Origin of the sequence: Faecalibacillus faecis (genome assembly GCF_003024675.1) — a bacterium.
In the GTDB taxonomy this organism is placed as follows: domain Bacteria; phylum Bacillota_I; class Bacilli_A; order Erysipelotrichales; family Coprobacillaceae; genus Faecalibacillus; species Faecalibacillus faecis.
The window spans coordinates 1-57,671 of sequence record NZ_PYLP01000015.1 but is presented as its reverse complement, the minus strand read 5'-3'; the positions used below and the strand labels follow the sequence as shown (position 1 = coordinate 57,671).

General features: G+C 30.7%; 61 protein-coding genes, 1 rRNA gene, 1 pseudogene and 1 riboswitch (1 of these 64 running past the window's edge). Of the genes and pseudogenes, 57 read left to right on the top strand and 6 right to left on the bottom strand.

Annotation, left to right across the window (positions count from 1 at the left end):
* The 5 genes in view from aroB to C7U55_RS10415 are tightly spaced (at most 2 nt apart) and all read left to right on the top strand, a layout consistent with a single transcriptional unit that may run on beyond the window.
* Positions 1 to 991, top strand: the 3' portion of a protein-coding gene (gene aroB, locus C7U55_RS10435; RefSeq protein ID WP_106988506.1) for a 3-dehydroquinate synthase. Its footprint begins 68 nt before the window's first position; the window shows 991 of its 1,059 coding nt (coding positions 69-1,059); the start codon falls outside the window, past its left edge; its stop codon occupies positions 989 to 991.
* A gap of 1 nt (position 992) precedes the next feature.
* Entirely contained in the window at positions 993 to 2,279 is a 1,287-nt protein-coding gene (gene aroA / locus C7U55_RS10430; RefSeq protein WP_106988505.1) for a 3-phosphoshikimate 1-carboxyvinyltransferase, read from the top strand.
* Positions 2,263 to 3,339, top strand: a complete 1,077-nt coding sequence (gene aroC / locus C7U55_RS10425; protein WP_106988504.1) for a chorismate synthase — start codon at positions 2,263 to 2,265, stop codon at positions 3,337 to 3,339. Before aroA ends, aroC begins: the two co-directional genes overlap by 17 nt.
* 2 nt (positions 3,340 to 3,341) lie before the next feature.
* Positions 3,342 to 4,463 carry a prephenate dehydratase gene (gene pheA / locus C7U55_RS10420; protein WP_106988503.1) on the top strand — a complete coding sequence of 374 codons (1,122 nt, stop codon included), beginning with the start codon at positions 3,342 to 3,344 and terminating at the stop codon, positions 4,461 to 4,463.
* A gap of 2 nt (positions 4,464 to 4,465) precedes the next feature.
* The gene (locus tag C7U55_RS10415) at positions 4,466 to 4,957 is read left to right on the top strand and encodes a shikimate kinase (protein ID WP_106988502.1); all 492 of its coding nucleotides are present in this window, start codon (positions 4,466 to 4,468) and stop codon (positions 4,955 to 4,957) included.
* 74 nt (positions 4,958 to 5,031) lie between these two features.
* On the opposite strand, the gene C7U55_RS10410 is transcribed toward C7U55_RS10415, so the two are convergent.
* Positions 5,032 to 6,141: an AI-2E family transporter gene (locus C7U55_RS10410; RefSeq protein ID WP_106988501.1), complete on the bottom strand. Its 1,110-nt coding sequence runs from the start codon at positions 6,139 to 6,141 to the stop codon at positions 5,032 to 5,034.
* A gap of 45 nt (positions 6,142 to 6,186) precedes the next feature.
* Here C7U55_RS10410 and C7U55_RS10405 point away from each other — a divergent pair, with 45 nt between their 5' ends.
* From C7U55_RS10405 to C7U55_RS10360, 14 genes and pseudogenes are all read left to right on the top strand, one after another.
* Positions 6,187 to 6,489 (top strand): HD-GYP domain-containing protein, encoded by a 303-nt coding sequence (locus C7U55_RS10405; RefSeq protein WP_106988500.1) that lies wholly within the window; start codon positions 6,187 to 6,189, stop codon positions 6,487 to 6,489.
* Positions 6,479 to 6,601, top strand: a pseudogene (locus tag C7U55_RS14010) (helix-turn-helix domain-containing protein); the annotation flags it as partial. The gene C7U55_RS10405 and the pseudogene C7U55_RS14010, both read left to right, overlap by 11 nt.
* Before the next feature lie 198 nt (positions 6,602 to 6,799).
* A complete protein-coding gene (locus tag C7U55_RS10395) occupies positions 6,800 to 7,012 on the top strand; it encodes a helix-turn-helix transcriptional regulator (RefSeq protein WP_002340535.1) in 213 nt (70 codons plus the stop codon).
* Entirely contained in the window at positions 7,002 to 7,211 is a 210-nt protein-coding gene (locus C7U55_RS13805; RefSeq protein ID WP_204638427.1) for a hypothetical protein, read from the top strand. Before C7U55_RS10395 ends, C7U55_RS13805 begins: the two co-directional genes overlap by 11 nt.
* 708 nt (positions 7,212 to 7,919) lie before the next feature.
* Positions 7,920 to 8,681 (top strand): prepilin peptidase, encoded by a 762-nt coding sequence (locus tag C7U55_RS10385; RefSeq protein WP_106988499.1) that lies wholly within the window; start codon positions 7,920 to 7,922, stop codon positions 8,679 to 8,681.
* Between the two features lie 12 nt (positions 8,682 to 8,693).
* Entirely contained in the window at positions 8,694 to 8,834 is a 141-nt protein-coding gene (locus tag C7U55_RS14005) for a hypothetical protein (protein WP_227280061.1), read from the top strand.
* Positions 8,831 to 8,998 carry a hypothetical protein gene (locus C7U55_RS14000; RefSeq protein ID WP_227213664.1) on the top strand — a complete coding sequence of 56 codons (168 nt, stop codon included), beginning with the start codon at positions 8,831 to 8,833 and terminating at the stop codon, positions 8,996 to 8,998. Before C7U55_RS14005 ends, C7U55_RS14000 begins: the two co-directional genes overlap by 4 nt.
* A 12-nt stretch (positions 8,999 to 9,010) precedes the next feature.
* Positions 9,011 to 9,601 (top strand): type II secretion system F family protein, encoded by a 591-nt coding sequence (locus C7U55_RS13995; RefSeq protein ID WP_239985196.1) that lies wholly within the window; start codon positions 9,011 to 9,013, stop codon positions 9,599 to 9,601.
* A 48-nt stretch (positions 9,602 to 9,649) separates the two neighbouring features.
* Entirely contained in the window at positions 9,650 to 9,877 is a 228-nt protein-coding gene (locus tag C7U55_RS13990; RefSeq protein ID WP_239985195.1) for a type II secretion system F family protein, read from the top strand.
* 10 nt (positions 9,878 to 9,887) lie between these two features.
* The gene (locus tag C7U55_RS13590; RefSeq protein WP_155522388.1) at positions 9,888 to 10,031 is read left to right on the top strand and encodes a hypothetical protein; all 144 of its coding nucleotides are present in this window, start codon (positions 9,888 to 9,890) and stop codon (positions 10,029 to 10,031) included.
* Between the two features lie 93 nt (positions 10,032 to 10,124).
* A complete protein-coding gene (locus tag C7U55_RS10375) occupies positions 10,125 to 10,811 on the top strand; it encodes a hypothetical protein (protein ID WP_106988498.1) in 687 nt (228 codons plus the stop codon).
* Positions 10,808 to 11,023 carry a hypothetical protein gene (locus C7U55_RS10370; RefSeq protein ID WP_106988497.1) on the top strand — a complete coding sequence of 72 codons (216 nt, stop codon included), beginning with the start codon at positions 10,808 to 10,810 and terminating at the stop codon, positions 11,021 to 11,023. The genes C7U55_RS10375 and C7U55_RS10370 overlap by 4 nt, the downstream gene beginning before the upstream one ends.
* A gap of 214 nt (positions 11,024 to 11,237) precedes the next feature.
* Positions 11,238 to 12,644 (top strand): ROK family protein, encoded by a 1,407-nt coding sequence (locus tag C7U55_RS10365; RefSeq protein WP_106988496.1) that lies wholly within the window; start codon positions 11,238 to 11,240, stop codon positions 12,642 to 12,644.
* Positions 12,645 to 12,648: 4 nt separating this feature from the next.
* Positions 12,649 to 13,248 (top strand): MBL fold metallo-hydrolase, encoded by a 600-nt coding sequence (locus C7U55_RS10360; protein ID WP_106988495.1) that lies wholly within the window; start codon positions 12,649 to 12,651, stop codon positions 13,246 to 13,248.
* On the opposite strand, the gene C7U55_RS10355 is transcribed toward C7U55_RS10360, so the two are convergent.
* Positions 13,245 to 14,438, bottom strand: coding sequence for an MFS transporter (locus C7U55_RS10355; RefSeq protein ID WP_106988494.1), 1,194 nt, complete (start codon positions 14,436 to 14,438; stop codon positions 13,245 to 13,247). The two genes, C7U55_RS10360 and C7U55_RS10355, sit on opposite strands and share 4 nt — an antisense overlap.
* A gap of 166 nt (positions 14,439 to 14,604) precedes the next feature.
* On the opposite strand from C7U55_RS10355, the gene C7U55_RS10350 reads away from it, so the two are divergent.
* From C7U55_RS10350 to C7U55_RS10320, 7 genes are all read left to right on the top strand, one after another.
* Positions 14,605 to 15,681: a M24 family metallopeptidase gene (locus tag C7U55_RS10350; RefSeq protein ID WP_106988493.1), complete on the top strand. Its 1,077-nt coding sequence runs from the start codon at positions 14,605 to 14,607 to the stop codon at positions 15,679 to 15,681.
* A 494-nt stretch (positions 15,682 to 16,175) separates the two neighbouring features.
* Entirely contained in the window at positions 16,176 to 17,348 is a 1,173-nt protein-coding gene (locus C7U55_RS10345) for an MFS transporter (RefSeq protein WP_106988492.1), read from the top strand.
* A 177-nt stretch (positions 17,349 to 17,525) separates the two neighbouring features.
* Positions 17,526 to 18,095 (top strand): manganese efflux pump MntP, encoded by a 570-nt coding sequence (locus C7U55_RS10340; RefSeq protein ID WP_106988491.1) that lies wholly within the window; start codon positions 17,526 to 17,528, stop codon positions 18,093 to 18,095.
* A gap of 13 nt (positions 18,096 to 18,108) precedes the next feature.
* Positions 18,109 to 19,053 carry a calcium/sodium antiporter gene (locus tag C7U55_RS10335; protein ID WP_106988490.1) on the top strand — a complete coding sequence of 315 codons (945 nt, stop codon included), beginning with the start codon at positions 18,109 to 18,111 and terminating at the stop codon, positions 19,051 to 19,053.
* Between the two features lie 78 nt (positions 19,054 to 19,131).
* Positions 19,132 to 19,971, top strand: a complete 840-nt coding sequence (locus tag C7U55_RS10330; protein WP_227213661.1) for an HAD family hydrolase — start codon at positions 19,132 to 19,134, stop codon at positions 19,969 to 19,971.
* Positions 19,959 to 20,672, top strand: coding sequence for a DUF554 domain-containing protein (locus tag C7U55_RS10325; RefSeq protein WP_106988488.1), 714 nt, complete (start codon positions 19,959 to 19,961; stop codon positions 20,670 to 20,672). Before C7U55_RS10330 ends, C7U55_RS10325 begins: the two co-directional genes overlap by 13 nt.
* A 73-nt stretch (positions 20,673 to 20,745) precedes the next feature.
* Complete coding sequence (locus C7U55_RS10320) at positions 20,746 to 22,068, top strand: NCS2 family permease (protein ID WP_106988487.1); 1,323 nt, start codon at positions 20,746 to 20,748, stop codon at positions 22,066 to 22,068.
* Between the two features lie 102 nt (positions 22,069 to 22,170).
* Here C7U55_RS10320 and C7U55_RS10315 read toward each other — a convergent pair whose 3' ends face one another.
* Together C7U55_RS10315 and C7U55_RS10310 are read right to left on the bottom strand one after the other, a co-directional pair.
* The gene (locus tag C7U55_RS10315; protein WP_106988486.1) at positions 22,171 to 22,389 is read right to left on the bottom strand and encodes a hypothetical protein; all 219 of its coding nucleotides are present in this window, start codon (positions 22,387 to 22,389) and stop codon (positions 22,171 to 22,173) included.
* Between the two features lie 220 nt (positions 22,390 to 22,609).
* The gene (locus tag C7U55_RS10310) at positions 22,610 to 23,911 is read right to left on the bottom strand and encodes a fused HPr family phosphocarrier protein/2-hydroxyacid dehydrogenase (protein ID WP_106988485.1); all 1,302 of its coding nucleotides are present in this window, start codon (positions 23,909 to 23,911) and stop codon (positions 22,610 to 22,612) included.
* A gap of 137 nt (positions 23,912 to 24,048) precedes the next feature.
* Here C7U55_RS10310 and C7U55_RS10305 point away from each other — a divergent pair, with 137 nt between their 5' ends.
* The 9 genes from C7U55_RS10305 (at position 24,049) to rpsO (ending at position 32,390) form a co-directional block, all read left to right on the top strand.
* Positions 24,049 to 25,614: an L-lactate permease gene (locus tag C7U55_RS10305; protein WP_106988484.1), complete on the top strand. Its 1,566-nt coding sequence runs from the start codon at positions 24,049 to 24,051 to the stop codon at positions 25,612 to 25,614.
* Positions 25,615 to 25,784: 170 nt separating this feature from the next.
* Positions 25,785 to 26,927, top strand: coding sequence for a D-alanyl-D-alanine carboxypeptidase family protein (locus C7U55_RS10300; RefSeq protein ID WP_106988483.1), 1,143 nt, complete (start codon positions 25,785 to 25,787; stop codon positions 26,925 to 26,927).
* A gap of 88 nt (positions 26,928 to 27,015) precedes the next feature.
* Complete coding sequence (locus C7U55_RS10295) at positions 27,016 to 27,339, top strand: STAS domain-containing protein (protein WP_048924517.1); 324 nt, start codon at positions 27,016 to 27,018, stop codon at positions 27,337 to 27,339.
* Positions 27,336 to 27,761, top strand: coding sequence for an anti-sigma F factor (gene spoIIAB, locus C7U55_RS10290; protein WP_106988482.1), 426 nt, complete (start codon positions 27,336 to 27,338; stop codon positions 27,759 to 27,761). Before C7U55_RS10295 ends, spoIIAB begins: the two co-directional genes overlap by 4 nt.
* Positions 27,754 to 28,479, top strand: a complete 726-nt coding sequence (locus tag C7U55_RS10285) for a SigB/SigF/SigG family RNA polymerase sigma factor (RefSeq protein WP_106988481.1) — start codon at positions 27,754 to 27,756, stop codon at positions 28,477 to 28,479. The genes spoIIAB and C7U55_RS10285 overlap by 8 nt, the downstream gene beginning before the upstream one ends.
* Before the next feature lie 26 nt (positions 28,480 to 28,505).
* Positions 28,506 to 29,012 carry a signal peptidase I gene (gene lepB / locus C7U55_RS10280; protein WP_106988480.1) on the top strand — a complete coding sequence of 169 codons (507 nt, stop codon included), beginning with the start codon at positions 28,506 to 28,508 and terminating at the stop codon, positions 29,010 to 29,012.
* 202 nt (positions 29,013 to 29,214) lie between these two features.
* Entirely contained in the window at positions 29,215 to 30,972 is a 1,758-nt protein-coding gene (locus C7U55_RS10275) for a phosphoenolpyruvate carboxykinase (protein WP_106988510.1), read from the top strand.
* A 27-nt stretch (positions 30,973 to 30,999) separates the two neighbouring features.
* Complete coding sequence (locus C7U55_RS10270) at positions 31,000 to 32,013, top strand: AI-2E family transporter (protein ID WP_106988479.1); 1,014 nt, start codon at positions 31,000 to 31,002, stop codon at positions 32,011 to 32,013.
* Positions 32,014 to 32,123: 110 nt separating this feature from the next.
* The gene (gene rpsO / locus C7U55_RS10265; protein ID WP_048924511.1) at positions 32,124 to 32,390 is read left to right on the top strand and encodes a 30S ribosomal protein S15; all 267 of its coding nucleotides are present in this window, start codon (positions 32,124 to 32,126) and stop codon (positions 32,388 to 32,390) included.
* Between the two features lie 88 nt (positions 32,391 to 32,478).
* On the opposite strand, the gene glmS is transcribed toward rpsO, so the two are convergent.
* Positions 32,479 to 34,302 (bottom strand): glutamine--fructose-6-phosphate transaminase (isomerizing), encoded by a 1,824-nt coding sequence (glmS, locus tag C7U55_RS10260; protein ID WP_048924510.1) that lies wholly within the window; start codon positions 34,300 to 34,302, stop codon positions 32,479 to 32,481.
* Between the two features lie 311 nt (positions 34,303 to 34,613).
* Between glmS and C7U55_RS10255 the strand changes: the two genes are divergently transcribed.
* Positions 34,614 to 35,183 carry a hypothetical protein gene (locus tag C7U55_RS10255; protein WP_239985194.1) on the top strand — a complete coding sequence of 190 codons (570 nt, stop codon included), beginning with the start codon at positions 34,614 to 34,616 and terminating at the stop codon, positions 35,181 to 35,183.
* 11 nt (positions 35,184 to 35,194) lie between these two features.
* Here the strand turns inward: C7U55_RS10255 and C7U55_RS10250 are convergent, their stop codons facing one another.
* Complete coding sequence (locus tag C7U55_RS10250) at positions 35,195 to 36,385, bottom strand: acetate/propionate family kinase (protein WP_048924509.1); 1,191 nt, start codon at positions 36,383 to 36,385, stop codon at positions 35,195 to 35,197.
* 98 nt (positions 36,386 to 36,483) lie between these two features.
* Positions 36,484 to 36,584: riboswitch (TPP riboswitch) on the top strand.
* Positions 36,585 to 36,643: 59 nt separating this feature from the next.
* Here C7U55_RS10250 and C7U55_RS10245 point away from each other — a divergent pair.
* The 21 genes from C7U55_RS10245 to C7U55_RS10150 all read left to right on the top strand — a co-directional run.
* Complete coding sequence (locus tag C7U55_RS10245) at positions 36,644 to 37,159, top strand: energy-coupled thiamine transporter ThiT (protein ID WP_227213711.1); 516 nt, start codon at positions 36,644 to 36,646, stop codon at positions 37,157 to 37,159.
* A 58-nt stretch (positions 37,160 to 37,217) separates the two neighbouring features.
* Positions 37,218 to 37,799 carry a DUF402 domain-containing protein gene (locus C7U55_RS10240; RefSeq protein ID WP_164488721.1) on the top strand — a complete coding sequence of 194 codons (582 nt, stop codon included), beginning with the start codon at positions 37,218 to 37,220 and terminating at the stop codon, positions 37,797 to 37,799.
* Entirely contained in the window at positions 37,774 to 38,244 is a 471-nt protein-coding gene (gene tsaE / locus C7U55_RS10235) for a tRNA (adenosine(37)-N6)-threonylcarbamoyltransferase complex ATPase subunit type 1 TsaE (protein WP_106988478.1), read from the top strand. Before C7U55_RS10240 ends, tsaE begins: the two co-directional genes overlap by 26 nt.
* On the top strand, positions 38,222 to 38,827 hold the full coding sequence (tsaB, locus tag C7U55_RS10230; protein ID WP_106988477.1) for a tRNA (adenosine(37)-N6)-threonylcarbamoyltransferase complex dimerization subunit type 1 TsaB: 606 nt from the start codon (positions 38,222 to 38,224) through the stop codon (positions 38,825 to 38,827). The genes tsaE and tsaB overlap by 23 nt, the downstream gene beginning before the upstream one ends.
* A complete protein-coding gene (gene rimI / locus C7U55_RS10225) occupies positions 38,818 to 39,258 on the top strand; it encodes a ribosomal protein S18-alanine N-acetyltransferase (RefSeq protein WP_106988476.1) in 441 nt (146 codons plus the stop codon). The genes tsaB and rimI overlap by 10 nt, the downstream gene beginning before the upstream one ends.
* A gap of 2 nt (positions 39,259 to 39,260) precedes the next feature.
* Positions 39,261 to 40,283, top strand: coding sequence for a tRNA (adenosine(37)-N6)-threonylcarbamoyltransferase complex transferase subunit TsaD (gene tsaD / locus C7U55_RS10220; protein WP_106988475.1), 1,023 nt, complete (start codon positions 39,261 to 39,263; stop codon positions 40,281 to 40,283).
* 1 nt (position 40,284) lies between these two features.
* Positions 40,285 to 40,917, top strand: a complete 633-nt coding sequence (locus C7U55_RS10215) for a redox-sensing transcriptional repressor Rex (protein ID WP_106988474.1) — start codon at positions 40,285 to 40,287, stop codon at positions 40,915 to 40,917.
* A gap of 10 nt (positions 40,918 to 40,927) precedes the next feature.
* Positions 40,928 to 42,310, top strand: coding sequence for an asparagine--tRNA ligase (gene asnS, locus C7U55_RS10210; protein ID WP_106988473.1), 1,383 nt, complete (start codon positions 40,928 to 40,930; stop codon positions 42,308 to 42,310).
* Between the two features lie 218 nt (positions 42,311 to 42,528).
* Positions 42,529 to 42,837: a group II intron maturase-specific domain-containing protein gene (locus C7U55_RS14260; protein WP_162297439.1), complete on the top strand. Its 309-nt coding sequence runs from the start codon at positions 42,529 to 42,531 to the stop codon at positions 42,835 to 42,837.
* A gap of 93 nt (positions 42,838 to 42,930) precedes the next feature.
* Positions 42,931 to 44,397 (top strand): metallophosphoesterase family protein, encoded by a 1,467-nt coding sequence (locus C7U55_RS10200; protein ID WP_162297438.1) that lies wholly within the window; start codon positions 42,931 to 42,933, stop codon positions 44,395 to 44,397.
* Positions 44,381 to 45,763 (top strand): D-2-hydroxyacid dehydrogenase, encoded by a 1,383-nt coding sequence (locus C7U55_RS10195; protein WP_106988471.1) that lies wholly within the window; start codon positions 44,381 to 44,383, stop codon positions 45,761 to 45,763. Before C7U55_RS10200 ends, C7U55_RS10195 begins: the two co-directional genes overlap by 17 nt.
* A 64-nt stretch (positions 45,764 to 45,827) precedes the next feature.
* On the top strand, positions 45,828 to 47,411 hold the full coding sequence (locus C7U55_RS10190; RefSeq protein WP_106988470.1) for a DEAD/DEAH box helicase: 1,584 nt from the start codon (positions 45,828 to 45,830) through the stop codon (positions 47,409 to 47,411).
* Between the two features lie 152 nt (positions 47,412 to 47,563).
* On the top strand, positions 47,564 to 50,197 hold the full coding sequence (gene ppdK, locus C7U55_RS10185; protein WP_106988469.1) for a pyruvate, phosphate dikinase: 2,634 nt from the start codon (positions 47,564 to 47,566) through the stop codon (positions 50,195 to 50,197).
* 104 nt (positions 50,198 to 50,301) lie between these two features.
* A complete protein-coding gene (locus C7U55_RS10180; protein WP_106988468.1) occupies positions 50,302 to 51,201 on the top strand; it encodes an alpha/beta hydrolase in 900 nt (299 codons plus the stop codon).
* Between the two features lie 43 nt (positions 51,202 to 51,244).
* The gene (locus C7U55_RS13985; protein WP_227213864.1) at positions 51,245 to 51,385 is read left to right on the top strand and encodes a hypothetical protein; all 141 of its coding nucleotides are present in this window, start codon (positions 51,245 to 51,247) and stop codon (positions 51,383 to 51,385) included.
* Entirely contained in the window at positions 51,366 to 51,500 is a 135-nt protein-coding gene (locus tag C7U55_RS14135; protein WP_256276376.1) for a cupin domain-containing protein, read from the top strand. The genes C7U55_RS13985 and C7U55_RS14135 overlap by 20 nt, the downstream gene beginning before the upstream one ends.
* An 86-nt stretch (positions 51,501 to 51,586) precedes the next feature.
* Positions 51,587 to 52,588, top strand: coding sequence for a DNA-processing protein DprA (locus C7U55_RS10170; protein WP_106988467.1), 1,002 nt, complete (start codon positions 51,587 to 51,589; stop codon positions 52,586 to 52,588).
* Positions 52,581 to 53,195, top strand: coding sequence for a rhomboid family intramembrane serine protease (locus C7U55_RS10165; protein ID WP_106988466.1), 615 nt, complete (start codon positions 52,581 to 52,583; stop codon positions 53,193 to 53,195). Before C7U55_RS10170 ends, C7U55_RS10165 begins: the two co-directional genes overlap by 8 nt.
* 12 nt (positions 53,196 to 53,207) lie before the next feature.
* On the top strand, positions 53,208 to 53,663 hold the full coding sequence (locus tag C7U55_RS10160; RefSeq protein ID WP_106988465.1) for a hypothetical protein: 456 nt from the start codon (positions 53,208 to 53,210) through the stop codon (positions 53,661 to 53,663).
* A gap of 122 nt (positions 53,664 to 53,785) precedes the next feature.
* Positions 53,786 to 57,295: a pyruvate:ferredoxin (flavodoxin) oxidoreductase gene (gene nifJ, locus C7U55_RS10155; protein ID WP_106988464.1), complete on the top strand. Its 3,510-nt coding sequence runs from the start codon at positions 53,786 to 53,788 to the stop codon at positions 57,293 to 57,295.
* Between the two features lie 260 nt (positions 57,296 to 57,555).
* Positions 57,556 to 57,671, top strand: a 16S ribosomal RNA gene (locus C7U55_RS10150); the annotation flags it as partial.

Below are 57,671 nucleotides of genomic sequence, written 5' to 3'. Positions count from 1 at the left end.
ATCCAATGACAAAATTAAAGAAATCTTTAAAGGAAAGAAAATAATGATCATTTCTGATGATCGAGTTTATCCTTTATATGGTAATGTCTTGACTTCAAATCTTGAAAAAGATTTTGAAGTTGGACATGTCGTTGTTCCTCATGGAGAAAAGTCAAAACGCTTTGATATGTTACCGACACTTTATAAAGCTTGCTTAGATTTTAAACTTACTAGAACGGACTTAATTATTGCTTTAGGTGGTGGTGTTATTGGTGATATGGCAGGATTTGTTGCAAGTAGTTATTTAAGAGGGGTAAAACTTGTTCAAATTCCTACTTCTTTACTTGCTCAAGTGGATAGTTCAGTTGGGGGTAAAGTAGCGGTTGATTTACCAGAAGGGAAAAATCTGGTAGGAGCTTTCTATCATCCTTCCATGGTTTTAATTGATCCATGTACTTTAAAAACCTTAGATTCTCATTTTATTAGTGATGGAATGGGAGAAGTGATTAAATATGGATGTATTAAAGATAAAAAATTATTTGATCAATTAAATTCTTATCAAAATTTTGAAGAACTCTATGAATTTATTGATGAAATCATATATAATTGTGTCAACATCAAAAGAGAAGTTGTTGAAAAAGATCAATTTGATTTTGGTGATCGTCTTTTACTTAACTTTGGACATACTTACGCTCATGCCATTGAACAATACTATCATTATGAAAAATATTCTCATGGTGAAGCCGTAGGTATTGGGATGTATCAAATTACTAAACTTGCCGAAAGTCTGGATTTGACAAAAGCAGGATCTGCGATGCAAATTAAAGAAATCTTACACAAATTCAATTTACCTTTTGAATGCAAGATAGAAACAAAAAATCTTATTCAAGCAATTGCTTTAGATAAGAAAAATATTAATAATTCTTTATCTGTTGTTTTATTAAAAGAAATAGGAAAGAGTTATGTTTATCAAACAAATCAAGAATTTTTATTAAAAAAAGAAAGGGTATAAAATGAGTCAAATTAAGTTAATTCCTACAAAACTAAAAGGAAAAGTATCTGTTCCACCTTCAAAATCATTAGCACATCGTGCAATCATTGCAGCGAGTCTAGCTAAAGGTATTTCAAGAATAGATCATATTGAATATTCTCAAGATATCAAAGCAACAATTGGTGCCATGGAAGCACTAGGGACAATTATTGAACAACATGAAGATTATCTTATTATTAACGGTAATTACACATTTACTAAAAATAATACGATGCCAGGAGTCCAAATTGATTGTGAAGAATCAGGATCAACTCTTCGCTTCATGGTTCCTATTTCTCTTGTAAAAGAAAATAAAGTACGTTTTATAGGAAGAGGACAATTAGGGAAAAGGCCATTAGATACCTATTATGAAATCTTTGAAAGACAAGATATTGGTTATTTATACCGTGAAAATGTTTTAGATTTAAATGTTGTTGGAGAATTAAAACCGGATCTTTATCGTATACCAGGAAATATTTCTTCACAATTTATTACTGGTTTATTATTTGCTTTACCTTTATTATCATTTGATTCAATTATTGAAATTACGACACCTCTTGAAAGTAAAGGTTATATTGATTTAACGCTTCAAGTGTTAAAGCTTTATGGTATTGAAGTTGTTAATCATGAATATAAACAATTTATTATAAGAGGTAGACAAGAATATAAAGCGAGAGATTACCGTGTAGAATCTGATTTTTCACAAGCTGCTTTCTATTTAGTGGCAGGTGCTTTAGGAAACGATGTCACTTTACTTGATTTGAATTTAGATTCTTTACAAGGAGATAAAGCAACAATTGATTTTTTAAAACAAATGAATTGTGAAATTATTGAAAATGATGAAGGAATTAAAGTCGTCAGTCATGGTTTAAAAGCGACAACGGTGGATGCGAGTCAATGTCCTGATGTTATTCCTGTTGTTTCTCTTGCCTTAGCATTGGCAAGTGGACATAGTGAAGTTATTAATGCCGGACGTTTACGTATTAAAGAATGTGATCGTCTTCAAGCAACCGTAGAAGAATTAAATAAATTAAAAGCACAAGCAGTTGAACATGAATCTTCTATGGAATTAGAAGGGGTAGGCACTCTTATAGGTGGAAATGTTTCAAGTCATGACGACCATCGTATGGCAATGATGCTTGCCATTGCTTCAACAGTATGTAAGGAACCAATCATTATTGACAATAAAGGATGTGTAAAAAAATCTTATCCAAGCTTTTGGAAAGACTTTGAGATGTTAGGAGGAAAAATTGATGGGGGCAACTTATAAAAATAACCTAGAACTAACAATTTTTGGTGAATCTCATGGAAAAGCCATTGGTATTACCATTGGTAATCTTCCTAGCGGTATCCAAATTGATTTAGATGAAGTTGCGCGCGATATGAAAAGAAGAGCGCCAGGACAAAATAAAATGTCGACAGCTAGAAAAGAAGCAGATCAGGTAGAAATTTTATCTGGGTTACAAGATGGTATTACGACAGGAGCACCACTTACAGGAGTTATCTACAACAGTGATCAACATTCTAAAGATTATTCTTTACTTAAAACAAATATGCGACCAGGACATAGTGATTATCCAGCTTATATTAAATATAAAGGATTTAATGATGTTCGTGGGGGCGGTCATTTTTCTGGAAGAATTACTGCACCCATCGTTTTTGCAGGGAATATTGCAAAACAAATTTTAAAACAAAAAGGAATACAAGTAGGAGCGCATATTTTATCTATTGGAAAAATCAAAGATGAAAAGTTTCCTGTGGATGTAAATGATGACATGCTTTTAAAATTAAGTGAAAAACAATATCCAACAATCAAAGAGGGTGTTTTTGAAAAGATGGAAGAAGCGATTTTAAAAGCAAAAGAAAATTTAGATAGCGTTGGGGGCAAGGTAGAATGTGTAGCTTTACATGTTCCTGCGGGAATAGGAGAACCTTTCTTTGATTCCTTAGAAAGTCATTTATCTTCTTTAATGTTTTCAATTCCCGCTGTTAAAAGTGTTTCTTTCGGTGATGGGGAAAACATTGATGAAATGCTAGGCAGTGAAGCCAATGATTGTTATTACTATGATGAAGCTGGACATGTAAAAACCTCTACTAATCATAATGGGGGAATTACTGGAGGGATTACCAATGGTATGCCGGTAAGTTGTACCGTAACATTTAAACCAACACCTTCGATTGCTAAAAAACAAAAAACAATTAATATTGAAACAAAAGAAAATGTAGAATTAGAAATTAAAGGAAGACACGATCCTTGTATTGTTCAAAGAGCAGTCGTTGTCGTTGAAGCGATGATGGCTTTAGGAATACTTGATATGATGGGGGAATAAGTATGAAAGATTTAAAACAATGTCGTATGGAAATAGATGCAATTGATCAACAATTAATGGAACTTTTTGAAAAAAGAATGGCTCTTTCTAAAAGTGTTGTAGAATATAAAATTGAAAATAATTTAGAAATCTTTCAACCTGAAAGAGAAAGAGAAGTTATTGAAAAGAATCTTAATCGTTTAAGTAATGATCAATTAAAAGAATATGCAAGATGCTTTATTCAAGAAATGATGACAGTTTCTAAATCTTATCAATCAGATTTATTACCTCTTGAATTAGATGAAAATATTAAAACAGAATTTAAAAAAGATCCAGTTGTAGGTTATCAAGGAATTGCTGGAGCATTTTCACAAAGTGCGGTAGAAAATTTCTTTGGAGAGGGAACAAAGAATATTGGCTATAAAGACTTTGAAGATGTTTATGTTGCTTTAGAAAATGGAGAAATAGATTATGGGGTTTTACCTATTGAAAACAGCTTAACAGGTTCAATCAATGATAACTATGATTTAATAAGAAAATATGGTTTTTATATTGTTGGAGAAACAGCAGTTAATGTCAGTCAATGTTTAATGGCACTTCCAGGGACAAAGATAGAAGATATTAAAGAAGTTTACTCACATCCACAAGGATTAGCACAATCAAGTGAATTTCTATATCAACATCGTTGCATAGAACAAAGACCATTTCAAGATACAGCGATGGCAGCTAAATATGTAAAGGATTCAAACAATCCAACAAAAGCAGCGATTGCTTCACCACTTGCATGTAAACTTTATGGTTTAGAAATGTTGAAAGAAAATGTTCAAAACAAGAAAAACAACAGAACACGTTTTATGGTTATTTCTAAAGAATTGATTTGTCCAAAAGAAAGTGATAAAGTATCAGTTATCCTTACTTTACCACATCAAGTAGGAACTTTAGATAACATGCTACAAACAATCAAACAAAGTCAAATTAATATGGATCGTATTGAATCAAGACCAATTGAAACTCAATATTGGCAATATTATTTCTATATTGATTTTGAAGGAAATATGCATGAAGAAAAAATTCAACGTGCAATAAATAAAATGAAAGCAACCAGTACAACATTGAAAGTATTGGGAAATTATAAAAGGGCGTAAGAATGGAAAATATTATATTAGTGGGAATCATGGGATGTGGAAAAACCACAATCTCTAAATTATTATCAGAAAAATTGAAGATGCCAGTGATTGACATGGATGAATATATTGAAAAGAAATATCAATGTACCATTCCTGAAATGTTTAATATCTCCGAAGAATATTTCAGAGATCGAGAAAGTGAAGCTTGTTTAGATATGGCAAAATTAGATGGTTACATTATTTCTACAGGTGGGGGCGTTATTAAAAGAAAGAAAAACCGTGAGATTTTAAAACAAGCGGGGAAGGTATTCTATATTGATCGACCTTTAGATAATATTGTAAGTGATGTAGAAACAGCACATCGTCCATTATTGAAAAATGGACCACAAAAACTTTATCAATTATTTGATGAAAGACATGATCTTTATTTAGATAGTTGCCACTATCATGTAAATAATGACGGGACATTAGATGATATTGTTAATAAGATTATAGAAGATATTCAAAAATAGAATATCTTTTTTTTAACAAACAAGCGTGCTTATATCATAAATAATATAAGCACGAAAGTATAAGAAATAATAATTTAAGATTTTATGTCCTTAGATTTAATATATTCTTTAAAAAGTGTATAAATGATTGAAGTAAGAGGAATGAATAAAAACATACCTAAAATTCCCATCAAATTACCACCGATAATAACAGCGACAAAGACCCAGATAGAAGGAAGTCCCACTGAATTACCTACAACATGAGGATAGATGAAATTGCCTTCTATTTGTTGAAGGATTAAAAATAGAATAATAAAGGCAACAGCTTGTATTGGATTTACAATGCCAATCATAATAATTCCTATAAAACAGCCAATAAAAGCACCAAAAACAGGAATAAGTGCGGTGATTGCGATAATAATTCCCATCAATAAAGCATAAGGCATTTGTAAAAGAGACATAGAAACCACAAACATGCTACCAAGAATACATGCTTCTAAACATTGACCAGTAATAAAACTTGTAAAAGTATCGCTGGAAAGTTTTATGATTTGACAAATTTTTTTGGTTTTGTCTTCTCCTAATAAGGCTTGTGAAGTGGTTTTTAATTGTCTAGAAAGTTTTTCTTTAGAAAATAACAGATAGATTGAAAAAACAAAGCCAATAAAGAAAGAAGAAAGACTACTTACTGTATTGGTAAGTATAGAAAACCCAGAGTTAAATAATGGTTTCCAGTTTTTTATAAGTTGATTAAAAATCTCAGCTAAATCAAAATCTAAAGAAACAAGTGAATCTATAATACTTGTAAAACTTCCGTTCATGATATTTCTATTTGTTTTTAAGAAATCTATGAGATTTTCATAAGCTATAGGAGCTTGTTTCATAATCATTTTGATAGAAAGAATAAGTTCTGGACCTACAATAAAACAAATAAGACCAATAAAAAGAACAATTAATAAAAACATAGTGATAAAAGATAATATTCTTTTATTCTTCTTGATGTTTTTATAAAGTGTATTTTCTAATTGATGAATTATAATATTTAAAACAAAGGCAATTGCAAAACCAATTATAAAAGGAACAAGAAGTTGCCAAATAGAAGCTAAAAAACCAATTACTTTAGAAAAATAGAGAATAACAAATAAAACGACTCCAGCATATGTAATGGTTAAGATATTTTTTTTTGTTTCTTGATTTATTTTCATAAGTTCACCTCATCTTTCTATTATAATGGCAAATGTGAACTGCATATGAAAAAAACAGATAAATATCATCTTAGTCAAGATGATACGTTTTTAATCGAAACGGCTTCACCATTACATGACATTGGAAAAATTTCCATTCCTAATGAAATCCTTAATAAACCAGGAAAACTGACGGAAGAAGAAAAAAGAATCATGCAAGATCATGCCGTTATAGGAGCTAAAATGTTAGAAAATTTACTTTTCTATAAAAATGAGCCACTTGTAAAATACGCACGTGAAATCTGTCACTATCATCATGAAAGATATGATGGAAAAGATTATCCAGATGGTTTAGTAGGAGATGCATAAGTACGGTACACCTTATCAGGTTGTGAAAAGGATAAACCTTAATTCAAGAGAGGATATGAAGTTGTTACGGGAAGTATTAAAAATCAGTGATTATGACAACGAGGATGAGTAGCCTTTTTCCTCTTACGAAAAGATACAGCAAACAAGAGGAAATAAGAATAAGTGTGTTCATATGTCATAAAAACAGTAACTAAAACATTAAAATCAAAATTTGTATGGAAAGCTTACTTGATATTTTGCGCTCACAGGAGTATCATCAAAGCATGAAAGGAAAGTAAACTTTCCATTTTTTTTTAGAAAGGAGCATGTTGTGAAAAATCGTTTGGAAGAATTACGGAAACAAAGAGGAATTAAACAAGAAGATTTAGCTTCTGCTCTTGAAGTATCTCGTCAAACAATAGGTTCTTTAGAAAATGGACGTTATAATCCCTCTATTATATTGGCATTTAAAATTGCAAGGTACTTTCAAATGAGCATTGAAGAAATTTTTATCTATGAGGAGGAAAGTGAAGATGAAAAATAAGGGTCAGATTTGGTATATCGGTTATATTGTTTCGTTGTTTTTGATTATGATAATTTTGGTTATAGATTTTCCCAAAATGGTAGATCTTGGACTTGCTATTTTATTCAGTGTCGTTTTTGGCGTTTCTCATGTTCAAATTTTGCACGATAAAATGATGCAGACTACAAAATCAATGTTATGGACGAACGGAATGTCATAATCAAAGAAAAAGCGGGAAATATAACAAATATGTTTAACACAATACTGTTAGGGGTGGCAACAGTTATATTTATTTGTTTAGACTACATCATTCCAGCTATTATTGTCGGAAGTATCATTGCAATCCAGCCGATTATTTTAATCATTATCAGTAGTGTGCTTGAGAAAAAAATGTAGAAATAAAGGTTCATACAAATAATAAGAAAAGGGAGGTACACGCTTTTGTGCAATCTCCCTTGTTCTTTTGCTGTCATATCAAGGCTCATTCAATCCTGGTAAATTCGTGGTAAAATAATTGCTTTTTTGATTGATGAATAGTCCTTAAATACCGTATTTACGCGGATAATCTGATTTTTGTATTAAGTTTAATAGAAATCATCTGATAATGCTTATGATCAAATCTATGATAAATTAAAGGATAGTTCTGTTATTAAACAAACAGGATTGAAACATGTTACAGTTATGCGATCATATGAAGATAGGGAATCTGACACTTATTTGATTGCTTGGCAAAGTGAAAATGGTAAATACATAACTTCATTCCTTAATAAAAATAAAAAAGTAGAAATAACCGATGTACATTAGAACATTCAATTAAATTGGATGTTTTTTTTGCAACTTTGTAGAATTAGACTTTGTAGAATTATGATGTGAATTGTTTAAAAAGTACTATGAAAATGTTATAATGGACACAAAATAGGGGGATTTTATGGAATTGCTTATGATGGTGTGTTTTATCTATTGTTTTTTGATAGGTATGTGTGTCGCTAGTTTTATGAATGTTGTGATTGATCGTGTTCCCCGTGGAGAGAATTTTGTATCAGGTAGAAGTCATTGCGATAGTTGTGGTAAAGTAATAGCTTGGTATGATTTGATTCCTGTTGTGAGTTATTTGGTTTTAAGGGGAAGATGTCGTTATTGTCATAGTAAAATACCTGTTAGAGGCTTTTTTATTGAAATCTTTGGTGGGTTGAGTGGTGTTTTTTGTTTTTATCGTTTTGGTTTTGAGTATGAAACGATATTGATGTTTGTAATAGCTATGATATTATTGGCGATTACGATGATTGATTTTGACACGATGATAATCCCTGATGGATTAAATATTGCTATGTTTCTTGTTTGTCTTGTTTTAATGTTTGTTAGACAAATGAGTTTAGTGGATAGTACTATTGGCATGTTTTGTATTAGTCTACCAATGTTTTTAATGAATCTGGTGATACCAGATTCATTTGGTGGAGGGGATATTAAATTGATGTTTGCTAGTGGGATTGCACTAGGATGGAAATATAGTTTATTAGCTGCTTTTATTGGTATTTTAATAGCAGGTATTTATTGTATTTATTTGATTTTAACGAAGAAAGTGGATAAAAAGGGGCATATTGCTTTTGGACCTTATTTATCCATAGGAATATTTATAGCTTTATGTTATGGTTATGAGATTATTTCTTGGTATTTAAATTTATTGATGTAAGAAGGTGAGGATGTGGCAACTTTTAAATATGTAGCGAAAGATATGGCTTCTAAGGTTCAAAATGGAACCAAGGATGCAGATGATCGTAATGAGCTTGTTAGGAAATTGAAAGATCAGGGGCTTTATTTAGTTGAATTACAAAGCAAGCAATGAATCAATATCGTTTAAAATATAAAGAGCTTGCAAATTATTCAAGAGAAGTTGGGACCATTCTTGCTTCTGGTTTATCTTTGATTCGTACGTTTTCGATTATGGTAAGACGTGAAGATAATAAAAAGATTAAAAAGATTTATGAAAATATTTATGTAAAGCTATAACAAGGCTATACTTTGTCGTATGCTGTGGAAGCTCAAGGTGTTGCTTTTCCTTATTTAATGATTCAAATGTATCGTTCAGGAGAAGCTATTGGTTCGATGGATAAGACAGCTTTAATTATGGCTGATCAATATACAAAAGATCATCGTATTAAAGGTAAGAAAAAGTCAGCAATGACATATCCTATTATTTTAATTATTGTCACAATTCTTGTTTTATTAATCGTTTATTTAATGGTATTACCTTCATTTTTTGATATTTTTAAAAATGTTGATTTGCCTTTAATTACACAAATTAATATTGGTATTTCTCATTTTATCCAAGATTATTGGTATTATCTTATTTTAATATTTGCTTTTCTTATTGTTGGTTTTATGGCTGCTTTGAAAATAAAGAAAGTAAGATTTAAAGTAGATAAACTTAAAAACAAAACGCCATTATTTGGTAAACTTATGATAACGATTTATACAAGTCGTTTTGCTAGAATATTATGTTCTTTATATACAAATGGGATGTCTATTGTTAATGCGTTAAATATTGCAAAGACAACCATTGGAAATGTTTATATTGAATCACAATTTGATAGTGCTATTAAAAAGATTTGAAATGGGGAAACCCTTTCTCAATCTTTAAAAGATATCGAAGGTTTTGATGTGAAGCTGACAAGTAGTATTTATGTTGGTGAGGAAAGTGGGCGCCTAGAAACAATGCTTACAAATCCTGCTGATGATTTTGATTTTGGAGCTGAACAAGCATCTGAACGAATGGTTACTTTGATTCAACCAATTATGATTATTTTTTTAGCGTTGGTTATTTGTTTAATCATTATTTCAGTATTATTACCAATTTATACATTGTACAACAATGTAGGAAATATGTAGGAGGAAGATTATGGATACAGTTGTATTTTTATCAACAAGTGGATTACAAATGATACAAGGAAATGTTTCAAAAAGCCAAATTCATATTTCTTCTTTTAGAGAATATGCCTTTATTGAAGGAACGATGGTAGATGGAAAGATTCTAGATGATTAACCTATTAGAGATATTCTTTTAGAATTAAAGAAAGAACATATTGATTCTGTAAGACTGGTTGTTGATAGTGGACAAATTTTAGTTAAGTGTACCATGTTACCAAAAGCAAATCATCGTCAAATGATTCAATTTGTACAAGATGAATTTGTTGATGTACAAAGTCAATATGAAGATTTACTTTATGACTATACGATTTTAAAAGAAAAAGTTGAAGATAAAGAAGGTCAACTTGTCTTATGTGCGTCTTTAGAAAGAGAGTTTTTAAAGCCTTATATTGATTTATTTAAAGAGATGGGTATTTCTATTTCTTCTATTGATATTCTAACAAATTCTGTAATTAAACTTACAGAATCTATTGATAAGTTAAAGAATCAATCATACATCTTAACAGCAATCAATGGTCAAGATGTCAACCATTATTTATTTATCAATGGACAATATGAAATTACCAACAGAACACGTGTTTTCTCTGATCGAGGAACAGTTGCTTTTATTACAGAATTATCCAATTCTCTTACTAAATTATTACAATTTACTAAAGGGACTTATAAAGACCAACAATTATCTCAAGTCTATTTTGCTGGATTAGAAAAATATGAGGAAGATTTACTTATGTCTACTATTTCAGCAAATCTAGATATAAAAACATCACAATTTGAACCTAAAAATTATACATGTGATAGTAATAATGGATTTCCTATTCATCAATATCTCATGGTAGGAAATTTATGGACATGTATAAGGGAAACTATGATAAGTTGCATCGAAGAACAAAGATGAATAGAAATAACTTTATTTATGCAGCAATTATTACAGGAAATTTAGATTTAATCAAAGACTTACCAGAAAGAGATGAAATCGATATGTGTGAAGGAATGGAAAGAATGGCAGAAGGATTTAGAAGTGAAGGAAAACTAGAAGAAAAGAGAAATACATTAAAAGAACAATTAGTCATTAAATTAGGAGCTGTTTCAAGTCGTTTAGAAGAATAACTTACAAATGCATCACTTGAAAAATTAAATGTATTAACGCGTAATATATTTGATATTACAAGTGAAGAAGATGTTTTAAGAATTATTCATTAGAAAAAAAGAATTCAACTGTTAGAAATAATGGTTGGATTTTTTTAATTATTTTTTCTAATTGTGTAAGAGCTTTCAATGGTTCGCGCTATTGTGTTAAAATAATGATAAAGGTGGGATTGAAATGGATGATTTTTTAAGAGAAATACAAACCTCTCTATTTAGAGAATGGATCAATAATCAAAAAAGAGATTATTATCATCTTCATCAAAGTGAAACAGATCCAGATGCAATTATTATAGAAAATGAATATTGTTATAGTTATGTAACATTTAATCCACAATGTATTATTGAATTATGTGTAATGAATAAAAGAACAGATGAAATGGCTTTTTATCTCCATTTTCAATTCAAAACACTTAAACATGCCATTTCTTTGTTTGAAGAAATGGATCAATGTATTAAAAAAATGATAGATCAACCGATCTGTCGACTTTTACTATGTTGTAGTGGTGGAATGACAACAGCCTTTTTTGCAGATAAAATAAAAAATGGTATTAAAGTATTAAATTTAAATATGGAAGTAGCTGCTACTTCTTATCAAAAAATATATAATGTTGCTCAAAATTATGATGTGATTTTACTTGCACCACAGGTATCTTATGTTAAATTACAAGTTGAAAAAGTCTTTAAAAATAAACTTGTTTTAAAAATACCAACACAAATATTTGCTTCCTATAATGTTGGGGCGTTGATTACTTTTGTAGAAGAATCTTTAAAACATAAAGAAAATAAATATAATGGTTATGTTGAACCATTAGCTTCAATGATGGAAATAAAGACAAATAAAAATGTTTTAGCGGTATCTATTAACGCTAATGGTGAAAATAGTCATATTTCTTATCGTTTATATAATTCACATCAAGATATTGTCTTAGATAGTAATATTATTAAAAGTAATATTAAACTTCAAGATGTATTGGATGCTTTGGATACAGTTGTTTTACAAAATGAAATGATTGATGTGATTTCTATTGCTTTACCGGGTGTTATGGTTGAAGGAAATGTTTATTCAGGGATTATAGAAGGTGGTAATCATCAATTAAAAGAACGCTTAGAAAAAAGATATGAAAAAGAAATTTATTTAATTAATGATGTTAATGCCGCGGTTGTTGGTTATTATGCTTCACAAAATGAATATAAATCACTTGCTTTTTTATTTCAACCGATTGGACGTATGGCTGGAAGTGGGATTGTTGTAAATGGACAACTCGTAAGGGGAATGGATCACCTTGCAGGTGAAGTAGCACTGTTACCTTTAAAGCTTTCGGATAGTTATTTAAATCTTGCTAATACTCCAGAAGGAACTTTAGAATTGGTTACTAAAAATATCATGAGTATTATAGCGGTTGTATCACCAGAGGCAATAGTTGTTTATAGTGACTTGATTTTAGATAGTCAAGATGTTAGTGATGAAATAAAAAAATCATTGAGTCAATACTCTTTAAAAGTGTATCCAAAGATTATTAAAGTGGAAAATATTTTAGAATATATATTATTAGGAACTATGATTTTAAGTGCAAAGGAGTAAGAAAATGAAAATTATTTGGCATGGACATTCATGTTTTGAAATAACAGGAAAAGATGGAACAATTATTTTTGATCCTTATCAAGCAAATTCAGTTCCGGGATTAAATCCTTTAAAATTGAAGGCAAATCTCGTATTATGTTCTCATGAACATGAAGATCATAATGCAAGAAATTGTGTTGAAACAACAGCTAAAGATTTTAAAGTAACATGTATTGAAACGTATCATGATCATCATCAAGGAAGTCGTCGTGGTAAAAATACGATTCATATTGTTGAATTTGAAGATATGAAGATTGTTCATATGGGAGATATAGGTTGTATGATGGATGATGTTTCAAAGCTTAAAAACTGTGATGTCTTGATGATTCCTATCGGCGGGTATTATACAATTGATACCAAAGAAGCTTTAAAATATATTGAACGTATTCAACCACGTATTGTCATACCAATGCATTATCGTAGTCATGAATTTGGTTATGATGTATTATCAACTAATGAAGAATTTATTCAAAAATCATCAAATATTGTTTATGTTGATGATTATTTAGAAGTTCATAAAGAAACAAAAGGACAAACGATTGTATTTAAAAAACCAAGGAATTAATTTTCCTTGGTTTTTGTTGTAATCATTAATAAAAGAATACTTACAAAGATCATAACAAGAGCGATGATAAAGGCATAAATATAAGAACCAAAGAAATCATAAATATAACCAACCATTGATAATGAAATGGCAGCCCCAACATTAGAAGCAAAAGAAATCGTTGGAAATGCCCTTGCATAATTTTTAGTCTTAAAGAAATATTTGGTAAGTAAAGGAACAGCAACAGCTCCTAAAGAATAACATGAACCAAATAAGAAAGCACCAATAATAAGAAGTGTCATAGAACGCCCAATTATTAATAAGACAATTCCTAAAATATTCACTGTAATCATCATTAATGTGGCTTTTATTTCACCAAAATGATCGCTTAAACTTCCAATAACTAATTTAGAAACAATATTACCCATCATTCCTGAAGATAATAAAATCGCACAAGAAGTTAACGGAAAGCCTAAAGATTCACCATAACCTGGTAAATGTTGAGTCACACTTGTAATACAACTAATCAACATACCAAAAATGAAGAAAGAAATAAAAGAAACGGACATAAAATGGAATGAAGATGTTGTTTGATTTTGGGCTGTTTCTTGCTTTTCTTGATAACCATAAGGAAGCAATCCCTCATCTTTAGCGTTCATAGAAAATGGATAAAGAACAGCTGGTAAACATAAAAGTAAAAGAATAACCGCTTTTAATAGATATCCCATTTGCCAATTAAAAGAACTAATAATACTTGATAAAACCGGAGAACAAAGAGTTCCACCTAGACCACTAAAACCAAAGGCAATACTTGTAGCGAGACCGTGTTTTTTTTCAAACCAACCATTGATAATCATAGTAATTGGTACAATAGAAAAAAGACTTGTCGACATTCCACGAATTATTCCTAAAATATAGAAAGAGATGGCATTTTTTCCTAGTGCCATAGCGGCAGTTGAAACAACAGCAACAATTACACTGATTGTTAGAATCTTTTTAAAAGAAAATTTTTGATATAGTTTTGGTACAAATAATGACATGATAGCAGTTGCTAGCGAAAAAAGTGTCATATGCATTGAAAATGTACCTCTTAACATATGTAAACTTTTTGAAACAGGTGTATAAAAAACACCTGACGAATTAATTGAAATACCAATCGATGCTGCAGCTAAACCACAGCAACAAATTAAAACGGACCAATGTTTTTTCATAATGTGTCCTCCTTTTCTGATTCCATTGTATAAAGAAATTTTTATAATGTCTAATACTTATAATTTATGTTTTTAATGCTTTTTAGGCATTGAAACAAATGTGATTAAATTGCTTTAATTTTTTAAATAATCGTATTAAAATAGTTATCAGTAGGGGGATAAAGAGATGAGATTAGAAAAAGTACTTAAAGAAATGCAAAAAAGACAATTAACACATTTAATTATTAATGATCCATCATCAATTGATTATTTAATCAATTATAAAAATAATCCAGGTGAAAGAATGTATTTACTTCTTTTATCAAGTGATGGACATCATAAATTATTTATGAACAATTTATTTTATTTAGATCATGAACTTGATATTGAACAAGTATGGTATAGTGATACAGATAATTATCTTCAATTACTTGCAGATGAATTTGATGGAGCATGTTCTATTGGAATCGACAAAAACTTTCCAGCAAGATTCTTAATTCCTTTAATGAATTTAGTAGATGAATGTCATTTTGAATTAGGATCTGAATGTGTTGATCGTGTGAGAATGATCAAAGATGAAAAAGAACAACAACTCATGATAGAAGCTTCAAAAATTAATGATTTAGTTGTCGATGAAGTCATTAATATTTGTGCTAAAGGTAATTTAACAGAAGAAGAAGTTTCTAAACAACTTGAAGGAATTTATCAAAAACATGGTTGTGTAGGAAATTCCTTTGAACCAATTGTTGCCTATGGTAAAAATGGAGCGGATAATCATCACAGTGGAGATGATAGCCGTTTAAAAGCTGGTGACAGTATTGTTATTGATATTGGTGGATTGTATAAAGGTTATTGTAGTGATATGACAAGAACTGTTTTCTATAAAGAAGTATCACCAAAACAAAAAACAGTTTATGAACTTGTTTTAAAAGCACAAAAAGCAGCAGAAGCAATGATTAAACCAGGTGTTAGACTTTGTGATATTGATAAATGTGCTAGAGATATCATTGCTGAAGGTGGTTATACGGTTGAATTTAACCACCGTTTAGGACATTTCATTGGACGTGACGTTCATGAATGGTGTGATGTTTCACAAAACTTTGATTTAGAAGTTCAAGAAGGAATGACTTTCTCTATTGAACCAGGTGTTTATTTACAAGGTGAATTTGGAGTTCGAATCGAAGATCTTGTACTCGTTACAAAAGATGGATGTAAGGTCTTAAATAGTTATCCAAAAGATTTAAGAATTATTGGTAATGACTAATAAAAAGCATAGGTTAGATAATCTAATCTATGTTTTTTTTAATACTCTAAAAATAAATCAAGTGTTTTAGAATGATTTTAATGATACAAAGCACCACTTGCCCTTAAAAGACCAAGATTTAATTTATTAGATCATTTAAAACAACTTCATGTAGAATTTACTTTAGAAAGTAAAGTTATCAAAATTAATTAAGATGGTATTGTTTATAAAAAACATAATCAATTAGAAATACTTTATCATTTTGATACGATTGTTTTAGCTTTTGGTTCAAAAGCAAATTAAAACCTTTATTAAGAAATAAAAAATGAACATGTTCATTTAATTGGCGATGCAAGTAAAGCTAGTGACGCTAAAAAAGCTATTTTTGAAACCACTCAACTTGCTTTGAAACTTTAGGAAGGGTAAACCCTTTCTTTTCTTTTTCAAATTATGAAAATAGCATCATCTTTAAAAAATTATGTTAGAATATATTTTACGATTAGGGAGGAAGAAATATGTCACTAAAAGCAAAATATAATTTTTTACATTTGTTTTATTGGTTTACTGGATGTTGTATTAATGGTTTCATTGCCGTTTTCTTACAATCAAAGGGTTTATCAAATACGGAAATTGGAATTGTGACAGGTGGTTCTTGTGTTGCTACAATTTTCCTATCACCCTTTATGTCATCTTTAATTTCTAAAATTAAAGGCATGACAATCAAAAAATTAATGACATTTTTAATGTTAACAACAGTTTTATTATATATTGCGATGGCTTTTTTACCAATACCAGCCTTTTTAGTTATGATTTTCTATGTCATCATGTATGCATTAAATATGTCAACAGTACCTATGCTTACGATGATAGCAATGAATTATATCAATGAAGGAACATATGTTAACTTTGGACTTGCGCGTGGAATTGGTTCAGCTTCGTGGGCGACAAGTGCTTTGATTTTTGGGCAAGCCGTTTCATTTTTAGGAGCTAATATTTTATCAATTGCCTACTGTGTCTTTGCTTTAGTGACATTATTTATTTTATATCATTTACCTGAATCAAAGATTACAAAAACAAAAACAGAAGAAGTTCAAGAAGAAGGCTCTGTTGTTACTGTTATTAAAAAATATAAAATCTTCTTTTTCTTACTTTTAGGTTTTTGCTTTATGTTTTCTGGAGCAACAGCGATTGGTACTTATTTAATTAATATTGTTAAAAGCTTAGGTGGAAATACGTCGCTTTATGGGGTGGCTATGTTTGCTATGGCCTTTAGTGAATTACCAGTCATGATGACTGTACCAAAACTTATGAAGAAATTTAATAGTGTGACCCTTATTTTAGTGGCTTCTATTTTCTATATTTGTCGTAACTATACTATTGGGTTAGCACCGAATCTTATTGTTTTAATTATTGGAATGATGTTCCAAGGACTTTCTTATGGATTATTTACAGGGGTTATTACTTACTATGTTACTTATAATCTAGATACCCAAGATCAAATGTCAGGACAAACAATGATTGGTATTATGACATCAGGGATTGGCTCAACTTTAGGAAATGTTTTAGGTGGTATTTTACAAGATACTATAGGTTTAAATGCGTTATTCACTTTTGTTTATTTAATGACAGCTCTTGGGGCCGTTATTATCTTTATTTGTAAATTTGTGAGTATAAAAGTCAAAAAATAACTTGCTTTTACTTAAAGACTTTGATACTATCAAGATGTTGAATGAGGGAGTAGTACACGTCTTAAGACGCGGTTTGTCAACATCATGGCGTAAGCCTGGCAAATCTTAAAGAACGAGACTCATGCATAAGTTTTTTATGCATGGGCCTCTTTTATTTTAGGAAGAAAGGAATTTGGTATGAGTTTATTTATTGAAATCTTTTTGATTGGGGTAGGTCTTTCAATGGATGCTTTTGCAGTATCTATTTGTAAAGGTTTATCAATGAAAATGATAAAAAAGAGAGATGTTTTTATTATTGCACTATTTTTTGGAGGCTTTCAGGCTTTAATGCCTTTTATTGGATGGTTTTTAGGAAAAGGTTTTGAAAGTTATATTACGAGTATTGATCATTGGATTGCTTTTATTTTATTAGGTATTATTGGTGGTAAGATGCTTATTGATGGAATTAAAGCAGAAGATGATGAAGAAACAGGAGAATTTAAATTAGATTTAAAGGAATTATTTCTACTTGCGATTGCAACATCAATTGATGCTTTAGCAGTAGGAATTACATTTGCTTTTTTAGATTATCCAATTGTGGAATGTATGAGTATTATTGGTTGTACAACTTTTATTATTTCTTTTATTGGCGTTTATATTGGTAAGATTTTTGGGTCAAAATATGAACATAAAGCAGAAATTGCTGGTGGTATTATTTTAATTGTGATTGGTTTAAAAATTTTATTAGAACATTTAGGTCTATTTTAAAGGAGAGAAAATTATGACAAATGTATTTGTATCATTATTAGTTCTTATTGTTGGTTTTATTTTATTAATGAAAGGAGCGGATTTCTTTGTAGAAGGAAGTTCTTCTATTGCCACAAGATTTCATATTCCTTCATTAATCATCGGTTTAACAATTGTGGCTATGGGAACAAGTTTACCTGAATGTGCTGTCAGTATTACAGCTTCGATGGATGGAAATAACGCTTTAGCGGTAGCAAATGCCGTAGGTTCTAATATTTTTAATTTAATGGTTGTTTGTGGTATTTCTGCTTTATTTGTACCGATTGCAGTGCAAGTAAATACGCTTAAAAGAGAATTTCCATTTTCTGTTTTATGTGCTATTTTATTAATGATCTTAGGTTATTTTGGGATGATATTAGGACATATTGATGGAATTGTTCTTTTGATTTTATTTGTAGGATATATTGTTTACATGATTGTTTCGGCTAAAAAAGCCATGAATACATATCAAGAGGAAGAAGAAATTAAAGTTATTTCAATGGGATTAAGCTTGGTTTATATTGTTGGTGGAGCAATCGCTATTAAATTTGGTGGAGATTTTGTAGTAGATAGTGCTTCCAATATTGCTTTATCTTTAGGAATGTCACAAAACTTAGTCGGTCTTACCATTGTTGCTCTTGGAACTTCTTTACCAGAACTTGTTACTTCAATGGTAGCTGCTAAAAAAGGTGAAGTAGATATGGCTCTTGGAAATGTTATTGGTTCAAATGTTTTTAATATTTTATTTGTTTTAGGTATTGCAGCAGCAATTAGTCCAATTACTTTTATCTTTGAAAATATTATTGATATTCTTATTTTAACAATTTTTTCTTTAATAGTTTTATATTTTGGATTTACGAAACATAAAATTGATCGTAAAGAAGGAATTATTATGCTTCTTCTTTATGTCGCTTACTTAGTCTATATCATTATACGTTAGAGAGCATTGCTCTCTTTTTTTTGTTGCTAAAAGAAAGAAAAACAATTAGAATAAAAGCATTGAAAAAGGGGAAGAATAATGAAAAAAATAGTATTTTTAGATATAGATGGAACATTAGTCACACCAAATTATCCTTTATCAGATTTTGTAAAAAAAGGAATTAAAAAAGCAAGAGAAAATGGGCATTTAATTTTTTTATGTACAGGAAGAAATCGTGTCGGTATAGAAAGTATTATGTCAGATGATTTTGATGGTTGTATTTGTTCAGCGGGTGGTTATCTTGAAATTAAAGGGGAAATGATTGAAACAACTTATTTAGATAAAGAAGAAGTTGAACAAGCAAGAAGAGTTTTTGAGCAAAATCATATTCTTTATAATTTAGAATCAACTTATATGACTTTTGCTAGTGAAGAATTACGACATTATTTTGCACATGCTCTGTTAGGTGATGAAGGAACAAATTCAGAATTTGAAAGATTAAAAGAACAACAAAAGAAAGAATATCATATGATTGATATAAGCAAATATCAAGATCAAGGAATTCATAAACTTTGTTTTATTGCTTTTAATAGAGAAGATATTGAAAAAACAAAAATACTCTTACCAAATTACCATTTTATTGTTCATGAAATGTTTAGCCAACATTCTATCAATGGTGAAATCATCAAGAAGGGAACGGATAAGGGGCTTGCCATTAAAAAGGTCGTTGAAACACTTCATATGAAAATGGAAGATACGATTGCTTTTGGTGATAGTATGAATGATTATGAAATGTTACAAGTTTGCAATTATGGTGTAGCAATGAAAAATGCCTGCCAAGAATTAAAAGCAAGTGCTGATAACATTTGTGAAAGTGTTGAAAATGATGGTGTGTATTATGAAATGGAAAGGTTAGGATTGTTTGAATGTTTGGATTAGGAACACTTGTTAATACCATATCTGTTGTTGTAGGTGGTATTATTGGTTTGTTGTTTAAAAATGGTTTAAAAAATAGGTATCAAGAAACGATTATGCAAGGAATTGGTTTAGCGGTTTTGTTTGTCGGTATTTCAGGGGCGATGACAGGGATGCTAAAGATTTCTAAATCAATAATAGAGTCGACAGGGTCTTTAATTCTTGTTTTGTCTTTATGTTTTGGGGCTTTAATAGGTGAATTTATTAATATTGAAAAAAGAATTGAACAATTTGGTTTTTATTTAAAAAGTAAAGTAAAAAGTAATGATTCTAAATTTATTGAAGGTTTTGTTTCAACTTCACTTGTTATATGTGTAGGGGCTATGGCTATTGTGGGTTCTTTTCAAGATGGTTTGTTACATGATCCAAGTGTTTTGATTTCAAAAGCCGTAATGGACTTTGTAATCGTTATGGTCTTTGCTTCAACACTTGGGGTGGGAACAATTTTTTCCGCAATTCCTATTTTTGTTTATCAAGGATTGCTGACAGTCTGTGCTTCTTTTCTAGCACCTTATTTTACGACAACAATGATTTCTAATATTTCTTTTGTGGGTTCGGTTTTAATATTTGCGGTAGGGACAAATTTATGTTTTCATACAAAAATTAAAGTAGGCAATCTTTTACCAGCGGTATTTATGCCCTTGTTATTAGCACTTTTTATGTAAGTGCTTTTTTTGTTTACTTGTCAATTATCTAAAAATAATGTACGATAACAACGTTTGAAGAAGGGAGAAATTTATGTTAGACAAGTTTTTTAAGTTAAGTGAAAAAGGCACTACAGTAAAAACTGAAATTTTAGCTGGTGTGACAACATTCTTAGCGATGGCTTATATTTTAGCAGTCAATCCAGCAATGCTTGGTGAAACGGGAATGTCTGTTCAAGGGGTATTCCTTGCAACTGCTATCGCTTCTGCTGTAGCTACTATTATTATGGGACTTGTTGCAAACTATCCAGTGGCTTTATCTGCTGGTATGGGTGTGAATGCTTTATTTACTTATACAATTTGTTTTGGTATGGGCTTATCTTATAAAGGAGCCTTAGCCTGTGTTTTTGTCTCAGGTATTATTTTCTTAGTTATTTCTATTACAGGAATTAGAACAATGATTATTAATGCCATTCCTGCACAACTTAAATTAGCAATTGGGGCAGGTATTGGTTTCTTTATTGCCTTCATTGGTTTAAAAAATGCAGGTATTATTGTCGCAAATGAATCAACATTTGTCGGCCTTGGTAACTTACAAGAACCAACAGTTATTTTAGCAGTAGTTGGTATTTTAATTACCTTATTACTTTTAACTAAAAATGTTCCTGGAGCTGTTTTCTATGGTTTAGTTGCTACAGCTGTTGTAGGAATTATTGCTGGAGTTTTTGGTGTTAAAGGAATGCCAAAAATTCCTACTGGAGTTATTTCATTTGACTTTGATTTTTCATTAGTAGGAGCATTTGCTTCAGGACTTGGAGAATTAACTTCACATCCACAATGTTATGTAGCCATCTTCTCATTATTATTCGTTGACTTCTTTGATACTGCAGGAACTTTAGTTGCTGTATGTAACAGAGCAAACTTAGTTGATGAAACTGGAAATCCAGAAAACGTAGATCGTGCTTTATTAGCTGATTCAATCGGTACAGTTATTGGTTCTATTGCTGGAACTTCAACTGTTACATCATTCGTTGAATCAACTTCAGGTGTTGAAGTAGGGGGAAGAACTGGTTTAACTGCGGTTACTACTGGGGTATGTTTCTTATTATCTGTTTTCTTCTCACCATTACTTTCATGCGTAACAAGTGCAGTGACAGCGCCAGCGTTAATTATTGTTGGTATTTTAATGGCACAACAATTAAAAGGAATTGAATGGGATAATCTTGTTTATGCAGCAAGTGGATTCATGACAGTTATTTTTATGATCTTAGCTTATTCTATTTCAAATGGTATTGCTATTGGATTTATTACATATACCGTTTCTATGATTGGTGTTGGTAAAATTAAAGAAATTAAACCAATTGTATGGATCTTAGATATCTGTTTTATAATCTTTTTAGTATTCTTACCTAAATAGTCAAGAAGTGAGTTTTACGCTTAGGTGTAAGACTCTTTTTTTATTTAAATGAAAAGGATGTACTAAACATCCCTTTCACTATGATAGAGTTAGAGTATAAGCTTATATGCCTCCTGGATTACGGAAAGTCATATGTGCTTGTGCTCTTGAAATTTCATAGTTAACACTATGAATATCTCTGGATAAATCATGAAGTTCTTTTGTTTTTAAGTAAGTTTCTTTGCTTTCTTTACCTTTATTTTTTCTATCTTGGATAAATAAATAAAGATAAATTCCAATAATGATAATCATAATAGGAACTACTAAATAAATAAGCTTCATAGATATCACCTCTTTATTTCATTATAACATCGTTGCATGAAAATATCTTGTATTAATCAATGTTTTTGATTTTCTATCAAAGTAATATCCCCAAACAGATCCTAACTTATAAAACTGAATAAAGATCAATAATAAACATAATATCAAGACAAAATACCATCTTAGAATCTCCTATTGCATATAATAATAAAAAAAAGAGCCATGATTGGCTCTAATATTATTATGCTTTACATTCAGCGTTTCCTAATTCGTTACCTTCATTGAAGTTACGTGCATTTTCCATTGTAACAACAGCGATTGCTTGTAAAGCTTCACGAGTAAAGAATGCTTGATGACTTGTTAAAACAAGTTGAGGGAACATTTGTAAACGAGCTGTGATATCGTTTGTAATAGCAACATCGCTTTTATCTGTATAAACGTTATTATCTTCACCTTCATATACGTCTAAAGCAACAGCATGGAATTTACCTTGTTTTAATGCTCTGATTAATGCTTCAGGATCAATGATAGGTCCTCTGCTCGTATTAACTAACATAACTGTATCTTTCATTAAAGCGATTGTTTCATCGTTAATTAAATGATAAGTTCCATTATCTCCCATAATTAATGGACAGTGTAAAGAAATTAAATCAGCTCTCTTTAATAATTCTTCTTTACTTACATAAGTTAATAAACCTTCATCAACTAATGCTTGGTTAGGATAAGCATCCCATCCTAAAACTGTCATACCATAACCTTTACAAATTCTAGCCATACATTGACCGATTTTACCAGTACCCATGATACCAGCAACTTTATTATGTAGGTCTAAACCTAATAAACCACTTAAAGCAAAGTTATTATCTTTAACTTTTGTATAAGCTTTGTGTAAACGACGGTTTGCTTCTTGTAGAATTGCCATTGCATGTTCAGCAACTGCATATGGTGAATAAGCAGGAACACGTAAAACTGTAATTCCACATTCTTTTGCAGCTTGTAAATCAACATTGTTGAATCCAGCACAACGTAATAAGATTAATTTAACACCACATTCATGTAATTTTTCAACAACTGGTCTTGAAGCGTTATCGTTAACGAAGATACATACAGCATCATAACCTTGAGCTAAACCAGCAGTTTCAGGTCCTAATTGAGAATCAAAATATTTGATATCTGAATTGTAAGTTCCTTGACCTTTATCTTTTACTAATTCACTAAAGAAAGTTCTGTCATAATCTTTAGTTCCAAAGAATGCGATTTTTAAAACATCTACAGGTTTCTTTTCTTCAAAAGCACCATGTAATAATTCTTCGATTGCTTTTGCTGCAACTTCTTCGTCATCACCATCGATAGCAACTTTTAAAGTATCACCTTTTTTAGCACCTAATGCTAAGATTTGAAGAACGTTATCTCCATCAGCAACTTTTTCGTCTAAATAAATTCTTACTTGGCTTTTGAAATTCACGCAACATTGAGCAAGTAACGCAGCAGGTCTTGCGTGAATACCTAATGTGTTATTAACTACATAACTAATTTCTTTCATTTTAAATCTCCTCCATTTTGCAAGACCATTTTAGCACAAAAAATATGAGAATAAAGAAGAAATTGAGAAAAATTACAAAAGTAATGGAAATTTTATAAAATATCACTATAATAGGTTTGTCAAGAGGGGGAAAAATAATGCTAATTATTAATTTTATCTTAGGTTTATTACCTATTATCTGGTTAGTAATCGCTTTATGTGGTTTAAAATGGCCAGGATATAAGGCTGCTTTAGGTGCCTTAATTATTGCTGCTGTTGAAGCATTAACATATTTTGGATTCTCTATGTCAGATACATTAACTTCTATTTTAGAAGGTTTTGCATTTGCAATGTGGCCAATTGTTATTGTTATTGTTGCAGCGGTTTTTACGTATAACTTATCTTTGCGTACAGGATCAATCGATATGATTAAAAAATTACTTACAAGTGTAACCGCTGATAAACGTATCTTAGTTTTATTAATCGGATGGTCATTTGGTGGATTTATGGAAGCAATGGCTGGATTTGGTACAGCAGTTGCGATTCCAGCAAGTATGTTATGGGTTTTAGATTTTGATCCAATTCTTGCCTGTCTTGTTTGTTTGGTTGCCAATGCAACACCAACACCATATGGGTCAATTGCTATTCCTACCGTAACACTTGCCACAAACTTAGGTTTAGAAAATAACTTAATCGCTTTCGCAACTTCTTGTGCTTTAAGTGTATTAATTATTTTAACACCATTTGTGATGGTTTATATTTTAGGAAAAAGTACAAAAGGAAAAGGTTCTGCCTTTAAAGGCATTGTACCAGTTGTTTTAGTTTCAGGATTATCTTTCTTAATTCCAGAAATGGTTGTTTCATATTTTGTTGGTGCTGAACTTGCGGGGGTTGCAGCTTCAGTTATCTCATTAGTATGTACAATTTTAGCTAGTATGAAATTTACAAATCCAGACGCTATTCCTGACGAATATCGTTTAGAAGTAAAAAAAGGAAGTCCTTTAAAAGTAGGAAAAACTTTACAGGCATTATCACCATTTATTTTAATCTTTGTTGTTTTATTACTTACAAGTAATTTAGTATCACCAATTCATGATGCGTTATCATCATTTGCGACAAGTGTAAAAATTTCTACATACAAAAACGCAAGTATGACAACATTTACATGGATCAATACACCAGGTGTCTTAATTATTTTATGTGCAATCGTTGGTGGATTTATCCAAAAAGCAAAAGTATCAGAAATGTTTGCTGTCTTTATTGCAACATTAAAACAAATGATGTTTACAATTCTTACAATGTTATTCATTTTAGCAACAGCACGTGTTATGCAATATTCAGGAATGATTGCTGCCGTTGCCGCTTTATTTTCAGTATTTGGACCTGTTTATCCATTCTTTGCCCCAATGTTAGGAGCTTTAGGAACATTCGTTACAGGATCAGGTACAAGTTCAAGTGCTTTATTTGGATCAGTTCAAATGTCAACTGCTGCAAGTATTGGTGCTAATAAATATTGGCTTGTTGCCGCAAACAGCTTAGGTGTTGCTACTGGTAAAATGATGGCACCACAAAGCATTGCTATTGGATTAGTCGCTGTTGATGAAGCGGGTAGAGATGGAGAATTACTTAAAAAAGTATTACCATACGCTGCTTTATTCATTATTGTTAGCGCACTCGTATGTTTCTTTGGACAATACGTATGGGCAATCTTCGGAATTGCTTAAATTAAAAATAAATGATTTAGGAAGTGTCTGTAAAAAGATACTTCTTTTTTTTGTGAAAAGTTATAAATCTATGCAATGAGGAACACTATTTTATAATTTTATATGATGAGTTTTTTTGTTTTTATCAAGAAAATGACAAAAAAATATACAATGTCATGAGGTGGTTTTACATGTTAAAAAAAGGATTATGTTTATTAATAGGGATCATGATGCTTTTTTGTCAAATCAATGTTGTTCATGCAACAAATCTTGCAAGTGGGGCAGAAAGTGCAATTTTAATTGATGCTCAAAGCCAACAAGTTTTGTATCAAAAAAATGCAAACAAAAAACTTTATCCGGCTTCAACAACAAAGATTATGACGATGATTTTATTATTTGAAGCAATTCAAGAAAAGAATTTGAAATGGGATGATGTTTTAACGTGTTCAGCTTATGCATCAAGCATGGGAGGAAGTCAGGTCTATCTTGAAGAAAATGAAACAATGAGTGTTTTTGAACTTTTTAAATGTATTGCGATTGCTTCAGCGAATGATGCCTGTGTTGTGGTGGCTGAAAATATTGCGGGAAGTCATGAAGAATTTGTTTCTATGATGAATGAAAAAGCAAAAGCATTAAAACTCAAAAATACGCATTTTACCAATTGTACAGGATTACATGATATCAACCATTATACCTGTGCTAAAGATCTTTCAACTATGGCAGCTTATCTGCTTCAAATCGGTGGAACAAAACTCTTATCTGTTACATCTCTGTATGATAGTTATGTCCGTGAAAAAACAAAACAAAAGTTTTGGCTTGTAAATACCAATAAGCTTTTGAAACAATATCCAGGAGTGGATGGTTTAAAAACAGGTTTTACCAAAGAAGCGGGTTATTGTATTGTCACAACGTGTAAGAAAAAGGATTTAAGATTAATTGGTGTTGTCATGAATGAAGATAAGCCCCAAACACGGAATGAAGATATGAAGGGATTATTGAATTTTGGTTTTTCCAAGTATCAACAAGTTAAACTTTATAATAAAGGAGAAATTATTGATACTGTTAAAGTAAAAGATATGGTTGAACAAAAGATCAATGTAGTAAGTCATAAGAATCTTTATTATCTTTATGAAAAAACAAATCAAAAAAAGCTTAAAAAGAAAATAGTCTATGGTTCTTTGCAATTACCAATTGATCAAAAGAGAAGTATTGGAAAACTGATTTTATGTAATAATGGTAAAGCTGTCGCAACTTATCCTTTATATAGTGAAAAAAATGTTAAAAAAATGAGTTTTTTAGATAAATTACTAAGAGTCTATCAATCGTTGATTTAGGCTCTTTTTTTGTGATTTGTTCTAGTTTTGTCGAATCTATTTTTTTTATTTTTAAGATGAGATAAGATGCTTTTAAGGAGATGAAAAAATGGAAAATAAAATGGAATATGAAATAAAAGAAGAAACATTGGTGGTCTATTTTTATGGTGAAATAGATGGCTCTAATGTTTCTTTGTATCGTAATAAGCTCAATGTTATTTTAGCGATGAATGAGGATGATGTTATTTTTGATTTTAAACATACAACATTTATTGATAGTGCCGGAGTTGGTCTTGTTTTAGGTAGATATCAACAACTATCCAAGGAAGGAAGAAAATTAGCGGTAAGTCGTTTATCAAATACAGCTTATAAGGTTTTTGAATTAAGTGGTTTGTTTGAAATTATAGAATATTTAAAGGAGGTTCAAAGATGACCAATGAAATGGCGCTTTCTTTTAGTGCAACTTTAGAAAATGAACCTTTTGTAAGAACATGTATTGCCTCTTTTGTAGTTTGTTTAAATCCTACGGTAGATGAAATTGTAGAAATTAAAACGATTGTAGGAGAGGCTGTTTCCAATGCCATCATTCATGGTTATAACGGTGATAAAGGTTGTCTTGTAAAAGTTAAAGCTTATATCGAAGATGATTTGCTTACAATCTATGTCATTGATAAAGGACAAGGTATTCAAGATATTGAAAAAGCAAGACAACCGATGTTTACTTCTAAAAAAGAATTAGAACATGCTGGAATGGGACTTAGTATTATTGAAGCATTATGTGATGAAACGACAATCGAATCTTCTTTAGAATTAGGAACTCAACTCATAATGAAAAAAAGAATTGTTCATGAATAAAGAAGCTGTTTTAAACAATATTCAATTAGCACAACAGGGGGATGAAACAGCTAAGGAATTAATTGTTAAAAATAATTTAGGTTTAGTTTGGTCGATTGTTCATCGTTTTAAGAATAATTATTATGATAAAGAAGATCTTTTTCAAATTGGTTGTATTGGATTAATGAAAGCTATCAATAATTTTGATGTTCATTATGGTGTACAATTTTCTACCTATGCTGTGCCAATCATTATGGGTGAAATTAAACGGTATTTTAGAGATGATGGAACCATTAAGGTTTCTCGTTCTTTAAAAGAATTGAATATTAAAATCAATAAAACCAAAGAAAAACTAACGGTTCTTTATGGAAAAGAACCAACTGTTAAAGATATCGCAGATGAATTAGAGGTGGATGTTATGGATGTTATTGAAGCTATTGATGCTTCTTATTATCCAACCTCTTTATCAGAACCAATCTATGAAAAAGATGGTTCAACAATTTCAATGGAAGAAAGAATCGAAGATAAGAGACATGCTATGTGGTTTGAAAAGATAGCTTTAAGCATGGAAATAGATAAATTAGATGAAAAAGAAAGACTTATTCTCTATTTACGTTATCAACTTGATTTTAATCAAGAAAAAGTTGCACAAAGACTTCATATTTCTCAAGTACAAGTATCTCGATTGGAAAAGAAAATTATCACAAAGTTAAGAAATCATTTGAATGAAAAGGATTAAGTGATATAATTCATTCAGGTGATTTTATGGATGAAAAGAAAAAGAGTGAAGTATCAATTTTATTGGAATATGTAAAAGTCATTGTTTTAACGATGATTGCGACTTTTATTTTGTTACAATTTATACAAGTATCAAGAGTAAATGGATCAAGTATGGAAAATACGTATTTTCAAAATAATATTGTTTTAATAGATAAAGTGTTTTATAAAAGACAACAACCGAAAAGAAATGATATTATTATTGTGGATTATGATGATGGTTTAGAAGATACTTTGATTATTAAAAGAGTGATTGCTGTTGGTGGAGATCATTTAGATATTGTTAATAATGAAGTTTATATTAATGGTAAAAAATTGAAAGAAAATTATATTAAAGAAAAGATGGATACGGAAGATCTTTCAATCGATATTCCAAAAGGAAAAGTGTTCGTGATGGGGGACAATCGTAATCATTCTCTTGATTCTCGTAAGTTAGGTTATTTTGATTTTAAGGATGATGTCATTGGAAAAGTCTTTTTTAAGATTCCTTTTTAGGGGTCTTTTTTTTTGTATAGATATGTAATAATAAAATATCTATATAATAAATAAGTATCAATTGTATAATTTTAAGCAAAAAATTAACAAAATAAGCAATATTTTTGCTGTTTTTATTTTGCTTGTAAAAAATTTTATGGTAAGATAATGTCAATCAATAAGGAAATGTGTGGGGAATCTTATTGGTGGAAAGGATGATAAAATGTCATATAAATTTAAAATTATTAGAGGAAATGCAATTCTTAACTTTTCAGAAGAATACTGTCAATCACGTTGTGAGTTGATTGAAAGTGAATCTTTCGCTCGTGTACTTAAAGGATACGTACACGATATTAAAAGAAAGAAAACAACAGCTTATGAATACTTGAGAGAAGTTCAAAAAGAAAGTATTGATATTGTTGATGATTTAAGAACGGTTTTTAGATTATTACTTGTTATGGATCCAAAGGAATTAGCTTCAATTTATCCTAAATTTGCACCTTATTTTAGAGATATGGATGAATTTACACAAGTAATTGAAGATATTTACTTATTCTGGCGTCGTTTACAACGTTATAGTGTGGTTTATAACGAAGAATCAAGAGGGGGATATCAAAACGTTCAATTCGCTGATGCACAAGTAAACTTTGAAGCGCTTGTTTTATCAGTTTATCGTTCAATTAAAAATAAATGTATTGGAAACGCAGAAAATGTTTTACGTCAAATTACTGCTGGTGTCAATGCAGGGTTACGCGTTTCAAACATGCGTTCATTTTTACCTTATGAATATCGTTGCTTAGACAATATTCCATTTATTGAATCGGTTATTATTCATCCACCTTTTATTACTTATTCAAAACGTAATAAAAGAGATGGGGTTTTCCCTGAAACAAAGAAAAACCCAATTGAAGATTTAAAATTTGATCCAGAACAATGGTTCTGTTATCCAGCAAAAGTTGGAGATTTGTTATGCTATGTTTATTTCAATGTTGCCTATATGGCACAAGGGGTTACTTTATGTAACTTATTCCAATTAGCAAATGAAGAAGAATATCGTAATAGAAAACCAGATATGATCTATGTTTATGGTTATGAAGATGGTAAAAAACATCAATATTTCTATCAAGATGATGAAAATGATATGATGGTTGCTTTACTTTCAGCAAACGATGAATTTGATTATTTCGGTTATATGAAGAAAATGATGCTTACATTACACAATGTAAGAAAAATCAATAAAAAACAACTTCCAATTCATGGGGCAATGGTTCAAATCACTTTACAAAGTGGAGAAACAAAAAATATCGTTGTTATGGGTGATAGTGGAGCTGGTAAGTCTGAAACAATTGAACAAATTAAAGTTTATGGAGCAGCTTATATTAGAGATTTAATTACTGTCTATGATGACATGGGGATATTATCATTAGACGAAAAAGGTACAGTTAAAACATCAGGTACAGAAATTGGTGCTTTCGTAAGACTTGATGATTTAGATGCTGGATATAGTTTCAAGGAATTAGATAGATCTGTCTTTATGAATCCAGATAAAGTCAATGCTCGTATCGTTATTCCAATTACAGAATATAAAGATGTTGTCGCAAAACATGATGTTGATATGTTCTTATATGCAAACAACTATGAAGAAAAAGGAGACTCATTAAGTTTCTTTGATAATGTTGATGATGCTCTTAAAGTCTTTAGAGCTGGTAATCGTATGGCTAAAGGAACAACAACTGAATATGGTTTAGTAGGAAGTTATTTTGCTAACCCATTTGGTCCTGTACAAAGACAAGATCAATGTGAGCCATTATTACAAGATTATTTCCAACGCATGTTTGATCAAGGGGTTAAAGTGGGTCAATTACGTACACGTTTAGGAATTAAAGGAAATGAACATAATGGTCCTAAAGAAGCCGCTGCAGAAATTTTAAAATATATTACTGGTGAAAAAGAATTAAAAACATTAGAAGATGATGAATAATCATCTTCTTTTTTTATATTTTATAATATGGAGAAGAAAAAACGTTGGTTAATTAATTTTTTATATTATGGAATCTTTTTTTGCTTAGGAAGCATCATTCTTTATTTATTATTTAAGAAATGTTTGATTGTTGTTTTAAGTTATTTAACTGCTATTTTATTAAGACCTTGTATTGATTTGATCTTAAAAAAACTGCATGTCAAAAATAAAATAATTTCAACAATCATGACAATAATGATTTTTATCTTTTTATATATTTGTTTCTTTCTTTTTGTTTTCTTTTCATGTCTTTTCTTTATTAAAACACTTTCATTTCTACCAGATTTTATTGAAAACCTTTATCAAGAACTTCTTAGTCATCAATATCTCATTTCTTTTTTTACACAATTTTACCAACAAATCCAAACGATTATTCAAAATATACTTTCAACAAGTATTCATTATTTATTATCACTTGCGATGAATATGGTTCATTTTATGGCTTGTCTTTTTATTCATTTCTTTTTAACTTTACTTTTTTTATTTCATCAACCTTTTTTTCAAAGAAAAGAAGAAAGTCTTTATACAACGCTTATATCTTCTTTTACAGAGACTTTTTTTATCATTATAAAAACATATAGTATTTTATTTATTATCACATTTATAGGGCTTTTTTTAGGCTTTTGTATTATTGGTATCAAACAAGCATTAAATCTTTCCTTTTTTATTGCATTCTTTGACTTTTTTCCAGTTTTAGGAATTGAAATGATTATGTTTCCTTGGATTATTACTCTTGCTTTATTAAATCAAATATCTCTTTCATTAAAACTATTAATTCTTTATGGTGTTATTGCACTTATCAGAAATATTTTAGAACCACATCTTTTATCTAAAGAAATCAAAATACCTGCTCTCTACATGTTTGTTGCTATGTATTTGTTTATGAAATTAATTGGTATTTGGGGACTTATTGTTGCACCATTTGTATTATTGATTTTTAATAATATAAAGCAAAAAAGAAATCTCACAGAGATTAAAAAAATAATTAAAAAAAGTCTTTGAAATTTTTTAAGATTTTGTTATAATTGTCATGCAACAGTGTCTAGGATATGCGAATACTCAACGTATAGCTTGGATATTGCCAAGAAATTAACATACGGAGGATAAATGAAATGTTAACAAAACAAGAAAAACAAGCTATCATGAAAGAATATGCTACTAAAGAAGGAGATACAGGTTCTCCAGAAGTACAAATCGCTGTATTAACTGCAGATATCAACAAATTAAATGGTCACTTCAAACAACATCCAAAAGATAAACACTCAAACAGAGGTTTATTAAAGAAAATTGGTAGAAGAAGAGATTTATTAAAATACTTAAAAAATAAAGATATCGAAAGATATGCTTCTTTAGTAAAAAGATTAGGATTAAGAAGATAGTTAAAAAAGCGCTTAGGCGCTTTTTTTTTATTGGAAGAATAAAGCATATAAAAAACTCTATGATTTTTATTTCATAGAGTTTGTGTTTTTATTCAACTGTAACGGATTTAGCTAAGTTACGAGGTTTATCAACGTCACAACCTTTAAGACCAGCTGCATAGTAAGCAATTAATTGTAAAGGTACAGCAACTAAAACAGATTGTAGGATAGGATCAACATCTGGTAAGATGTATGTTTCTTTAACGTTTCCTACTTCTTGTCCTGCGATTGTAAATAAGATAACATTTGCTCCACGAGCAATTGTTTCTTGAATGTTAGAAATTGTTTTAGCAGCGATATTTGGTTGAGTTGCTACAGCAATAACTAAACTTCCTTGTTCAATTAAGGCAATAGGTCCATGTTTTAATTCACCAGCAATATATGCATCAGCATGAACATAAGAAACTTCTTTTAATTTTAAAGCACCTTCTAAAACCGTAGCATAGTCTAAACTTCTACCAATATAATAAGCATCTTTTAAATCTTTTAAATAAGAAGCATAATGTTCAAATGTTTTTTCATCTTTTAAGATGTTTTCAATATGTTGAGGTAATGAAGCAATACCTTCAATAATGCGTTTATAATCTTCATTTTCATTTCCTAAAGCTTGAGAAATATACATACCAAGTAATAATAAGACAATTAATTGAGTTGTATAAGCTTTTGTTGAAGCAACGGCAATTTCAGGCCCCGCACATGTATAAATTGTATGATCGGCTTCACGAGAAATAGATGATCCTAAAACGTTAGCAACGGCAATAGTTGTACATCCTTTTTCTTTAGCTAAACGTAAGGCAGCCATTGTATCAGCTGTTTCTCCTGATTGAGAAACAAAGACACACATTGTTTTTTCATCAACGATAGGATCACAGTATCTAAATTCACTAGCAACTTGAGTAAAAGTAGGGATTCCTGTTAATCTTTCTAAAATGTTTGCCCCTGAAAGACAAGCATGATAAGCTGTTCCACAAGCAACAAAGTAAGCTTTGTTGAAAGTTTTGAATTTATCATGAATGGCATCAAGCTCAGGTAAAATGATACGATCTGTTCCTTCAACACGTCCTCTTAATGTTTCAGAGATGGCATATGGTTGTTCATGAATTTCTTTTAACATGAAAGTATCATACCCACCTTTTTGAGCAGCTTCATTATCATAAGGAATTGTTGTAATTTCTTTTTCAATTGGATTTCCATGTTGATCGAAGAAAGAAACATTTCCTTTGTTTAAGATAGCAATTTCATAATCTTCTAAGAAATAAACATCTTTTGTATAATCTAAGATGGCTGGAATATCACTGGCAGCAACAGAAGCATTTTCTGTTTTCCCAATAACTAATGGGCTGTCTTTTTTAGCGATAAATACTTTATCAGGTTCAATTAATGAAACGATACATAAAGCATAACTTCCTTCAATTCGAGTAATAACACGTTGTAATGCTTTTAACATATCTTTTTCTTTTTTATAGTAGTAATCCATTAAATGAACAACAACTTCACTATCTGTTTCAGAGTGAAACTTATATCCTTGTAAGATCAAGATTTCTTTTAACTCTCTATAGTTTTCAATAATTCCATTATGAACTAAAGAAATTGTTTCATCATTATTTGTATGTGGATGCGAGTTTAAGTTTGATGGAACTCCATGAGTTGCCCATCTTGTATGTCCAATTCCCACATGTCCTAAAACATTTTCATCTTTTAATAAGTCTTTTAAATTTTGAAGACGACCTTTAGCCTTCTTTGTAAATAAATGATTATTTTCAATTGTTGTAATACCTGCTGAATCATATCCTCGGTATTCTAGTTTTTCTAGCCCTTGAAGTAAGAAGTGAAGGGCTTCTTTGTTTGCACTAATGGCAGTAATTCCACACATTTAAAAAAATCCTCCTTTATATATTTATATGTGTGGTTATAAAAAAGAGGATACCGGATGAATTTGTTTTACAATCACTTGTAGTTTTTGTCCATCGTTTAGGTAGTATCATACCTCTAGACCATCCGCCGAATCTTTCGATAAGTCTAGTCCTCGTCAACTGCATAGCAGTCCTGGCGCTCATTTTTTTAATCTCATTTTATAACCGCATTTATTATATAGACTCCTTTTTCATAAATCAACTCAATTTTTTTAAAAAAAAAGAAGAAAAAATGAAAAACTTGGCGTATATAGTAGTGGAGGATAAAATTATGGATAAGAAAAAAGTAGAGATGTCTGTAGAAGAAAATATAGATGAAATGAAAAAATCATTAAAGAATTTAGAGGAGTCTGATTGCTATGATGTAGGAAAATATACATATTCATTACTTCATCAAACAAGACAGTTGGAGTATTTTTATTGTCAATTACTAGAACAAGAAGAAGCAACGCCAGATCAAACTTTTTATCATGTTTCTAAAAGACCAGAAGTTCATCAAATGGCTTATTTTAATATTGGAAGGGGCTTTCCTAAAGAAATTATGGATGCTCATTGGTGCTATGTTTTAAAGGACTTTGGATCGAAGATGCTTGTTATTCCTTGTACTTCAATAAAAGAAGACTCACCAGAAGCAAGCTTTTATGAACTTGATATTGATGTTCGAATAAGAAGATACTATATAAAAAGCCGTATGCAACTATCATATATGCGTTGTGTAGATATTCAACGTTTAGATTTAAGAAAACGTTTTTGTAATGTTGTTACAAGTCGTGAAGAAATCGAACGTTTTATCAAGGAAAATGTTTTTGGTGAAGATGAAAATGAAAAAAGCCTCGAGTGAGGCTTTTGAATTTATAAGTTTAATAGTCTCTTTGTATCTCTTGCAATGACAAGTTCTTCATTTGTTGGAATAACATAAACTTTAACTTTACTATTTGGTGTAGAAATTAAACGATCACCTTTACCGTTAACGTTAGCGTCATCATCAATTTCGATACCTAAAGCTTCAGCTAATAAATTACAGATTTCTTTTCTAGCAAAGAATGAGTTTTCTCCAATACCTGCAGTGAAGCAAATGGCATCAACGCCACCTAAGGCAATGAAATAACGACCAATATAAGCAATAACTCTTCTAAAGAAAATATCTAGGGCAAGTTGAGCTCTTTCGTTACCATTGGCTGCAGCTTCTTGAACATCTCTAAAGTCACTTGATACACCAGAAACACCAAGTAATCCAGATTCTTTATTAAGCATCTTGATGACTTCTTTCATATCTAAACCAACTTCTTCAATTAAATAATCAATAACTGAAGGATCAACATCTCCAGAACGTGTTCCCATCATGATTCCAGCAAGTGGTGTAAATCCCATAGATGTATTAATTGATTTACCATCTTTTACAGCTGTTAAAGAACCACCAGCTCCTAAGTGAGCAACGATAATACGTGAGTGTTCAGGATTTCCCATCATTTCACGACAACGAGATGAAACATAGAAATGGCTTGTTCCATGAGCACCATATTTACGTACTTTGTTTTCTGCATAATATTTGTAAGGAATTGGATAAATATAGCTTTTTGGTTCTAATGTTTGATGGAAAGCTGTATCAAATACGGCTACTGCACCAGCGTTAGGAATGGCTTCTTTAAAAGCGTAGTATCCAGTTAAGTGAGCAGGGTTGTGTAAAGGTGCTAATGATTTTAATTCATCGATTTTAGAGACAACATCTTCATCGATGATTACTGATTGATCAAAGTAAGCACCACCTTGGACAACACGATGTCCTACTCCTTTGATTTCATCTAAATCTTTAACGATTTCTTTTTTAATTAAAGTGTCTAGTAAAAGTTGAACAGCAACTTTATGGTTTTCGATTGGTAAAGTTGTGACATCTTTTTCTCCATTATATTTAATAGTAAAGATAGAATCTTCTAAACCAATTCTTTCAATAACACCAGAAGTGATAACAGTTTCATCATCCATTTCAAATAATTGGAATTTTAAAGATGAACTTCCAGCATTTACAGAAATAATTTTTGACATAACATTCAAGTCCTCCTTATTAATACTTATCCATTATAACACCGACAAGGAAGAAAAAACTATAAAAACATTGAAAAAAGAGGAGATTGATTTATAATAGAACTTGCCAGGGGCGCGAAATGCTGAGAAAGGTGAAAACCTTGTCCCTTATAATCTGAACTAGGTAATGCTAGCGTAGAGAGTGCAAAATAGTTTATTTGCCTTTTTACGTATGTAAAAAGGTTTTTATTTTGCCTCATTTTTTAAAGGAGGATGACTATGAATATTAAATTAACTACGAAGAATATGGCTTATATGGCAATGTTTGCGGCAATGCAAATTGTTTTAGAATATTGCACAAAAATCTATGAGATGCCTAAAGGTGGTAATTGTGCCTTTTCACTTGTTGCGATTATTTTATGTGGCTATTTGATGAACTGGGGATATAGCTTAATTGTTTCTCTTGTTTGTTTAGGACTTCATTTTGCGTTAGGTCTTGCTACATTCTATGGTCCTTTATCGGTAATCTTTGATTATTTATTACCAATGATCTTAATTGGACTTACACCTCTTATTCCTTTATTAAAGGTGGGTAAGTATGAACTACCAATTGGCATTGTTATTACGGGTGCTTTAAAAACAATTTGTCATTTGATTTCGGGATGGTATGCTTTCCAAACACCATTAAAAGCGAATTTGGTATATAACCTTCCATATAATATTGCGACAATTATTGCTTGCTTTATTTTATTTGTTCTTTTATATCCAAGACTTAAAAATGCTGTTCATTTATAAGACTCGTTTCGAGTCTTTTTTTTACTTTGAAAGGGCGTTATTTTTGTGTATAATGTACATGTTGTATAAGGAGTCATTTATTGTGGAAGATATTGTAGGAAAGAAAATCTTAATACATGGTTATAAACATAATGGTAAAATACATAGATGTTGGTCGAAAGGACTTGTTTTACAAGAAACAGATGATCATTACATCGTTATTAATAACAGAACGTTAGTGACAGAATCGGATGGAAGAATGTGGCATACGCGTGAACCGGCAATTTGGTACATGCCTAAACATAAATGGTATAATGTTATTTGTATGATTCGTAAAACAGGTGTGTATTATTATTGTAATATTGCTTCACCAACACTTTATGATGGCGAAGCTTTAAAATATATTGATTATGATTTAGATTTAAAGGTATTTCCAGATGGAAATTATCGTATTTTAGATCAAGAAGAATATCGTCAGCATGCTCGTGAAATGGGTTATAGTGAAGAATTAGATGAGATTTTAAAGAAACAATTGGATGTTTTAATTGAATTAGCGGTTAAAAAGGGAGGACCTTTTGATCAAGACTTTACGAAAAAGTGGTATAGCTTTTATCAAGATTTAAAAGAGGGATATTATGGAAAAAGTCATTATAATAGATAATAGAGATCAAACAATTGCTTTAGGTAAACAAATAGGAAAGTTACTTCAACCCCATATGTTGATGACTTTAAATGGTGATTTAGGGGCTGGTAAAACAACATTTACAAAAGGAATAGGGGAAGGTTTAGGTATTAAAAGAATTATTAATTCACCTACTTTTACGATTTTAAAACAATACCAAGGGCATCTTCAATTATCTCATTTTGATGCTTATCGTTTAGAAGGACAAAGTGAGGATTTAGGTTTTGAAGAAATCTTAGATAGTGAGGATGTTTGTGTTGTAGAATGGCCAGAGTTTTTAGAGGATATTTTACCACAAGAACGTCTAGCAATTACAATTAAAAGAATTGATGATTCTAAGCGGGAGTTTATTTTAAATCCAATTGGAAAAAAATATGAAGAACTTGTAAAGGAGATTGATTATGAAAACAATTATCATGGATAGTGCCAATAAATACCTAGTTGTTGCATTATATGAAGATGAAAAATGTTTAGCTTCTTTACAAGAAGAAGGAAATCGTAAACAATCAGAATATGCTATTGTTTATTTGCAAAAGCTCCTACAAGAAAATCAGTTAAAAATAAGTGATTTTGATGAAATGGTTATTACGATTGGTCCAGGTTCTTATACGGGAGTACGTGTAGCTTTAACAATAGCTAAAACATTGAATGCAACGATGAATTTAAAGATTAAAACGGTTTCTTCGTTAAAGGCGATGGCAGGAATGAAAAAAGCAATCTCAATTTTAGATGCAAGAAGCAAAAAACTTTTTTTAGGTATTTATAATGAAGGAAAAGTAATTGTAGAAGACTGCTTAATTAATATGGATGAGTTTGAAAACTATCAAAAAAAATATTCAGATTATGAAATTGTAGGAGATACTTCTTTAGTTGGTTTACCGGAACAAGAAATAAATCTTGTTAAAAATATTTACACACTTTCTTATTTAGAAAGTGAAGTTGAAAATGTAGATGGACTTGTTCCAAGGTATATTAAAGAGGTTGAGGCTAAAAAGATATGTCAATAAGAAAAATGGAATTAGAAGATTTAAGAAAAGTTGTTGAACTTGAACATGCACTTTTTTTATCTCCTTGGAGTGAAGAAGATTTTAGTCATGAATTAAAAGAAAATCCGATGGCGGGGTATTATGTTTTAGAAAAAGAAAATGAAATAATTGGCTATATTGGCTTATGGTTTTTAGGAGATCAATGTCAAATTACAACTATTGCGACAGATCAAAAATATCAAGGGCAAGGATATGCGAGTCAATTAATGGAATATACACTTGAAAAAAGTGAAGCATTACATTATCAAAATGTAAATTTAGAAGTACGTGTTTCTAATGTTAAAGCGATCGCTTTATATGAAAAGTTTGGCTTTAAAAATGTTGCGATAAGAAAAAGATATTATAGTAATGGAGAAGATGCGTATTTAATGATCAAGGAATTGGAGGGATAGAGATGTCATTACTACTTGCGATTGAATCAAGCTGTGATGAAATGGCAATGGCCGTTTTAAAAGACCAAAGAGAGTTTTTAAGTAGTGTGGTGGCTAGTCAAATCGATATACATGCAATGTATGGTGGAGTTGTCCCTGAAATTGCTAGTCGTAAACATGTTGAATGTGTATCGGTAGTTTTAAAAGAAACGTTGAAACAGGCAAAGGTGAAAATGGAAGATATTGATGCGATTTGTGTAACGAAAGGACCTGGACTTGTCGGTTCTTTACATATTGGTTTACAGGTGGCAAAAACACTTTCTTTAGCTTATGAAAAACCTTTAATTGGAGTACATCATATTGCTGGACATATTTATGCCAATAATTATGAAAAGGATATTGTTTATCCAGCACTTTGTTTAGTTGTTAGTGGTGGACATACGGAACTTGTTTTAATGAAACATCCGTATTCTTTTGAAGTGATTGGCGAAACTTTAGATGATGCTGTTGGTGAAGCTTATGATAAAGTGGGAAGAGTTTTAAATCTTCCTTATCCAGGTGGACCTGTTTTAGATAAAATGGCCCATTTAGGAAATGCTAATTATCCATTACCAAAGCCTTTAGATGATGATAGTTATAATTTTAGTTTTAGTGGTTTAAAATCTGCCGTTATTAATTTAGCACACAATCATAAACAAAAAGGATTAGAAATTAATCAAAATGATTTGGCAACTTCTTTTCAAAATGTCGTTGTTGATGTTTTAGTTGATAAAACGATTCGTGCTGCCAAAGAATATGGAGTTAAAGAAATTATGTTAGCGGGGGGTGTTTCCGCTAATAAAGGATTAAGAGAAAAAATGATGGAAGAAGTGAAACACTTAGAAAGTGTTGAATTATCTTTACCACCAATGAAATGTTGTACAGATAATGCGATGATGATTGCTTTAGCGGGAAAAGTTATGTATGATAATAATAAGTTTAGTGACTTATCACTTGGCATTAAACCCCATCTCGATTTAGAATTAGAATCAATAGGAGGAGATTAGTGTGGACAAAAAAATATCAAAAGCAACGATGTCCCGTTTTCCTGTTTATTTAAAAGCACTTAGAAAAATGCAACATGAAGGAAAAGAAACATGTTTATCGAGTGAATTGTTTGAAATTACAGGGATACAAGATACAACAATTAGACGTGATTTTACATATTTATCAAAGACGGATAATTTTGGTAGACGTGGAAGAGGTTATGATGTAAAACATCTTATTGATGGGTTGAGTGAAGTATTAGGACTTGGTTTAGATGAATCGATTATCTTAATTGGAGTCGGTAATTTAGGAAGTGCTATTTTAAAATATAATCGTTGGCAATATACTGTGGGCAAAATTGTTTGTGGTTATGATATGGATAAAAATAAAGAAGGGGAAAGATTTGGTGTTAAAATTTGTCATATTGATAAATTAGAAGAAACTTTTCCAAGTGATTGTAAGATTGCTATTTTAGCAATTTCAGAAAATGTTCAAGGAACAGTTGATCGTTTAATGAAATTAGGTATTAAAGGAATTGTTGATTTTACGCATAGTCATTTTATGGTTCAAGAAGGAGTAGAAGTCCAAACAGTTGATGTTGTGGTCGCAATTCAAGAACTTGTTATTAAAATGAAATCAAATGATCAAGAATAGGGAGAGAAAAATGTTTGAATTTATTACAGTAAGAGAATTATATGAATTATATATTAATGATAGAGATCAATTAGATGGTATTGAATATGTTGAATTACAAGGTTGGATCCGTACAAATAGAAATAGTGGGAAAGTTGGATTCTTAGCTTTAAATGATGGAACATATTTTAAAAATGTACAAGTTGTTTATTTAGATGAAATTATTGATAATTATGAAGAAACTTCACATATTTCAACAGGGAGTGCTGTTAAAGTTACTGGTAAATTAAAATTAACACCTGATGGAAAACAACCATTTGAAATTGAAGCAACTCATATAGTGGTTGAAGGAACTTGTGACGAAGATTTCCCATTACAAAAGAAAAGACATTCTTTTGAATATATGAGAGAAATTCCTCATTTAAGACCAAGAGCAAATACTTTTTATGCAACTTTTAGATTACGATCAGTATTATCTATGGCTATTCATGAATTTTTCCAAAACCAAGGATTCGTTTATGTCCATACACCAATTATTACTTCAAATGATGGTGAAGGCGCTGGAGAAATGTTTAGAGCAACAACAATCGATAACACTGAATTTGATAAAGATTTCTTTGGAAAAGAAGCTTATCTTACAGTTACAGGACAATTACATGTTGAAGCATTTGCTTTAACATATCGTGATGTTTATACATTTGGACCTGCTTTTAGAGCGGAAAATTCAAATACTTCAAGACATGCGAGTGAATTCTGGATGATTGAACCTGAAATTGCATTTGCTGATTTAGAAGATGATATGGATTTAATTGAAGATATGGTTAAATACTGTATTGATTATGTATTAGATAATGCACCAGAAGAAATGAAATTCTTTGAAAGCATGATCGATAAAGATTGTATTAATCGTATTAAAGCAGTGAGAGATAGTGACTTTAAACGTATGACGTATACAGAAGCTATTGATTATTTATTAAAAGCAGATGTTAAATTTGAAAATAAAGTTGAATGGGGTATGGATTTAAATTCAGAACATGAACGTTATATCTGCGAAAAAATCGTTGGTGGACCTGTATTCTTAACAGATTACCCTAAGGAAATCAAAGCGTTCTATATGCGTTTAAATGATGATGGAAAAACAGTAGCTGCTTGTGATTTACTTGTTCCAGGAATTGGTGAACTTGTTGGTGGATCACAACGTGAAGAAAGATATGATGTCTTAGAAAAAATCATGGATGAAAAAGGAATGGCCAAAGAAGGATTACAATGGTACATGGATCTACGTCGTTTTGGTGGATGTAAACATGCTGGATTTGGTTTAGGATTCGATCGTTTCTTAATGTATCTTACAGGTATGCAAAATATTAGAGATGTTGAACCATTCCCAAGAACTCCAAGAAATTTAAAATTCTAAAAAGCCTATTCGTTAGGCTTTTTTTGATATGACGGATATGTTTTACATCTAAGATGAAAGTCCTTCATGAGCGTAGTTGCCGACGAATTATATAACGACTTGCAAGTTTCACGTCGTGAGGTGTGCAAAAGAGAAAGCAATAGCGAAATCGTGGTCCAAAGAACATGAACTGGCTAATAAGGTGTATAAGAGGCTAAATTGGCCAAAGTGTAAATCCAGTGATTAGAGGATGGATAAATTACTATGCCATTGGTGATATGTATAGAGTTATGATGAAAATAGACGCACATCTAAGAACAAGATTAAAAGTGATATTGTGGAAACAATGGAGAAGATATCATTGGTTAAGGAAATTAGGAGACAATCATAATTTAGCAAGACAAGCATCGTACATGAAAGACCACAATCAGTTTGTAATGACCGAGACATGTATAGTAAAGGCACTATCAAAACAAAGACTAACCAACAATGGATTAGTCAGTTGTCTTGATTGTTATTTAATAAGACATAAATTGAAATTTAATTAAACCGCCGTATACGAAACCGTACAGTGGTGTGAAAGAGAAAATTTATTGAAAGTTTTCCCTATTCGATTGTATAATATGTGGGAGGTGACACACATGAATGAATATGATTTGATGAATCTTTATTTCAATTTTATTTTTAATGAAGGAAAAAAATCATTTAGAGATGTTTATGCAAGTTATGAACAACTTGGAGAATTAAAAAACTGGTTGACAGAACAAGAAATCAATTTTCCATTTGTGAATCAAATTCAAAAAAATGAATGTGAGTTACTTTTTAGAAGTAAAAACTTTGAAACTTATGATACAGCTTTTAAAACAAATTATGAAAATGAGTATCATCGTTATATCATTGAAGAAAAACAAAAGTATCAAATTATTTTATTATCAGGATTAGAAGATCATTTTTTTGATGACTTTGATAAAAAATATAATCATGAAATAATGCGAGTTTTTTGCATAAAGAAATCCTTAAAAGAAGATGTTTCTTTGTATGGGCCATACCACTTGTTTTTAAATGCACTTTTTCAAATAGATCATTGGCCAGGTATTTTTATTTTTAAAGGAGAACAAAGTGTTTTTTATCCTTTAAAAGATGTATTAGAAATCAATCATTATTTTAAATTGATTGAAGAAAATCAAATTTTTGAACAAAGGATTTCTTCAAAAGAAGAACAATACTTTGTTCAATTAAGTGATCTTCATTTAGGAACAAAGAAAACAGATAATGGTCTGATTGTTTTACAAGAGAGCTTCGATGAACTTTATCATATGTTACCTCATAATCATCAACTTAAATTTTTGATTACAGGAGATTTAATGAATTCACCTAATCGTAAAAATATGTATGCAGCTTCTCGTTTTATGAATCGTTTAAAGAGAAAGTATCATAGTGATGTTACCTTTGTTTTAGGAAATCATGATGTGATTGTTTATGGTTTGAATCTTTTAAAGAAACAAAAAACAAAAGTGGTAGCTTATTTGCTAGGAGAAAATATTAAAGTTTATCCAGATGTTAAAATGATTGTGATCAAAATAGATTCTACTTCTCAAGGAAATCTAGCAAGGGGAATGGTCGGACAAAGACTTCTTAAAGAAATTGAAGATGAGCTTTTATCAATTGATCATTTAGAAGACTATACCTTGATAGCAATGATGCATCATCATTTAATGCCACTTAGAAAAGATGATTTTTTGAAAATAAAATGGAATGAAAAACTATTCATGGGGAAAATTGCTGACTCGACAAAAGCCCTTGTGGATGCTCAAGATGTAATGTATTGGTTAGAAAAACATCATGTACGTTATATTTTCCATGGACACAAGCATATTCCTTGTGTTGTAAAAAAAGGAAATACGTATATTATGGCAGGAGGTTCTTCTTGTGGAGGAGGTACCAGAGAAAGAAAAAGCAGTTATTTAAGTTATAATTTATTGAAATATAATCGTAAAGATCAAGCGTTTAAGTATTGTTTTGTATTTTATGATGATCTTACAAAACAAGAAAGACATCGTGTAAAAATAAAATTATTTTTGGAGGAAAAAAATGAAGTTAGTAGATAAGATGAAAGATGAGAATTTAGGACTTGCAATCCTATATAACTTTACAAAAGGGTATGGGCATGTTCCGATGAATGTTTATGATGTGGTTTTACCACTTCTTTATCATGATGATTTTAGAAATCATTTATTTGAAGGAGTTGAAGTAGAAGAAGCTCTTACTAAATGTGTACAAGAGGATACATCTTTTATTCAAACTATTTTAGATGCGATTGAAGAAGATAAAGAAATGACATCAAGAGCATTAGGAATTTGTCTTTTAAATAAATATTTAAGCTTTGAATTTGAGGATAATGAAATGAAAGGAATTTATCATGAAAGCTCTATTTTAGATATTAATGAAGCAATCAATTTAGGAAAATTCTTTTCAGGAAAATCTTATGAAGATATTTTAAATATTTTAAAAAAAAAGAGTTCTAGCGTTGTCTTTTTAGATAGTGTTTGTTTAGGAGATGATGTTGATCTTTCTAAGTTGAATCAATTTGGACAAGTAACGATTTATAAACAAAGTAATCCAGAAGAAGTCATTGAACGTATTCAAGAAGCAGATATTATTATTACTAATAAATGTTTACTTACTGAAGAAGTCTTACAATATGCTTCTAAAGTAAAACTTATTTGTATTACAGCAACAGGTGTCAATAATGTTGATTTAGATTATTGTCATCGCCATGGTATTCCCGTATGTAATGTGGCAGGTTATTCTTCTTTAAGTGTTGCTCAACATACTTTTGCTTTAGCTTTAGATCTTTTACATAAAAATAGTTATTATCATAATTATGTTCAAAGTGGACAATATAGTGATAGTGGTATGTTTAGTCATATTGGACCTCATTTTTATGAATTGCATGCAAAAACATGGGGGATTATTGGTATGGGAAATATTGGACGTACGGTTGCTAAAATTGCTGAAGCTTTTGGTAGTCAAATTCAATATTATTCAACAAGTGGAAAAAATACAAAACAAGGTTATCCGGCGGTTGATTTAGAAACTTTATTAAAAACAAGTGATATTGTTTCTATTCATTGCCCTTTAAATGAACAAACAAAAGGATTAATTGGGGAAGATTCATTTAAACTTATGAAAAACGAAGCAATTTTAATTAATGTGGGACGTGGTGGTATTGTTGATGAAAAGGCACTTGCTGAAGCTTTACAAAATAATGAAATTGCGGGGGCAGGACTCGATGTTTTTGAAAGTGAACCTCTTGCAAAAGAAAGTCCTTTACTACAAATCAATGATGCTTCTAAAATATTGATGACACCTCATATTGCATGGGCAACAGTAGAAGCAAGAAATCGTTTATTTGATTTAGTTGTAGAAAATATTCAAGGTTTTTTAAAGGGTGATTTAAAGAATGTATGTTAATGCATTCTTTTTTTGCATTTTAAATTGAATTATGTTATACTCGAAAAACTTGAGGAGAAAATGAATGAACAAATTTGAAAAATTAGGATTAAGTGAAGAATTATTAAAATCAATCAATGAATTAGGTTTTGAAAAACCAACACCTATTCAAGAAAATATTATTCCTGTTATTTTAGAAGGCTATGATGTTATTGGTCAAGCACAAACAGGAACAGGAAAAACCTTAGCGTTTTCAAGTATTTTACTTACAAATTTAAAAGAAAGAAAAAAGAAGCCGCAAGCATATATTTTGTCACCGACAAGAGAGCTTACCATGCAAATTCATGAGGAATTAAAAAAACTGGGAAAATACAGTTCTTTACGCTTTGCTTGTGTTTATGGTGGAAGTGGTATTGAAAAACAAATTAAATCAATTAAAAAGGGTGTTGATATTGTTGTAGGAACACCGGGAAGAATGATGGATCTAATGCGACGTAAAGTCCTTCAACTTGATGAGGTTTCTTATGTTGTTTTAGATGAAGCGGATGAAATGTTGAATATGGGATTTGTAGAAGATATTGAAACCATTATTTCTAAGACAAATCCAGATCATACAACTATGCTATTTTCTGCAACGATGCCAGAAGGTATTAAAAAAATTGCCAAAAAATATATGAAACCTGATTATAAGCATATTCAAGTTAAACAAAAAACAATTACCGCTAATACAGTAAAACAATACTATTTTGAAGTTAAGCAAAAAGATCGTTTTGAAACATTATGCCGTATTATTGATAGTGAAACGGTACAATCAGGAATTATCTTCTGTCGTACTAAAAGAAGTGTTGATGAAGTAACAGAACAAATGCAAAAGGCTAATTATAATGTAGAAGCAATGCATGGTGATTTAAATCAAGATCATCGTATGCGTACTTTAAAGAAATTCAAAGAGGGAACAATTCATTATTTAATTGCTACAGATGTGGCAGCAAGAGGTATTGATGTAGAAAATATTAGTCATGTCATCAACTATGAATTACCCCAAGAAGTAGATCTTTATGTACATCGTATTGGACGTACAGGACGTGCAAACCGTGAAGGGAAAGCCTATACAATTGTTGTAGGAAAAGAAGAACGTTATTTAAAAGAAATTGAAAGAAAAACAAAATCTCATATTGAAAAATTAGAAGTACCAACATTAACACAAATTCATCAACATAAAGTAACAGAATTAATGTATAAATTAGAAGATATGATTTTAAATGGAGAACATAAACCGATGAAAGATTTGGTTAATCAAATTGAAAATCATATGTTAAAAGATGTTACAGCGGCATTAATTGAACTTTCTTTAAATCAACAAATTGGTTATCCTTATACAAAAGAAAAACTTGAATCTTCATCAAAACGTAAAAAAGGAGCAAGTGAAGGTTATACACGTCTATTTTTAACAGTAGGATCTATGGATAAGGCAAAGAAAAAAGATATTATTCATTTCTTAGTATCAAAGGCAAATATTAGAGAAAGTGATATTCAAGGAATTGATATTAAAAGAAAATTTACGTTTGTGAATATTAATGATAAGGCTATAAAAAAAGTAATGCAACATTGTCAAAAAGAAAAATTAAATGGACGAAAAGTAGAAATAGAACAAGCAAACAGTCGATAAGCTGTTTCTTGTTCTATTTTTTTTAAAAAATTAAAGGCGATAGAATCAACATAATTAATAAAAATTATGAAAGCGGTATCAATTTACACTTGAATGTAAGGGCTATCATGTGTATAATTATATTAGTTGATTAATTAGGAGGATTGATTGAAATGAAACAATATGTTTACTCTTTCAAAGAAGGAAATAAAGATATGAGAGTCATCCTTGGAGGTAAAGGGGCAAACTTAGCTGAAATGACAAGTATTGGTTTACCTGTTCCACAAGGATTTACTGTATCGACAGAAGCTTGTACTGCTTATTATGAAGATGGAAAACAAATTTCACCTGAAATTTGTGCGCAAATTGATAATAAATTAGCTGAATTAGAAGCAGAAACTGGGAAAAAATTAGGAGATCCAACAAATCCATTGTTAGTATCTGTTCGTTCAGGAGCAAGAGAATCAATGCCAGGTATGATGGATACTGTTTTAAACTTAGGTTTAAATGATGAAGTAGCTACTGGATTTACTAAAATTACAAATAATGAAAGATTCGTATATGATAGTTATAGAAGATTCATTCAAATGTTTGCAGATGTTGTTATGGGATTTCCAAAAAGCTCATTTGAAAGAAAATTTGATGATATCAAAGAAGAAAAAGGAGTTGAATTTGATACAGATTTAACTGCTGATGACTTAAAAGAAGTTGTTGCTATTTATAAAGAAGAATACAAAAAACATGCGGGAGTTGAATTTCCACAAGATCCAAAAGTTCAATTAATGGAAGCTATTAAAGCTGTATTCCGTTCATGGAACAATGATCGTGCAATTACTTATAGACGTTTAAATGATATCCCAGGTTCATGGGGAACTGCTGTAAACGTACAACAAATGGTTTATGGTAATACAGGAGATACTTCTGGTACAGGTGTTGCTTTCACGCGTAACCCTGCAACTGGTGAAAAGAAATTATTTGGTGAATACTTAATGAACGCTCAAGGTGAAGACGTTGTTGCTGGTATTCGTACACCTCAACCAATTGCCACATTAAATGATGTTATGCCAGAATGTTATGAACAATTCTGTAAAGTATGTGACATTCTTGAAGAACATTATAGAGATATGCAAGATATGGAATTTACAATTGAAAATGGTAAATTATTCATGTTACAAACTCGTAATGGTAAAAGAACTGCACAAGCTGCTTTAAAAATTGCAGTTGATTTAGTAAATGAAGGAATGATTACTAAAGAACAAGCATTATTAAAAGTAGAACCAAGACAATTAGATCAATTATTACATCCAAACTTTGAAGAAACTTCATTAAAATGTGCTCAAGTTATCGCTACTGGATTAGCTGCTTCTCCAGGTGCTGCAACAGGACGTATTTACTTCACTGCAGAAGATGTTATTGAAGCTCATAAAAATGGTGTTCAAGATATCTTATTAGTACGTCTTGAAACTTCACCAGAAGATATCGAAGGTATGAATATCGCTCATGGTATCTTAACTATTCGTGGTGGTATGACATCACATGCTGCCGTTGTTGCTCGTGGTATGGGTACTTGCTGCGTATGTGGATGCGGAAGCTTAAGAGTTGATGAAGAAAATAAAGTATTAACAACACCAGATGGTAAAAAATATCATGAAGGTGACTATATGTCATTAGACGGAAGTACAGGTAATGTTTACGGTGAAAGAATTAAAACTGTAGAACCTGAAATCAGTGGTGACTTTGAAACATTTATGTCATGGGCTGATGAAGTACGTACATTAAAAGTTAGAACAAATGCTGATACTCCAAGAGATGCTTTACAAGCTCGTAAATTTGGAGCAGAAGGTATTGGTTTATGTAGAACAGAACATATGTTCTTCGAAGAAGAAAGAATTTTCAACTTCAGACGTATGATTACTGCTGAAACAGTAGAAGCAAGAAAAGAAGCTCTAGAAAAAATCTTACCATACCAAAGATCTGACTTTAAAGAATTATTTAAAGCAATGGAAATCTATCCAGTAACAATTCGTTTCTTGGATCCACCTTTACACGAATTCTTACCTCATACAGATGAAGAAATTAGACCTTTAGCTGAAAGTTTAGGTATGACATTTGATGCGTTAAAAACTCGTGTTGAATCATTAAAAGAATTTAACCCAATGATGGGACATCGTGGATGCCGTTTAGCAGTAACTTATCCAGAAATTGCTGAAATGCAAACAAGAGCAGTTATTGAAGCTGCAATTGCTGTTAATAAAGAAGGACAAAATGTTGTTCCTGAAATCATGATTCCATTAGTTGGAGACATTAAAGAATTAAAATATGTTAAAGATGTAGTATGCAAAACTGCTGATGCAATTATCGCAGAAGCAGGAGTTGAATTACCATATAAAGTTGGTACAATGATTGAAATTCCTCGTGCTGCATTAACTGCAGATGAAATCGCAAAAGAAGCTGAATTCTTCTCATTTGGTACAAATGATTTAACTCAAATGACTTATGGTTTCTCTCGTGATGATGCTGCTAAGTTCTTAAATGAATATTATACTAAGAACATCTTCGAATCTGATCCATTTGCTCACATTGATGAAAATGGTGTTGGACAATTAATGCAAATTGCTATTAATAAAGCAAAACCAGTTCGTCCAGATATTAAATTAGGTATCTGTGGTGAACATGGTGGAGATCCTAGAACTGTTGAATTCTGTCATAGAATTGGTTTAACTTATGTTTCTTGTTCTCCATATCGTGTACCATTAGCACGTTTAGCTGCTGCTCAAGCTGCTGTTAAAGAAAAAATGAGTAAATAGTTTATAAGGAGGGTAGTGAAAACTACTCTCTTTTTATTTGTGTAGAATACTATTATTGAAATTTTCTTTTTTAAGCGAAATAATAAATATTAGGAGATGATAAAATGACGTATGAAGAAATGATAGAAGATGAAACTTTTATTGATGGAATGCAAACACGTATCATATCTGATCAAGAAATGGATACCATGTATATTCCTGATGTTGAGTATATGAATAGTGATGAAATCCGTCGTGTGCTACAAATATTAGTTCCACGTAAAAGGATGATGGAAAATGAAAAATATCCACTTATTGTTTACGTTCAAGGTTCTGCCTGGCATAAACAAAATGTTTATCAACATGTAGGACAATTTAATTATTTGTGCAAACAAGGTTTTGTTGTGGCTATTGTGCAATATCGTGAAAGTGATTTAGCTCCTTTCCCTGCACAAATAGAAGATACTAAAACAGCAATTCGTTTTTTAAAGAAACATCACGAAGAATATTTTGTTGATGAACAAAATGTTTTTTTATTTGGTGATTCATCGGGTGGACATGTTGCTCTCGTGAGCGGACTTACGGCTAAACTCCCATTGTTTAATGGTAATTTATATTCTGAATATTCAAATGAAGTGAGAGCTATTATTGATTTTTATGGCGTTGTTGATATTACGATGGAAGATGGTTTTCCAACCACAGAAAACCATCAACAACCAGATAGTCCGGAAGGCTATTTAATAGGAAGAAAAAATGTTTTAGAACATTTAGATATTGCACGTCAAACGAATCCAATGGCATATTTAGATGGGAATATTCCACCTATTTTAATTGCTCATGGTACAAAAGACCGTTTAGTTGCTTTTAAGCAAAGTGTTAAACTGTATAAGGCTTTAAAGGGTAAAAATAAAGATGTTGTTTTTTATCGTATGAAGGGTGCTGATCATGGTGGGCCTATGTTCTTTTGTGAAGATATGCTCGAGGAAGTAATTAAATTTATAAAAAAGAACATATCTAATGCATAAAGGATATAATCTATGGTAAAACAAGTACATTGGAGAAAAGGATATGTTAAAAAATATTGATAAACAAAAAGTATTAAAATTAAAAGAAGCGGTCACTTATCAAAAAGGACAAGTTGTTTTTTTAATATTAACTCAAAATGAAGCTTTAAGTGTGACACTTTTTTTTGATAAAAGAAGAAATTAGCTCTCATAAAAGTGGAGGAGATGCTTTTGTAACTTGTTTAGATGGTGAATCAATTGTAATGCCTATTGGGTTACCATATGCTGTTTATGGAAAAGAACAATTTAAAATGTTATGAGTTGTTGTTTTTTAAGAAAGTTAAGATGAAATCTCATCATAGCTTTTTTTTTAGCGATAAGCTATAATAAAAACAAGGTGATTATGATGGAAAAAATGATGTTAAATCTTAATAGTTTAGCAACAATGTTGTTTACATGCGATTTGCATGCGTATAAAGATGCTGTTTTAACTTTTGATGAATGGATCAACGTTGAAAAAAATTTAAAAGTACATGGTTTAAGTGGACCAGGGTGTTTGTTTGGTTTGAATGCAGATGAATTGATGGATATTTTAGATATTTCTGAGTATACTTCTTATAAAATAGTACAAAGAATGAAAACGATGAATGTGTTTTTAAAACATATTTATGAATATGAACAAAAAGGAATTCGTATTATTACAAAATACGATGAAGAATATCCGCAAATTTTGGTTAAAAAGATGAAGAAAAATGCACCAACTTGTTTATTTGTGGTAGGAAATCTTCCTGTAGAGTTTGAAGGGATTTCTCTTACTGGGTTACAAACTGTAACAAAAAAGGAAAAGGGTTGTATTAAAAGATTAGTTGATAAAATCAACAATGAAAATAAGTGGCTGATTTCTAATGATTGTAAAGGTGTAGACCAAGAAGCATTTCAATATGCATTACATCATCATGGACATATCATCAGTTTTCTATGTGAAAAAATGGAAGATAAAGCAATGGAATACAAGCGCTATATTCGCTCAGGTAATCTTGTTTTATTAAGTGCTATTGATCCAATAAAAAGATTTACAGTAACTCACGCGATTGATCGTAATAGTTATGTATGTGGTTTATCGAAATTTCAAGTTGTTGTTTCAAGTAAAATCAATAGTGGAGCAACATGGTTTACTATTATGCATAATATGCATCATAACTGGACGATTTCTCTTGTTATTGATAATGATTGTTTTGGGAATCAACGTTTATTGGAAATGAAAACAACACCGTTGTATGTTAAAAATATTGTTTCGGATATGAGTTTTGAAATGATTTATAATGAAAATAAAAAAGAAGAAGTGGAAGAAGAAATTAATATAGATCAAATGTCTATTTTTGAATTTATTGGAGATGCAAATGGATAGAAAATATAAAGATTGTATAATTACATATGTTTTAATGGGAATTTGTATTATTGTTTATTTATATACAACATTACGCTATGGAGTAGAAATGTCAGCAATGGAAGGCATTGAAGTTGGTGGGTTCAATCCTTTATATATTTATTATAATCATGAATATTTTCGCTTTATTACAGCGAATTTTATTCATTTTGGCTTGATGCATATTTTTTGTAATATCTATTCTCTTTATAATTTAGGAATTTTAATGGAAAAAATTCTTAAGAAAAAGAAATATGCCATTGTAATCATTGTTTCAATGCTTTCAACAACATGTTTTTCGTATCTTTTATTTTTATTGTTTAATAGTGGAACAAACAGTGTCATGGGAGGAATATCTGGTGTTATTTTTGGACTTATTGGTTCACTTTTAGCGTTAGCGATTCTTTATAAAGATATTTATAGTTATCTATTTAAACAAATAGCAACAAGTGTTTTATTAATGTTTTTTATCTCTGTTGCTATTCCTTCGATTTCTCTTTCGGGACATATAGGTGGTATGCTTGGTGGTTTTGTAACAACAATTATTTTAGAGAAAATAAACATTAAGAAAAAAATGATAATCAATTAGGTGGTGAATGTAGTGAATTTTCAAGAAAAATATGATGAATATAAACAAAGACGAGAAGCTAAAAAGTTTTTTAATCAAAATAATGATTATCATTTATCAGTAAGCGATTATATAAGGATGTTTATTGTTGGTACAGTGATAGCTATTTTTTCAACAATTGCTTTTGACTTTCTTAGTATGAAAATAGGGTGGAGTTTTTCTTATTTTGATATTTTAACAGGTTATTTTACAGGTTCTGTTGTTTTAAAAATAGCACGTTATGGAAGTGAGAAAGTTGGAATTATTTCGGCAGTATGCTATCTTTTAGGAACGCTGTTTACGCCGATATTGACATACTATATTTTTTGGAATCAATCTGTTTCTTTAACAACAGCTATTCAACTAGCGTTAGGGCAGTTTAGCAATCTTTTTTCTTTAGTTTTTATAGCTATCGGAGCAATGATAGCATATACAACGAGTAAAAATTAGTAGGACTATAAGGCCCTATTTTTTGTTTCTAACAGAAATAGTAAGTGAATTCATGAATACGTGTAGTCAAAATGTTTGGAAAGTAGTATAATGAAGTAAGCAAAAGGAGGAATTTTTTAATTATGGCTAAAAAATATTTGTCAATGGATGGTAACCAAGCTGCTGCTCATGTTGCGTATGCATTTTCTGAAGTAGCAAGTATCTATCCTATCACACCTTCATCTCCAATGGCTGAACATGCTGAAGCATGGGCTGCAAATGGAATGAAGAATATCTTTGGATCTCCTGTAAATGTTATTGAAATGCAATCAGAAGCAGGTGCTGCTGGTGCAGTTCATGGTGCTTTACAAGGTGGAGCGTTAGCAACTACATTTACGGCATCTCAAGGATTATTATTAATGATCCCAAACTTATATAAAATTGTAGGTGAAAATTTACCAGGTGTATTCCATGTTGCTGCACGTGCTTTAGCAACTCGTTCACTTAATATCTTTGGAGATCATCAAGATGTGTATGCTTGTCGTCAAACAGGTATTCCAATGATTTGTTCTCACTCAGTACAAGAAGTAATGGATTTAGGGGGAGTTGCTCACTTAACTGCAATCAAAGGATCTGTTCCGGTAATGCACTTCTTCGATGGATTTAGAACATCTCATGAAATTCAAAAAGTTGAAGTAATGGATTATGATGTATTAGAAAACTTGTTAGATAAAGAAGCATTAGCTAAATTTAAAGCAAATGCATTAAATCCTCATACAAACCCAATTGAACGTGGGGGAGCTGAAAATGATGATATTTACTTCCAAGGTAGAGAAGCTCAAAATAAACATATTGATGCAGTTGTAGAAATTGCTGCTGATTACATGAAAAAAATCTCAGAAGTAACAGGTAGAGAATATGCACCATTTACTTATTATGGTGATCCAAATGCTGATAGAGTTATTATCGCTATGGGTTCTGTTACTGAAACAATTAAAGATACAATTGATGAAATGGCTAAATCTGGAGAAAAAGTTGGTTTAGTTAAAGTTCATTTATATCGTCCATTCTCAGCAAAATACTTATTAAAAGTATTACCTGCTTCAGCTAAGAAAATTGCGGTATTAGATCGTACAAAAGAACCAGGTTCTGCTGGTGAACCACTTTACTTAGATGTATGCAGTGTTGTAAAAGATGCTGAAGTTTTAATTGGTGGGCGTTATGGTATGGGGTCTAAAGATACAAACCCTGCTCAAATCAAAGCTGTTTATGATCATTTAAATTCAGATAATCCATTTAATAGTTTTACAATTGGTATTGTTGATGATGTTACTCACTTATCATTACCAACTGAAGAATTTAATGTAACTGGTGATTATACAGAATGTCTATTCTATGGTTTAGGATCAGATGGTACTGTATCAGCTAATAAATCTTCTATTAAAATCATTGGAGATCATACAGATTTATATTCTCAAGCTTACTTTGCTTATGATAGTAAAAAAGCAGGTGGAACAACTCGTTCTAACTTAAGATTCGGTGCTTCACCAATTCGTGCTACATATTATGTAAATAATGCAGACTTTATCTCATGTTCATTAGATAACTATGTATTAAAATATGATATGTTGAAAAACTTAAAGAAAAATGGTTCATTCTTATTAAATACAGAATTCTCTAAAGAAGAAGTTGCTGACTATTTACCAAATAGAGTGAAAAAACAATTAGCTACAAAGAATGCTAAATTCTATATTATTAATGCTAATAAGATTGCTATGGAAATTGGTATGGGACGTCGTACAAATACTATTTTACAATCTGCATTCTTTGCATTAAATCCACAAATTTTACCAATTGATAAAGCTGTTGAATATATGAAAGAAATGGCTAAAAAATCATATAGTAAAAAAGGTGATGCTATCGTTCAATTAAACTACAAAGCAATTGATGCTGGTAAAGATGCAATTGAAGAAGTAACAGTTGATCCAAAATGGGCTGATTTAGAAATTCAAGAAACTAAAAAATTAACAGGTGATGATCATTTTGATAATTTTGTTTCTGTAATTAATGCTTTAGATGGTAATGATTTACCAGTTTCAGCATTCATGGACAAATTAGATGGTTCTATGAAATCTGGAATGGCTTATATGGAAAAACGTGGGATTGCTACAATGGTTCCTCAATGGAATAAAGATGACTGTATCCAATGTAATAACTGTGTTATGGTTTGTCCACACGCTACGATTCGTGCATTCTTAATGACTGATGAAGAAATCGCTAATGCACCAGAAGATATCTCTAATGATGTTTTAAAACCTATGGGTAAAGGTGTTGATGGATTATCTTACAGAATTCAAGTTTCACCAGATAACTGTGTTGGATGCGGTTTATGTGTTGAACAATGTTTAGGAAATAAAAAAGGTGAAGCTTTAAAAATGGTTAATGTTCATGAAGAATTAGATCATGCTCCATTAGCTGATTACATCTATAAAGAAGTAGAATATCGTGATGATAAATATCCTACAACTACTGTAAAAGGTGTTGGATTCAAGAGACCATACTTTGAAGTATCTGGTGCTTGTCCAGGATGTGGGGAAACTCCATATTATAGATTAGCAACTCAATTATTCGGATCAGATATGATGATTGCAAATGCTACAGGATGTAGTTCAATTTATTCTGGTTCTACACCATCTACACCATTTACAACTGATAAAAATGGTCAAGGGCCAGCATGGTGTAACTCATTATTTGAAGATAATGCTGAATTTGGTTATGGTATGAAATTAGCTCAAAACTATAATGAAGCACATATGATTCAAGTAATGGAAGAAGCTAAAGATGCTTGTGAACCTGAATTAAAAGAAATAATTGAAAAATACTTATCTGTAAAAGGACAAAGAAGTGAAGAAAAAGCAATTGTTCCAGAATTACTAAAATTAGTTGAAGCATCTTCAAATGAAGCCATTAAAGAAGTTTTAGATAATAAAGGTAATTTAGTTTCTAAATCTCAATGGATTGTTGGTGGAGATGGATGGGCTTATGACATCGGTTATGGTGGATTAGACCATGTAATCGCTAATAATGAAAATGTTAATATTTTAGTATTAGATACTGAAGTATATTCAAATACTGGTGGACAATCTTCTAAATCTTCTCAAGCTGGTTCTATTGCTAAGTTTACTGCTGGTGGTAAAACAGGAGCTAAGAAAGATTTAGCACAAATTGCAATGGCTTATGGTCATGTTTATGTTGCACAAGTTGCTATGGGTGCAAATCCAGCACAAACAATTAAAGCATTGAAAGAAGCTGAAAGCTATGATGGACCATCATTAATTATTGCTTATGCTCCATGTCAAGCACATGGTATTAAAGGTGGTTTAGCAAATCATCAAGCTGAACAAAAACGTGCAATTGATTGTGGATATTTCAACTTATTAAGATATGATCCAAGATTAGAAGAAGAAGGAAAGAATCCATTACAATTAGATTCTAAGACTCCTAACTTCGAAGGATTTAAAGATTACTTATTAGGTGAAAACAGATTCTCTCAATTATTAAAAGTAAATCCAGAACATGCAGAACAATTAATGGCTAAATGTCAAGCTGATGCACAAAAACGTCGTGCTCGTTTGGAAAAAATGGCTCAATAATAGTGTTATAAAACCGAATCCATTTGGGTAATACCAAATGGATTTTTTAATATATAAAAAAGTATAAAATAAAAAAATAAAAAAAATTCAAAAAAAGCTTTACAAAAGGAGAAATGGATGGTAGTATAAATGAGCACTCGACGAGAGAGACGAGTGAGAGGACATTGAAAACTGAACAGGAAAGAATAAAACACAACGTCAATTTAAGTTTAAAAGAAAAAAGAGCTAAACAGACCAAAGTTGTCTGAAGAGATAGAAGGACAATGGAGAGTTTGATCCTGGCTCAGGATGAACGCTGGCGGCGTGCCTAATACATGCAAGTCGAACGCTTCACATATGTGAAGAGTGGCGAACGGGTGAGTAATACATAAGTAAC

What these genes read in the sequence shown, in the direction of transcription:
- aroA (WP_106988505.1), top strand. Translation starts at nt 993, where the DNA reads ATGAGTCAAATTAAGTTAATTCCTACAAAACTAAAAGGAAAAGTATCT.
- aroC (WP_106988504.1), top strand. Translation starts at nt 2,263, where the DNA reads ATGGGGGCAACTTATAAAAATAACCTAGAACTAACAATTTTTGGTGAA.
- pheA (WP_106988503.1), top strand. Translation starts at nt 3,342, where the DNA reads ATGAAAGATTTAAAACAATGTCGTATGGAAATAGATGCAATTGATCAA.
- C7U55_RS10415 (WP_106988502.1), top strand. Translation starts at nt 4,466, where the DNA reads ATGGAAAATATTATATTAGTGGGAATCATGGGATGTGGAAAAACCACA.
- C7U55_RS10410 (WP_106988501.1), bottom strand. Translation starts at nt 6,141, where the DNA reads ATGAAAATAAATCAAGAAACAAAAAAAAATATCTTAACCATTACATAT.
- C7U55_RS10405 (WP_106988500.1), top strand. Translation starts at nt 6,187, where the DNA reads ATGAAAAAAACAGATAAATATCATCTTAGTCAAGATGATACGTTTTTA.
- C7U55_RS13805 (WP_204638427.1), top strand. Translation starts at nt 7,002, where the DNA reads ATGAAAAATAAGGGTCAGATTTGGTATATCGGTTATATTGTTTCGTTG.
- C7U55_RS10385 (WP_106988499.1), top strand. Translation starts at nt 7,920, where the DNA reads ATGGAATTGCTTATGATGGTGTGTTTTATCTATTGTTTTTTGATAGGT.
- C7U55_RS14000 (WP_227213664.1), top strand. Translation starts at nt 8,831, where the DNA reads ATGAATCAATATCGTTTAAAATATAAAGAGCTTGCAAATTATTCAAGA.
- C7U55_RS13590 (WP_155522388.1), top strand. Translation starts at nt 9,888, where the DNA reads ATGGATACAGTTGTATTTTTATCAACAAGTGGATTACAAATGATACAA.
- C7U55_RS10375 (WP_106988498.1), top strand. Translation starts at nt 10,125, where the DNA reads ATGTTACCAAAAGCAAATCATCGTCAAATGATTCAATTTGTACAAGAT.
- C7U55_RS10370 (WP_106988497.1), top strand. Translation starts at nt 10,808, where the DNA reads ATGAATAGAAATAACTTTATTTATGCAGCAATTATTACAGGAAATTTA.
- C7U55_RS10365 (WP_106988496.1), top strand. Translation starts at nt 11,238, where the DNA reads ATGGATGATTTTTTAAGAGAAATACAAACCTCTCTATTTAGAGAATGG.
- C7U55_RS10360 (WP_106988495.1), top strand. Translation starts at nt 12,649, where the DNA reads ATGAAAATTATTTGGCATGGACATTCATGTTTTGAAATAACAGGAAAA.
- C7U55_RS10355 (WP_106988494.1), bottom strand. Translation starts at nt 14,438, where the DNA reads ATGAAAAAACATTGGTCCGTTTTAATTTGTTGCTGTGGTTTAGCTGCA.
- C7U55_RS10350 (WP_106988493.1), top strand. Translation starts at nt 14,605, where the DNA reads ATGAGATTAGAAAAAGTACTTAAAGAAATGCAAAAAAGACAATTAACA.
- C7U55_RS10345 (WP_106988492.1), top strand. Translation starts at nt 16,176, where the DNA reads ATGTCACTAAAAGCAAAATATAATTTTTTACATTTGTTTTATTGGTTT.
- C7U55_RS10340 (WP_106988491.1), top strand. Translation starts at nt 17,526, where the DNA reads ATGAGTTTATTTATTGAAATCTTTTTGATTGGGGTAGGTCTTTCAATG.
- C7U55_RS10335 (WP_106988490.1), top strand. Translation starts at nt 18,109, where the DNA reads ATGACAAATGTATTTGTATCATTATTAGTTCTTATTGTTGGTTTTATT.
- C7U55_RS10330 (WP_227213661.1), top strand. Translation starts at nt 19,132, where the DNA reads ATGAAAAAAATAGTATTTTTAGATATAGATGGAACATTAGTCACACCA.
- C7U55_RS10325 (WP_106988488.1), top strand. Translation starts at nt 19,959, where the DNA reads ATGTTTGGATTAGGAACACTTGTTAATACCATATCTGTTGTTGTAGGT.
- C7U55_RS10320 (WP_106988487.1), top strand. Translation starts at nt 20,746, where the DNA reads ATGTTAGACAAGTTTTTTAAGTTAAGTGAAAAAGGCACTACAGTAAAA.
- C7U55_RS10315 (WP_106988486.1), bottom strand. Translation starts at nt 22,389, where the DNA reads ATGAAGCTTATTTATTTAGTAGTTCCTATTATGATTATCATTATTGGA.
- C7U55_RS10310 (WP_106988485.1), bottom strand. Translation starts at nt 23,911, where the DNA reads ATGAAAGAAATTAGTTATGTAGTTAATAACACATTAGGTATTCACGCA.
- C7U55_RS10305 (WP_106988484.1), top strand. Translation starts at nt 24,049, where the DNA reads ATGCTAATTATTAATTTTATCTTAGGTTTATTACCTATTATCTGGTTA.
- C7U55_RS10300 (WP_106988483.1), top strand. Translation starts at nt 25,785, where the DNA reads ATGTTAAAAAAAGGATTATGTTTATTAATAGGGATCATGATGCTTTTT.
- C7U55_RS10295 (WP_048924517.1), top strand. Translation starts at nt 27,016, where the DNA reads ATGGAAAATAAAATGGAATATGAAATAAAAGAAGAAACATTGGTGGTC.
- spoIIAB (WP_106988482.1), top strand. Translation starts at nt 27,336, where the DNA reads ATGACCAATGAAATGGCGCTTTCTTTTAGTGCAACTTTAGAAAATGAA.
- C7U55_RS10285 (WP_106988481.1), top strand. Translation starts at nt 27,754, where the DNA reads ATGAATAAAGAAGCTGTTTTAAACAATATTCAATTAGCACAACAGGGG.
- lepB (WP_106988480.1), top strand. Translation starts at nt 28,506, where the DNA reads ATGGATGAAAAGAAAAAGAGTGAAGTATCAATTTTATTGGAATATGTA.
- C7U55_RS10275 (WP_106988510.1), top strand. Translation starts at nt 29,215, where the DNA reads ATGTCATATAAATTTAAAATTATTAGAGGAAATGCAATTCTTAACTTT.
- C7U55_RS10270 (WP_106988479.1), top strand. Translation starts at nt 31,000, where the DNA reads ATGGAGAAGAAAAAACGTTGGTTAATTAATTTTTTATATTATGGAATC.
- rpsO (WP_048924511.1), top strand. Translation starts at nt 32,124, where the DNA reads ATGTTAACAAAACAAGAAAAACAAGCTATCATGAAAGAATATGCTACT.
- glmS (WP_048924510.1), bottom strand. Translation starts at nt 34,302, where the DNA reads ATGTGTGGAATTACTGCCATTAGTGCAAACAAAGAAGCCCTTCACTTC.
- C7U55_RS10255 (WP_239985194.1), top strand. Translation starts at nt 34,614, where the DNA reads ATGGATAAGAAAAAAGTAGAGATGTCTGTAGAAGAAAATATAGATGAA.
- C7U55_RS10250 (WP_048924509.1), bottom strand. Translation starts at nt 36,385, where the DNA reads ATGTCAAAAATTATTTCTGTAAATGCTGGAAGTTCATCTTTAAAATTC.
- C7U55_RS10245 (WP_227213711.1), top strand. Translation starts at nt 36,644, where the DNA reads ATGAATATTAAATTAACTACGAAGAATATGGCTTATATGGCAATGTTT.
- C7U55_RS10240 (WP_164488721.1), top strand. Translation starts at nt 37,218, where the DNA reads ATGTTGTATAAGGAGTCATTTATTGTGGAAGATATTGTAGGAAAGAAA.
- tsaE (WP_106988478.1), top strand. Translation starts at nt 37,774, where the DNA reads ATGGAAAAAGTCATTATAATAGATAATAGAGATCAAACAATTGCTTTA.
- tsaB (WP_106988477.1), top strand. Translation starts at nt 38,222, where the DNA reads ATGAAAACAATTATCATGGATAGTGCCAATAAATACCTAGTTGTTGCA.
- rimI (WP_106988476.1), top strand. Translation starts at nt 38,818, where the DNA reads ATGTCAATAAGAAAAATGGAATTAGAAGATTTAAGAAAAGTTGTTGAA.
- tsaD (WP_106988475.1), top strand. Translation starts at nt 39,261, where the DNA reads ATGTCATTACTACTTGCGATTGAATCAAGCTGTGATGAAATGGCAATG.
- asnS (WP_106988473.1), top strand. Translation starts at nt 40,928, where the DNA reads ATGTTTGAATTTATTACAGTAAGAGAATTATATGAATTATATATTAAT.
- C7U55_RS10200 (WP_162297438.1), top strand. Translation starts at nt 42,931, where the DNA reads ATGAATGAATATGATTTGATGAATCTTTATTTCAATTTTATTTTTAAT.
- C7U55_RS10195 (WP_106988471.1), top strand. Translation starts at nt 44,381, where the DNA reads ATGAAGTTAGTAGATAAGATGAAAGATGAGAATTTAGGACTTGCAATC.
- C7U55_RS10190 (WP_106988470.1), top strand. Translation starts at nt 45,828, where the DNA reads ATGAACAAATTTGAAAAATTAGGATTAAGTGAAGAATTATTAAAATCA.
- ppdK (WP_106988469.1), top strand. Translation starts at nt 47,564, where the DNA reads ATGAAACAATATGTTTACTCTTTCAAAGAAGGAAATAAAGATATGAGA.
- C7U55_RS10180 (WP_106988468.1), top strand. Translation starts at nt 50,302, where the DNA reads ATGACGTATGAAGAAATGATAGAAGATGAAACTTTTATTGATGGAATG.
- C7U55_RS13985 (WP_227213864.1), top strand. Translation starts at nt 51,245, where the DNA reads ATGTTAAAAAATATTGATAAACAAAAAGTATTAAAATTAAAAGAAGCG.
- C7U55_RS10170 (WP_106988467.1), top strand. Translation starts at nt 51,587, where the DNA reads ATGGAAAAAATGATGTTAAATCTTAATAGTTTAGCAACAATGTTGTTT.
- C7U55_RS10165 (WP_106988466.1), top strand. Translation starts at nt 52,581, where the DNA reads ATGGATAGAAAATATAAAGATTGTATAATTACATATGTTTTAATGGGA.
- nifJ (WP_106988464.1), top strand. Translation starts at nt 53,786, where the DNA reads ATGGCTAAAAAATATTTGTCAATGGATGGTAACCAAGCTGCTGCTCAT.